The sequence below is a fragment of the Marinobacter sp. F3R11 genome, from assembly GCF_003318275.1.
GTDB lineage: Bacteria > Pseudomonadota > Gammaproteobacteria > Pseudomonadales > Oleiphilaceae > Marinobacter.
The window spans coordinates 1-57,671 of sequence record NZ_QOCH01000003.1; the positions used below are offsets into that span (position 1 = coordinate 1).

48 protein-coding genes and 2 riboswitches (1 of these 50 running past the window's edge) are annotated in these 57,671 nt (G+C 53.9%); of the genes, 19 read left to right on the forward strand and 29 right to left on the reverse strand.

Annotation, left to right across the window (positions count from 1 at the left end):
* Positions 1-204 precede the first annotated feature (204 nt).
* The 8 genes from DS878_RS00085 to DS878_RS00120 form a co-directional block, all read right to left on the reverse strand.
* Positions 205-939 (reverse strand): cysteine hydrolase family protein, encoded by a 735-nt coding sequence (locus tag DS878_RS00085; RefSeq protein WP_113813910.1) that lies wholly within the window; start codon positions 937-939, stop codon positions 205-207.
* On the reverse strand, positions 936-1,307 hold the full coding sequence (locus DS878_RS00090) for a nitrile hydratase accessory protein (protein ID WP_113813911.1): 372 nt from the start codon (positions 1,305-1,307) through the stop codon (positions 936-938). Before DS878_RS00090 ends, DS878_RS00085 begins: the two co-directional genes overlap by 4 nt.
* 1 nt (position 1,308) lies before the next feature.
* Positions 1,309-1,923 (reverse strand): nitrile hydratase subunit alpha, encoded by a 615-nt coding sequence (nthA, locus tag DS878_RS00095; protein WP_113813912.1) that lies wholly within the window; start codon positions 1,921-1,923, stop codon positions 1,309-1,311.
* A gap of 2 nt (positions 1,924-1,925) precedes the next feature.
* On the reverse strand, positions 1,926-2,618 hold the full coding sequence (nthB, locus tag DS878_RS00100) for a nitrile hydratase subunit beta (RefSeq protein WP_113813913.1): 693 nt from the start codon (positions 2,616-2,618) through the stop codon (positions 1,926-1,928).
* 10 nt (positions 2,619-2,628) lie between these two features.
* The gene (locus tag DS878_RS00105; protein ID WP_113813914.1) at positions 2,629-3,399 is read right to left on the reverse strand and encodes an ABC transporter ATP-binding protein; all 771 of its coding nucleotides are present in this window, start codon (positions 3,397-3,399) and stop codon (positions 2,629-2,631) included.
* A complete protein-coding gene (locus tag DS878_RS00110) occupies positions 3,399-4,187 on the reverse strand; it encodes an ABC transporter permease (RefSeq protein ID WP_113813915.1) in 789 nt (262 codons plus the stop codon). Before DS878_RS00110 ends, DS878_RS00105 begins: the two co-directional genes overlap by 1 nt.
* The gene (locus DS878_RS00115; protein WP_113813916.1) at positions 4,187-5,179 is read right to left on the reverse strand and encodes an ABC transporter substrate-binding protein; all 993 of its coding nucleotides are present in this window, start codon (positions 5,177-5,179) and stop codon (positions 4,187-4,189) included. Before DS878_RS00115 ends, DS878_RS00110 begins: the two co-directional genes overlap by 1 nt.
* A 159-nt stretch (positions 5,180-5,338) precedes the next feature.
* Positions 5,339-6,265 carry a LysR family transcriptional regulator gene (locus DS878_RS00120; RefSeq protein WP_113813917.1) on the reverse strand — a complete coding sequence of 309 codons (927 nt, stop codon included), beginning with the start codon at positions 6,263-6,265 and terminating at the stop codon, positions 5,339-5,341.
* Between the two features lie 357 nt (positions 6,266-6,622).
* Positions 6,623-6,728, forward strand: a riboswitch (guanidine-I (ykkC/yxkD leader).
* A gap of 59 nt (positions 6,729-6,787) precedes the next feature.
* Here DS878_RS00120 and DS878_RS00125 point away from each other — a divergent pair.
* The 5 genes from DS878_RS00125 (at position 6,788) to DS878_RS00145 (ending at position 13,574) form a co-directional block, all read left to right on the forward strand.
* The gene (locus DS878_RS00125; protein WP_222837410.1) at positions 6,788-7,513 is read left to right on the forward strand and encodes an urea amidolyase associated protein UAAP1; all 726 of its coding nucleotides are present in this window, start codon (positions 6,788-6,790) and stop codon (positions 7,511-7,513) included.
* 13 nt (positions 7,514-7,526) lie between these two features.
* Positions 7,527-8,165, forward strand: coding sequence for an urea amidolyase associated protein UAAP2 (locus DS878_RS00130; protein WP_113813919.1), 639 nt, complete (start codon positions 7,527-7,529; stop codon positions 8,163-8,165).
* The gene (uca, locus tag DS878_RS00135; RefSeq protein WP_113813920.1) at positions 8,156-11,770 is read left to right on the forward strand and encodes an urea carboxylase; all 3,615 of its coding nucleotides are present in this window, start codon (positions 8,156-8,158) and stop codon (positions 11,768-11,770) included. Before DS878_RS00130 ends, uca begins: the two co-directional genes overlap by 10 nt.
* Positions 11,771-11,797: 27 nt before the next feature.
* Complete coding sequence (locus DS878_RS00140; protein WP_113813921.1) at positions 11,798-12,865, forward strand: putative urea ABC transporter substrate-binding protein; 1,068 nt, start codon at positions 11,798-11,800, stop codon at positions 12,863-12,865.
* 97 nt (positions 12,866-12,962) lie between these two features.
* Positions 12,963-13,574: a TetR family transcriptional regulator gene (locus tag DS878_RS00145; protein WP_113814279.1), complete on the forward strand. Its 612-nt coding sequence runs from the start codon at positions 12,963-12,965 to the stop codon at positions 13,572-13,574.
* A 22-nt stretch (positions 13,575-13,596) separates the two neighbouring features.
* Here DS878_RS00145 and glnT read toward each other — a convergent pair whose 3' ends face one another.
* The gene (gene glnT, locus DS878_RS00150) at positions 13,597-14,955 is read right to left on the reverse strand and encodes a type III glutamate--ammonia ligase (protein ID WP_113813922.1); all 1,359 of its coding nucleotides are present in this window, start codon (positions 14,953-14,955) and stop codon (positions 13,597-13,599) included.
* A 156-nt stretch (positions 14,956-15,111) separates the two neighbouring features.
* Here glnT and DS878_RS00155 point away from each other — a divergent pair, with 156 nt between their 5' ends.
* From DS878_RS00155 to DS878_RS00165, 3 genes are all read left to right on the forward strand, one after another.
* Positions 15,112-16,143, forward strand: a complete 1,032-nt coding sequence (locus tag DS878_RS00155) for an alpha/beta fold hydrolase (protein ID WP_113813923.1) — start codon at positions 15,112-15,114, stop codon at positions 16,141-16,143.
* A gap of 206 nt (positions 16,144-16,349) precedes the next feature.
* Positions 16,350-16,463: riboswitch (guanidine-I (ykkC/yxkD leader) on the forward strand.
* Positions 16,464-16,526: 63 nt separating this feature from the next.
* Positions 16,527-17,342, forward strand: coding sequence for an ABC transporter permease (locus DS878_RS00160; protein WP_113813924.1), 816 nt, complete (start codon positions 16,527-16,529; stop codon positions 17,340-17,342).
* Positions 17,342-18,127 (forward strand): ABC transporter ATP-binding protein, encoded by a 786-nt coding sequence (locus DS878_RS00165; RefSeq protein WP_113813925.1) that lies wholly within the window; start codon positions 17,342-17,344, stop codon positions 18,125-18,127. Before DS878_RS00160 ends, DS878_RS00165 begins: the two co-directional genes overlap by 1 nt.
* A gap of 47 nt (positions 18,128-18,174) precedes the next feature.
* Here DS878_RS00165 and DS878_RS00170 read toward each other — a convergent pair whose 3' ends face one another.
* The gene (locus DS878_RS00170; RefSeq protein WP_222837411.1) at positions 18,175-19,395 is read right to left on the reverse strand and encodes a GAK system CofD-like protein; all 1,221 of its coding nucleotides are present in this window, start codon (positions 19,393-19,395) and stop codon (positions 18,175-18,177) included.
* A 236-nt stretch (positions 19,396-19,631) separates the two neighbouring features.
* Between DS878_RS00170 and DS878_RS00175 the strand changes: the two genes are divergently transcribed.
* From DS878_RS00175 to DS878_RS00200, 6 genes are read left to right on the forward strand one after another with little or no spacing between them, the layout of a single operon-like run.
* Positions 19,632-21,107 (forward strand): phosphotransferase family protein, encoded by a 1,476-nt coding sequence (locus tag DS878_RS00175; RefSeq protein ID WP_148707052.1) that lies wholly within the window; start codon positions 19,632-19,634, stop codon positions 21,105-21,107.
* Entirely contained in the window at positions 21,100-21,996 is an 897-nt protein-coding gene (locus tag DS878_RS00180; RefSeq protein ID WP_113813928.1) for a GAK system ATP-grasp enzyme, read from the forward strand. The genes DS878_RS00175 and DS878_RS00180 overlap by 8 nt, the downstream gene beginning before the upstream one ends.
* A complete protein-coding gene (locus DS878_RS00185) occupies positions 21,993-23,084 on the forward strand; it encodes an HprK-related kinase B (protein WP_113813929.1) in 1,092 nt (363 codons plus the stop codon). The genes DS878_RS00180 and DS878_RS00185 overlap by 4 nt, the downstream gene beginning before the upstream one ends.
* On the forward strand, positions 23,084-23,764 hold the full coding sequence (locus DS878_RS00190) for a histidine phosphatase family protein (protein WP_113813930.1): 681 nt from the start codon (positions 23,084-23,086) through the stop codon (positions 23,762-23,764). Before DS878_RS00185 ends, DS878_RS00190 begins: the two co-directional genes overlap by 1 nt.
* A gap of 11 nt (positions 23,765-23,775) precedes the next feature.
* A complete protein-coding gene (locus DS878_RS00195; RefSeq protein WP_113813931.1) occupies positions 23,776-25,107 on the forward strand; it encodes a metallophosphoesterase in 1,332 nt (443 codons plus the stop codon).
* Complete coding sequence (locus DS878_RS00200; protein ID WP_113813932.1) at positions 25,108-25,371, forward strand: amphi-Trp domain-containing protein; 264 nt, start codon at positions 25,108-25,110, stop codon at positions 25,369-25,371.
* A gap of 41 nt (positions 25,372-25,412) precedes the next feature.
* Here DS878_RS00200 and DS878_RS00205 read toward each other — a convergent pair whose 3' ends face one another.
* The 4 genes from DS878_RS00205 to DS878_RS00220 all read right to left on the reverse strand — a co-directional run bounded on the left by DS878_RS00205 (position 25,413) and on the right by DS878_RS00220 (position 29,687).
* Positions 25,413-26,039: a hypothetical protein gene (locus DS878_RS00205; RefSeq protein WP_113813933.1), complete on the reverse strand. Its 627-nt coding sequence runs from the start codon at positions 26,037-26,039 to the stop codon at positions 25,413-25,415.
* Between the two features lie 9 nt (positions 26,040-26,048).
* A complete protein-coding gene (gene asd / locus DS878_RS00210) occupies positions 26,049-26,978 on the reverse strand; it encodes an archaetidylserine decarboxylase (RefSeq protein WP_222837412.1) in 930 nt (309 codons plus the stop codon).
* Between the two features lie 21 nt (positions 26,979-26,999).
* Positions 27,000-28,751, reverse strand: a complete 1,752-nt coding sequence (locus DS878_RS00215; protein WP_113813934.1) for an aminotransferase class III-fold pyridoxal phosphate-dependent enzyme — start codon at positions 28,749-28,751, stop codon at positions 27,000-27,002.
* A gap of 156 nt (positions 28,752-28,907) precedes the next feature.
* Positions 28,908-29,687, reverse strand: coding sequence for an IclR family transcriptional regulator C-terminal domain-containing protein (locus tag DS878_RS00220; RefSeq protein WP_113813935.1), 780 nt, complete (start codon positions 29,685-29,687; stop codon positions 28,908-28,910).
* A gap of 193 nt (positions 29,688-29,880) precedes the next feature.
* Here DS878_RS00220 and DS878_RS00225 point away from each other — a divergent pair, with 193 nt between their 5' ends.
* Genes DS878_RS00225 through pcaF form a run of 3 tightly spaced genes read left to right on the forward strand, consistent with a single transcriptional unit; the run spans position 29,881 to position 32,683 of the window.
* Positions 29,881-30,696 carry a CoA transferase subunit A gene (locus tag DS878_RS00225; protein WP_113814281.1) on the forward strand — a complete coding sequence of 272 codons (816 nt, stop codon included), beginning with the start codon at positions 29,881-29,883 and terminating at the stop codon, positions 30,694-30,696.
* Complete coding sequence (locus DS878_RS00230) at positions 30,696-31,472, forward strand: CoA-transferase subunit beta (protein ID WP_113813936.1); 777 nt, start codon at positions 30,696-30,698, stop codon at positions 31,470-31,472. The genes DS878_RS00225 and DS878_RS00230 overlap by 1 nt, the downstream gene beginning before the upstream one ends.
* A gap of 8 nt (positions 31,473-31,480) precedes the next feature.
* The gene (gene pcaF, locus DS878_RS00235) at positions 31,481-32,683 is read left to right on the forward strand and encodes a 3-oxoadipyl-CoA thiolase (RefSeq protein ID WP_113813937.1); all 1,203 of its coding nucleotides are present in this window, start codon (positions 31,481-31,483) and stop codon (positions 32,681-32,683) included.
* Positions 32,684-32,775: 92 nt separating this feature from the next.
* On the opposite strand, the gene DS878_RS00240 is transcribed toward pcaF, so the two are convergent.
* The 9 genes from DS878_RS00240 to DS878_RS00280 all read right to left on the reverse strand — a co-directional run bounded on the left by DS878_RS00240 (position 32,776) and on the right by DS878_RS00280 (position 45,593).
* Positions 32,776-34,260: a tripartite tricarboxylate transporter permease gene (locus DS878_RS00240; RefSeq protein WP_113813938.1), complete on the reverse strand. Its 1,485-nt coding sequence runs from the start codon at positions 34,258-34,260 to the stop codon at positions 32,776-32,778.
* A gap of 81 nt (positions 34,261-34,341) precedes the next feature.
* Positions 34,342-34,878, reverse strand: a complete 537-nt coding sequence (locus tag DS878_RS00245; RefSeq protein ID WP_113813939.1) for a tripartite tricarboxylate transporter TctB family protein — start codon at positions 34,876-34,878, stop codon at positions 34,342-34,344.
* Between the two features lie 82 nt (positions 34,879-34,960).
* Complete coding sequence (locus DS878_RS00250; protein WP_261977532.1) at positions 34,961-35,929, reverse strand: Bug family tripartite tricarboxylate transporter substrate binding protein; 969 nt, start codon at positions 35,927-35,929, stop codon at positions 34,961-34,963.
* A gap of 196 nt (positions 35,930-36,125) precedes the next feature.
* Complete coding sequence (locus tag DS878_RS00255) at positions 36,126-36,905, reverse strand: IclR family transcriptional regulator C-terminal domain-containing protein (RefSeq protein ID WP_261977533.1); 780 nt, start codon at positions 36,903-36,905, stop codon at positions 36,126-36,128.
* A gap of 165 nt (positions 36,906-37,070) precedes the next feature.
* Positions 37,071-39,170 (reverse strand): 3-hydroxyacyl-CoA dehydrogenase NAD-binding domain-containing protein, encoded by a 2,100-nt coding sequence (locus DS878_RS00260; protein WP_113813942.1) that lies wholly within the window; start codon positions 39,168-39,170, stop codon positions 37,071-37,073.
* Between the two features lie 95 nt (positions 39,171-39,265).
* A complete protein-coding gene (locus DS878_RS00265; RefSeq protein WP_113813943.1) occupies positions 39,266-40,489 on the reverse strand; it encodes a CaiB/BaiF CoA transferase family protein in 1,224 nt (407 codons plus the stop codon).
* Positions 40,490-40,503: 14 nt separating this feature from the next.
* A complete protein-coding gene (locus tag DS878_RS00270; protein ID WP_113813944.1) occupies positions 40,504-41,664 on the reverse strand; it encodes an acyl-CoA dehydrogenase family protein in 1,161 nt (386 codons plus the stop codon).
* 390 nt (positions 41,665-42,054) lie between these two features.
* Positions 42,055-44,532, reverse strand: coding sequence for an EAL domain-containing protein (locus DS878_RS00275; protein ID WP_113813945.1), 2,478 nt, complete (start codon positions 44,530-44,532; stop codon positions 42,055-42,057).
* 8 nt (positions 44,533-44,540) lie between these two features.
* Entirely contained in the window at positions 44,541-45,593 is a 1,053-nt protein-coding gene (locus DS878_RS00280) for a spermidine/putrescine ABC transporter substrate-binding protein (RefSeq protein WP_113813946.1), read from the reverse strand.
* Between the two features lie 210 nt (positions 45,594-45,803).
* Here DS878_RS00280 and DS878_RS00285 point away from each other — a divergent pair, with 210 nt between their 5' ends.
* Positions 45,804-47,486, forward strand: a complete 1,683-nt coding sequence (locus DS878_RS00285; RefSeq protein WP_113813947.1) for a metallophosphoesterase family protein — start codon at positions 45,804-45,806, stop codon at positions 47,484-47,486.
* On the opposite strand, the gene DS878_RS00290 is transcribed toward DS878_RS00285, so the two are convergent.
* The 6 genes from DS878_RS00290 to DS878_RS00315 all read right to left on the reverse strand — a co-directional run bounded on the left by DS878_RS00290 (position 47,483) and on the right by DS878_RS00315 (position 56,507).
* The gene (locus DS878_RS00290) at positions 47,483-48,463 is read right to left on the reverse strand and encodes an NAD(P)H-dependent flavin oxidoreductase (protein WP_113813948.1); all 981 of its coding nucleotides are present in this window, start codon (positions 48,461-48,463) and stop codon (positions 47,483-47,485) included. The two genes, DS878_RS00285 and DS878_RS00290, sit on opposite strands and share 4 nt — an antisense overlap.
* Before the next feature lie 64 nt (positions 48,464-48,527).
* Complete coding sequence (locus tag DS878_RS00295) at positions 48,528-50,330, reverse strand: acyl-CoA dehydrogenase (protein WP_113813949.1); 1,803 nt, start codon at positions 50,328-50,330, stop codon at positions 48,528-48,530.
* A 61-nt stretch (positions 50,331-50,391) separates the two neighbouring features.
* On the reverse strand, positions 50,392-51,576 hold the full coding sequence (locus DS878_RS00300) for an acetyl-CoA C-acyltransferase (protein ID WP_113813950.1): 1,185 nt from the start codon (positions 51,574-51,576) through the stop codon (positions 50,392-50,394).
* Positions 51,577-51,792: 216 nt separating this feature from the next.
* A complete protein-coding gene (locus DS878_RS00305; RefSeq protein ID WP_113813951.1) occupies positions 51,793-53,886 on the reverse strand; it encodes a 3-hydroxyacyl-CoA dehydrogenase NAD-binding domain-containing protein in 2,094 nt (697 codons plus the stop codon).
* Positions 53,887-54,069: 183 nt separating this feature from the next.
* Positions 54,070-54,864 (reverse strand): IclR family transcriptional regulator, encoded by a 795-nt coding sequence (locus DS878_RS00310; protein WP_261977551.1) that lies wholly within the window; start codon positions 54,862-54,864, stop codon positions 54,070-54,072.
* A 281-nt stretch (positions 54,865-55,145) separates the two neighbouring features.
* A complete protein-coding gene (locus DS878_RS00315) occupies positions 55,146-56,507 on the reverse strand; it encodes a hypothetical protein (protein WP_113813953.1) in 1,362 nt (453 codons plus the stop codon).
* 259 nt (positions 56,508-56,766) lie between these two features.
* Here DS878_RS00315 and DS878_RS00320 point away from each other — a divergent pair, with 259 nt between their 5' ends.
* On the forward strand, positions 56,767-57,671 hold the 5' portion of the coding sequence (locus tag DS878_RS00320) for an acyl-CoA dehydrogenase (RefSeq protein WP_113813954.1). The gene runs 265 nt beyond the window's last position; only the first 905 of its 1,170 coding nucleotides appear in the window; the start codon lies at positions 56,767-56,769; its stop codon lies beyond the right edge, outside the window.

Sequence of the window (57,671 nt, forward strand, 5' to 3'; positions counted from 1 at the left end):
AGTGGGAGGCAATGACCACAATATCGGGCTTGAGATTGGGCACGCAATCGTAGAGGCCATCCGTATCAGTAATGGGACCGATCACTTCAAAACCCAGTTCGGTCAGCAGTGCTACCAACTCTTCCGATCGCTTACTACCAGTATCAACTAACAATATACGATAGCTCATGGTGCCCCCGGAAGTTTGAAGAACATTGCCTCAGTTCAAGGCTGAGATGACATTGGCCCGGAACGCACGTTCGGTTTATCCATTTGACCGGATACCTGACACATCGCCGACAGAAACTTCTCCGAATCGGAGATGGTCGATAGATAGCCACCTTCAACCTTCAATAACTGAATGGCGATATTATGGGTGTTCTGATCTGGCTCGGCACAACAGTCTTCCAGCACCAGCACGTTATAACCCCGGTCAGCAGCCTCCCGGACTGTAGAGTTAACGCAAACTCCCGTGGTTACACCTGTGATGATCAGGTTTTCAATCTTCTTGTTGTTGAGAATGTGATGCAGGTCAGTGCCATGAAAGGAGCCAGTGCCCGCCTTGTCAATGACGATCTCATCTTCTTCCGGTTGTAGTTCGTCAATGAAATCCCAGCCGATTTCACCACGAATCAGCAACCGCCCAAGTGGCCCCTGGCTGCCGATCTCGGCGCCGGCCAAGGCTGTTTTCATGCGTTTACAACGGGGCAGATCGGAAAGATTGGGGCGATGTCCTTCGCGTGTATAGATGACTTCTATGCCAGCCTTCCAGCACGCATCCCGGACCGCAGTGATGCGCGGAATAGTCGCGCGCGCCGGCCCCAAATCACCACCTCTGGTATGCATGTAGCCGGATGGAGCGCAGAAATCTCTCTGCATATCGATAATCATCAATGCGGTTTTTCCCGGCAAAAACGGCCCTTCTATCGGGAAATCATAAGGATCACCTGGGATAGTCATTGGACGGCCTCTGGCTGGACAACATGATGGCCTTTCCGTTGCTGTTCCTGCCGGTGCTCTCCGGCCTCAACCACCTCGGCTTCCCGTTCACGGAGCTGATCCGGCTGCCACAGATTCCTGGCTTCCAGAAGTCCCTGCAAGGCTTCCAGCCAGCAACTGTAGTAATCCTCATCGGTGGTGATACAGCCTCCTTTCTCCTGCTCTTTAATACGATCAATCAACGCAGCCTGGAATTGCTGCAGAGTAAAAAGCTGTTTGTTACTGGCGGCCAGCGTCATACCGAACAAGCGTGCGGACCAGGGCGTATTAAAACTCAGGTTTTCAAAACCTGTCTGGCGCAAGGCGGTTAAAAGAGTGTCTGATTGCATGTTAGTTTTCCTGGCCGTTCAGCTCGATGGTGCGGGCAACCCCGATCATGTGATCGCGACTGATAAGATCAATCAGCTCTGATTCGCTTAGGTGTTCAGTATTGTCAGGGCGTTCTGGCATGACCAGATAGCGGATTTCGGAAACGCTGTCCCAGACCCGGACTTCAATCTCATCAGCTAAAACGACACCGAGTTCGGAAAGAACCTTACGTGGTTCTCTGACAAGACGTGACCGGTAGGCGCTGGATTTATACCACGCCGGGGGCAGCCCAAGAATTGGCCAGGGATAGCATGAGCAAAGGGTGCAGACCACCACGTTGTGTACTGCCGGCGTGTTCTCTACCACATGGAGCAACTCCGTCTCCGGACCGCCTATCCCAAGCTCCTCACAAGCCGCCAGGCCATCAGCCAACAACCGTTTCTTGAACCCGGGGTCTACCCAGGCACGGGCGATGACACTGGCTCCGGTCCTGGGCCCGACATTTTCTTCGTAGTGTCTGACCACCTGGTCTACATCATCCGACGACAACACATTGATTTCGTTCAGCAGGCTCTCAATGGCCTCAGTGCGGATGGCCTGCCAGGCCTTTTTCGGGTGCGCATGGTTGTGACCCATCTCTAATCCTCCTGCATCAATTCCAAGTGATTTTCACTTAGATCGATATAAACGTAAGAATTGGGCTCGGCATATTCCTCACCCCAGAGCGTTTGTGCATCAAAGCGCACCGTATATACAGCCTGCAGATTCTCACCACGATAATGAGCACGGGTATCCGGAAAGACCCAGGCCTGGTCATTTACCCGGAAAACTTCACCAGCCTTGCCCCGGGTATAGTTGGTAACTCGTGTGTGACCCGGCGGATGGATATTTCTCACCCGCACCCATTGCCCTTCAGAAAATTCAGGTTCTACGACCTCGTTCTTTCGCCATGCGCCCCAAGGCACCTTATCGCCCTCCGCCAGGGGCCAGTTGCGCCCAGCAGGCTGAAGCGGTGTGAACTTGCGCCTATCGGCTGCAATTTCTTCAGTGCGACGGTCCACCTCTTCCCTGTTCAATATGTTCCGGCGTTCGAGTATCCGCTCCATGGCAAACATCCAGCGGCCATAGTAGGTATGAGAGATATAGTCTTCTGGCGCCATCAATTCTATTTCGTGGCGGTGTTCATCGAGATTCCAGATGCCCAGGCTGTCGATAACCTGAGTCATACAAAAGATTCGACTCCCCCAGCGACTGGTGAAAACTGGCTCATCGGGATCCACGGCCACCGGTCCAAAGCCGTGGAGCCCCCCCATGTCGTGAATACCATTCATAAAATGCCCCCTAGAAGATCACTTCCTCAATTTCTTTCTGCAGGTTGAGATATTCTTTCGAATAGCGATCCCGCATTTCCGGACCTCTCGCATCAGCATCAACAAGAACTCCGGCCGGATTTCCACCGAGCACCAGGACACGATCTCCCACGGTGATGGCCTCTTCAACATCATGAGTAACCATAACCATAGATATGTCGGTTTCATCCTGCAGCTTGTGAATCAGGGAATGCATCCGTCGCTTAAGGCTAATATCCAGGGCACTGAATGGTTCATCCAGCAACAACACCTGCGGGCGCGTTATCAGAGCACGGGCGATAGCTGTGCGTTGGCGCATGCCTCCTGACAACTGATGAGGATATGCCCGAGCGGCGTCCGCAAGCCCAACGTTACTCAACATATCAGCGACAGATTTATTGAGATCCTTGGGTGCGTTTTTGCGAAACCGGAGACCAAAACCAACATTCCCTTTTACGGTCAGCCAGGGATAAAGGTTATTTTCCTGGAAGATCATAACGATGTCGGTTGTCGGACCTGTCAGGAATTGCTTCTTGTAAAGCACACCTCCGGTGTCCTCCGGGAGAACAAAGCCTCCCAGCGTTCTCAGTAACGTACTTTTGCCGCAACCAGATGCGCCCAGAATCGTTGTTATCTCGTTCGCACGTATATCCAGATTCAGCCCCTGCAAAGGGCTGGGCACAGGGCCGGACTGCCCGGGGAAATTCACGGTCAGGTTATCGAGTCTGAATACGGACTCATGGCTCTCGGATACTACCTCCATCACACCCTCCACCAGAGAACCCGGTTTCCAATCAGCGCGAGGCTTCGATCGACAATAAAACCGGAGACGCCAATAACAAGCATTCCAAACATGATCAGTTCATTATTGAAGAGGTTTCGCCCCATCATGATGATCGCGCCAAGCCCATCTCGAAGCCCAACCATTTCCGCTACCAATACGGCCATCCAGGCCGCTATGAAGTTTGTTCGAAGCAGGGTAAAAACGCCCGGGAGAATCGCCGGCATTACCACGAACAACCATTGCTGCCAACGACTGGCACCCAAGTTACCCGCAACAGTTCCATACTCTGCAGGCACTCGCCTGATCTCTGCGAGCGTGCCTATGGTCAGAATGAAGTAGACCCCCATAAAGACAATGAAGATCGCAGTGGCGTTGTTAATACCGAACACTACGATGGCAGTAGGTATCCAGGCGATAGGCGCAATAGGTGCCAGCAGATAAAGAAAAGGACTGATACACCACGTAGTAAAACGGGACAGGCTGATAGCTGCTCCGGTAATAATTGCGGCCACAAAGGCCAGAAGCATGCCACCAAACACCCGGACGAATGTGGCCGTTAAGGACTCCCATAATGTGGCAGACTGTGACCCCAGCCCTATCCGGAAATCACTCTCTATCACCATAGCCATAAACTGGCTGGGAGGCGGCAACACTGTAGTCACTGGTAACTCAGCTACGCCTGCAATTTCCCAGGCAGCAATGACACAGGCCACAGAAATACCACCCACCACCCATGGGGCTGCCTTGTCCCATGCTGCAGTAGACATTATTCCTGCTCCAGCGCTTTGATCATGGCTGTGCGGAATATACTGTCAGCAGTTGTTCCCGGCTTTATATAGCCCAGCCCTTCAAGATCATCCAACACTCGCTGCACAGACTCGATATCCGGATCAAAGCTGATGGGCGCAGGTGCGGTGTTGAATGCCTGTTCAAGTGCCCCCTCTGAAACACGGAAGTAGTTTCCATCCTCCAGATAACTCAGAGCCGTCGGCAGATCATTGTTGATGATATCAGCAGCACAACGAAGGCCTCTCAGGTAGCCTTCGACCAATTCTGGCCGCTCCTGAAGAGTGCTTTCCAGAACACTGACGACCGTGTTAGGAGCCTTGGTGGCCCAGGCTTCGGCATTATTGGTAATAACAGTGGCGCCGCGACTGGCAACCATGTCTGAGGTGTAGGGCTTGATATGGCTGAGGATGTCCGTGTTGCCGCTACGGAACGACTCCACCATAGCCAGGAGATCATCAAAATATACAAACTCGACCGCATCGGTATCCAAGCCCATACGCTCCAGTTCAGCGACCAGAATCAGCTCCAGTGTGTCACCCTGCAACACGGCCGCCCGCAGGCGCGGACCATTAGCCTCGATATGATCGCGAAGGTCTTCCATGGAATTCAGCCCCAGATCACCATCTGCAACTACCTCCATAACACCCCAGCCACCGGCTGCGCTGACAACCCGGATGGGCACACCGCTATTGGCTGCAAAGAACGCCAGAGTGAAAGGGTTGGTACTGAAATCAATCGCACCGCCAGCAAGGGCAGCACTATTATCACCAGGGTTGGCAAAAAAACGAGTGTCTACCTCCAGGCCGTACTTGGCAAAACAGCCAGATTCTTTCGCTACAAACAGTGGTGCCATATCGAGAGCAATCAGGTGGCCAGCTGTAACACGAGTGAGGTTTTCAGCGGCCGCTGTCTGAGCACCACCAAGTGTGATAATGCATGAGACTGCGAGCGAAGTGATGGAGCGTTTCATGGCGAATCCTTTTTCAGGGTCAGTGTCGGGGTGAACGAAGATGTCACTGTTTCGTCCATGACAACGATCCTAGGTATAAGCGAGGAACGCTAAAATAGCCGTGTTTCCATGTTTACTACGGTTTTTCTGAAGCAAACCAGGGTTTCGCACCGAAACAGCTCATCTTGCAACATGACGGGGCGACCCGTGCTCTTTCTCGAGGCATCGAATGAAATTGGTGAGAACGGAGGATCGATGTGACTCATCCCTCCGCGTGACCAGGGAAACCTGTGAATATCGAATAAATTTCTCAGGGAGAAGCCCCGCCAGGTCACCGGAAGCTATCCAACGTTGCGCATAGTGGTAGGGCAGAAAACCAATGAAGGGACCATTCAGAATCATAAAGGCGGCTGACTCCACATTGGTTACCGCAGCAATCACACTGTTATCATCATCTTCAATAAATGGAAATTCCTGTTTCTGCATAAAATTACGCACAACCTTGGGAGCCGAAGGAATTTCCCGGGCCAGCTCACGAGGATCTTTCAGGTTTGCAAGTGCATGGCTGCCGGCACATACCAATACATCCCGCTCCTGATAAAGAGGACGATAGTGCAGATTCGGCGTCGAGTGGTAAAAAATACCAATGCCCATGTCCAGATTCTGCTCCAACAACTCTCGTTCAATGTCTTGGGGCGAAAGTACTTGAATGGACAGTTCAATGGCACTGTCTGGCTGGGAAAAAAGTTCCCCAAGTGCTTTGTGAAGCGGGCAGTTTTTATCAGTAACCAGATTATCAATAATGCCTATTCGCATATTTTCAACGGTACTCCTGCGGAGCCCTTCAGCACTGGCCTCAAGTGCATAAACAGCTCCGAAGAATGCCAGCACATGCTGATGAAAAGCCTCACCTTTAGTGGTTAACCGGAATCCGCTCCGGCCCCGCTCACATAACACAAAACCAATCCTTGCTTCTAACTGGCTCATGTGAGAACTGATCGTGGAAGGGCTCACATTGAGCACTGTCTGGGCACTGGTAAACCCGCCAGTTTCAACAACCGCGTGGAAAACTCGCAACAGCTTCAGGTCGATATCAGACAGATTCATGGCGGGTTACTTGTAGTTATTAAGTTACGACACTCCCGTGCCTGCTTTTACTACCTAACATTTCGACAGTTAACTCATATTATTTTAGACCAGAAGGACGACCAAAGCTCTAAACCCATACCGACCTTAACGTGCCGGCAAGGAATCGAATCCCGATGCATTTCATGCACCAGTTCCGGACAGACGCACCACGTTGGCGCCCAGAAGGCTCCTGGAGTACTACTCCGGCCACTCCGAAACCCAACATAATCTATACTTTTCATGCATATAAAATTACTGGCGCCAAACTTGCTTGAATTAAAGTGCGCAGCGAGAGGCGGATGTCAAGCACCACTTATCAACGCGAAACAATCTGACAAAGAGGTCAACTAGGGTTCCGATCTGCTGTTAACAGCACAGATGACTGGTCCGAGAGTTGACGGCCTTTTCCAAGGCTACACGGCGGGACAAAAGCCCGGGAGAATCGTTCAGTGACTGACGTCTCTCGTGTTTTTTTGACCACCAAGCCAGGAGAAAATGGCCATGCTCGAAACAGCAGCCCCTCTCTACGAAGATCTGATTCCCGGCGGATCCCATTGGTCCTTTGTCATGCGCAAAGGCCATGTTCTGCGACTCATCGATGAAACCGGACACGCCAATGTCGGCATGCTGATGTACAACCCCGAGAACCCTCTCGAGCGTTACAACATGCCGGACACCCTGAAAAACCAGCACACCTTCAAGCTCACCAAAGGTCATGTATTGCTGTCCGACATGGGCCGGGTCTTCGCCTCCATCATCCGTGACGATCTGGGCTGGCATGACACCGTCAGCGGCACCTGCAACGCCAGTCTGGTAGAAGAGCGCTGGGGCCATAAGACCTATCAGCACGCCCATAACCACTACCACCGCAACGGCCTGACCAGTTTCCTTAATGAACTGGCCAAGTATGGCCTGGGCAAGAAAGATCTGACCGCCAACCTGAACTGGTTCAGCTGTGTGAAGACCGACGACAACGGCAACATGAGCTACGTGAGTGATCACTCACACGCTGGCGCCACCGTCGACCTGCGTTTTGAGATGGACACCATTGTGGTGTTGCATACCTGCCCGCACCCATTGGACCCTGCACCCGACTACCCCAGCCATCCTTTGCGATATCAGTTCTTCAAGGCGGCACCAGTTACTGATGCCGACCTCTGCAAGACCTCGTCGCCGGAAGCCACCCGTGCTTTCGCCAATACCGCTCTGTACCACTTGATGCAGTAAAAGGATGCCGGACATGATCAAAGAAAGCTCCCTGAACCCCGAAAACGCTGCCTTCCGTGAAACCGTACCGGCTGGCGAATACTTCCTGAAAGTCGTGAAGGCAGGAGAAACCTTGCGGATCCTCGACCTGGAGGGCAACCAGGCCGCCGACACGCTTTTCTACAACGCCAGCAATCCCACCGAACGCTACAGCGCAGCTGACACCATGCGTGCGCAGGGTAACGTCTACCTCACCGCCGGCTCGAAACTGATGTCGTCGGAAAATAACGTGATGCTGGAAATTACCGCCGATACCTGTGGTCGCCACGACACCCTCGGCGGAGCCTGCTCAGCAGAGAGCAACACCACCCGTTATACGCTGGAGAAAAAATGCATGCACAGCTGTCGTGACAGCTGGCTGGCAGCAGTTACAGAGCATGACGAACTGGGGCTGAGCAAACGCGACCTCACCCACAACATCAATTTCTTCATGAACGTGCCGGTAACCGCTGAGGGCGGCCTGACCTTCGCCGATGGCATTTCAGACGCGGGAAAGTACGTTGAGCTGGAAGCGAAAATGGACGTGCTGGTGATGATCTCCAACTGCCCTCAACTCAACAACCCCTGCAATGCCTACAACCCAACCCCCATTGAGGTGTTGGTATGGAGCTGAAAAAGGTACTGATTGCCAACCGCGGTGCTATCGCCTGCCGGGTGATCCGTACCTTGCGGGCAATGGGCATTACTTCGGTCGCGGTCTACGCTGAAGCGGATTCCGACTCCCTGCATGTGCGTCAGGCCGACGAAGCCTACTCTCTGGGTGAAGGTTCAGCATCGGCAACTTACCTTGATCAGGACAAGCTGTTTGAGGTGATCCGTAAAAGCGGCGCCGGTGCAATCCATCCCGGGTACGGTTTTCTGAGCGAGAATGCCGAATTTGCGCGTCGCTGCCAAGCCCGGGGTGTGGTGTTTCTTGGCCCTACACCAGAGCAGATGGAGGAGTTTGGTCTCAAACACACCGCACGTGCACTAGCCGAAAACGCCGGAGTACCCTTGCTACCCGGCACAGGTCTTCTGACAGACCTGGATGAGGCGCTGAAAGCCGCCGATGCCATCGGCTATCCGGTCATGCTGAAGAGTACTGCCGGAGGCGGTGGTATCGGTATGTCACGCTGTTACAACGCCGAAGATCTGGACAAGAGCTTCAGCTCAGTCCAACGACTGAGCCAGAATAACTTCAGCAACAGCGGTGTATTCCTGGAAAAATTCGTGGAATATGCCCGCCACATCGAAGTGCAGTTGTTCGGTGACGGGCAAGGCAAGGTAATTGCCCTTGGCGAACGCGACTGCTCCGCCCAGCGCCGCAACCAGAAAGTGATTGAAGAGGCGCCAGCACCCGGCCTCAGCAACGATGTGCGCACCCGCATGCACGCCACTGCCCGCCAGCTGGGCGAAAGCATCAGCTATCGAAGTGCCGGCACCGTGGAGTTTATCTACGACCCGGAAACCACGGAGTTCTATTTCCTTGAAGTAAATACACGCTTGCAGGTGGAACACGGCGTCACTGAAAAGGTTTATGGCGTGGATCTGGTGCGCTGGATGGTTGAGCTCGGCGCAGGCTCCCTGCCCGACCTTACAGAGCTTGGCGCCAGCCTGACGGCTTCGGGCCACGCTATCCAGGCCCGGATCTACGCAGAAGATCCCAACAAGGACTTCCAGCCCGGAGCCGGCCTGCTGACGAACGTCACCTGGCCCGAAGTGGATAATCTGCGAATCGATACCTGGATTCAGCCGGGTACTGAAGTGTCGCCGCTGTTCGATCCCATGCTGGCAAAGGTCATCGTGCACGAAGAGGATCGTGAATCGGCTCGCAAACGGCTGATACAGGCTCTTGATCACAGCCAGCTGTACGGCATTGAAACCAACCTGAACTATGTTGGCCAGGTGCTCAGGGATCAGCGGTTTGTAGAAGGCCGCCTGTTTACCCGTACCCTGAACGAATTCGATTATCGGCCTGCAACCGTGGATGTTCTCAGCGGCGGCACCCTGACCACCATCCAGGACTATCCGGGCCGCATAGGTTACTGGGAAATCGGCGTTCCGCCATCTGGTCCGTTCGACAGCTATTCCTTCCGACTGGGGAACCGGCTGCTGAATAATCCCGATGAGGCACCTGGCCTGGAGATCACTCTCAAAGGTCCAGTACTCAACTTTAACCGGGCTACCCAGATTGTCCTGACAGGTGCAACTCTTGATGCCACTCTCAATGACGAACCGGTCGAGTTCTGGCAAGTCATTGATGTACCCGCCGGTGCCACCCTGAAACTCGGCGCCACTACAGCAGGTGGCGCCCGTGCCTATGTGCTCTTCCGGGGCGGTCTGGACTGCCCTGAATACCTGGATTCATGCAGCACTTTTACCCTTGGACAATTTGGCGGGCACGGCGGTCGCGCGCTGCGCGCCGGCGATGTACTGGCCCTGGGCGAAGCGACACCAGTAGCCGCAGCTACCCTGCCCCCGGACATGAAGCCTGCAATCGGCAAGACCTGGAAGCTTCACGTCACCTATGGCCCTCATGGCGCACCGGACTATTTCACCGGTGAGGACATAGACACCTTTTTCGCCAGCGAATGGGAGATTCATTACAACTCCAGCCGCACCGGAGTGAGACTGATCGGACCGAAACCTGAGTGGGCACGCAGTGACGGTGGTGAAGCTGGCATGCATCCCTCTAACATTCACGATAACGCCTATGCAGTAGGTACGGTGGATTTCACCGGGGACATGCCGGTTATTCTCGGCCCTGACGGCCCCAGCCTGGGCGGTTTCGTCTGCCCCGTAACTGTAGTCAGCGCCGACCTCTGGAAACTCGGGCAACTCAAAGCTGGTGACAAGGTGCAGTTCGTTCCGGTAAACCAGGAACAGGCGGTTGCACTTCGGGCCGCACTCGATGAATCTGTTGCCTCGCTGACAGCCGCCAGCATACATGTCACCCCCACCAGGCCGGCCACTCCGGTTCTGGATTCGCTCAGCACCAGCGACCATGAAACCGGCGTTGTGTACCGGGCCGCTGGTGACAACTATGTGCTGGTGGAATACGGCCCCATGGAGCTGGACATCAAGCTGCGATTCCGGGCCCATGCCCTGATGCTGTGGCTCAGAGAGCACGAACATGAGGGAATTCTGGACCTGACCCCTGGCATCCGCTCCCTGCAGGTGCACTACAACAGCCAGATTCTGGACCAGCGCTCACTGCTGGACCTGCTGATCAGAGCCGAAAAGGATCTGGATCAGCAGCCGGAATGGGATGTACCCGCCCGGGTTGTCCATCTGCCCCTGTCCTGGGATGACGAGGCCTGCCAGACCGCCATCCAGAAATACATGCAGTCAGTGCGCAAGGACGCACCCTGGTGTCCCAGCAACCTGGAATTCATCCGCCGCATCAATGGCCTGGACAGCATCGACGAGGTCAAGAAAACCGTATTCGATGCCAGCTATCTGGTCATGGGCCTGGGAGATGTGTATCTGGGTGCGCCGGTGGCCACTCCCCTGGACCCCCGTCACCGTCTGGTGACTACCAAGTACAACCCGGCCCGTACCTGGACCGCAGAAAACTCCGTGGGTATAGGCGGAGCCTACCTGTGCATCTATGGAATGGAAGGTCCCGGCGGCTACCAGTTCGTTGGCAGAACCCTGCAGATGTGGAACCGTTACCGGACTACCGACTATTTCGAAGCCGGTAAACCCTGGCTGCTGCGATTCTTCGACCAGATAAGGTTTTACGAAGTCAGTTCAGATGAGCTGCAGCAGATCCGCCGCGATTTCCCCAACGGAGACTACCCGATCCGCATTGAGGAAACCCGCTTCAACCTTAAGGAATACGAACAGTTTCTTGACAACAGGAACGAAGAGATTCAGGCGTTCACCGATAAGCGCAAGCAGGCTTTTGACGAGGAATTACAACGCTGGATCGAGTCGGGGCAGATCAACTTCAGTTCCGAGGCGCCTATAGAGGACACCGGTGATGACGACGTCAGCAACCTGCCTGCGGGCCAGCATGCTGTCGAAAGTCACGTGGCGGGCAACCTGTGGGAGTGCCTTGTCAGTCCCGGCGACACCATTGAGGCCCAGCGCCCTGTGGCGGTTATTGAATCCATGAAGATGGAAATTGAGTTACTGAGCCCTGTTTCCGGTCGCGTTATTGAAGTGCGACGTGAAGCGGGCCAGGCAGTCTCACCGGGAACTCCGGTGGTGATCGTTGAAGAAATTACCCAATAAACACGGGCATGTCCCGAGGAGAGAACCATGAAAACACGTACCTTCAGCAAACAGCTTGCGGCCGGTTTGTTCACGGCCTCCCTTTCAATGGGTGCGCTGGCCCAGGAGAAGGACTCCTTCAGCATTGCCTGGACCATCTATGCGGGCTGGGTTCCCTGGCAGTATGCCGAGGACTACGGAATCATGAAAAAGTGGGCCGACAAATACGATATCGAAGTGGATATCGTACAGGTCAACGACTACATCGAATCCATCAACCAATATACTGCTGGTCAGTTTGATGGTGTGGTCGCTACCAGCATGGATGGCCTTTCGATTCCAGCAGCCTCCGGACTGGACACCACGGCGCTGATCGTCGGTGACTACTCAAATGGCAACGATGGGCTGGTGTCCAAGGATGCAAAGTCCATTGAAGAGCTGGAAGGTGAAACAGTGCACCTCGTTGAGCTGTCCGTCTCTCACTACCTTCTGGTTCGTGCCCTGAATACTGTTGGTCTCGAAGAGCGGGATATCAGTGTGGTCAACATTTCCGATGCAGACCTGGTCTCCGCGTTCCAGACCGACGAGGTGCGCCACGTCGCAACCTGGAATCCGCTACTGACAGAAGTTGCCAGCTTTCCCGGAGCCACGCCACTGTTCGATTCCAGCCAGATCCCGGGGCACATCAAGGACCTGACACTGGTCAACACCAAAACACTGGCGGACAACCCGAAACTGGGTAAAGCACTTGTAGGTGCATGGTATGAAACCATGAGCATTCTGGCGTCCGATTCCGAACAGGGCGAAGAAGCGCGGGCATTTCTCGGGGAAATTTCCGGTACCGACCAGTTAGGCTATGAAGCCCAGCTCGACGGCATGAAAATGTTCTGGAAACCGGAAAATTCACTGGAGTTCATCCGCAGCAGCGAAGCCATGGAAGCAATGGACAGTGTTCGCCAGTTCTCCTTTGACAAGGGTCTGCTCGGCCAGGGCGCAACGAGCCCGGACTTCGTAGGCATAGAATTCCCGGACGGCTCTGTCATGGGTGACAAATCCAATGTGAAGCTCCGGTTCGACGATAGCTATATGGAAATGGCTGCAGACGGAGAGATCTGACCCACCTCATCCGTTTTCTTTGTAACCATCGGGCACGAACAATCGTGCCCGTTTTTGTTTAAACTTCACTGGTAGATTGGTGTGGGGAAAACTGTTTATGCGTCGTACCAAGGAAGATGCCGAGAAAACTCGCCAGACGGTTCTGGAGGCAGCCTTAAAACTCTTTAGCCGGGACGGTTACTCTCTGACAACCCTGAGTCGCATCGCCAAAGAGGCCGGGTGCAGCCGTGGGCCGATTTACTGGCATTTCGAGAACAAGGATGACCTGTATGAGGCAGTGCTCCGCTATTCCCAGGAACCTTTAGAAGCCCTGGTTGCCGAATGCGCCGAAATGCAGGGTACCCCGGTCGAAGCAATGGACCGGTTTATAGAACAGTGGCTCGGGTTGCTGGCAAATAACCGGCAGTACCGTCAATCGTTCGAGATTCTGCTGAACAAGACCGAGTTAACCGATGCCATGACCCGAACACTGAAGCGGGAACGGGCACTCACCAAATCCATCATTGCTCTGTTCCAGAGCCTGGTAGAACGGGCCGTAGAAGAGGGGTTGATCACAACGCAGGAGGATCCGAAGGATCTGGGGCTATTGAGCTACACCTATCTGATGGGCATTACCCAGACCTGGCTGTTTTCACCCAAACTTTTCTCGCTAAAAAAAGAAATGCCGTTTTTTCAACGACAGTTCTGGGCTTTGCTCGGCAAGGAATAAAGGGGGGCTTCCCCCCCTCCGATCAGAACATCTTCAGGTAGCGCTTAACTTCCCACTCTGAAACGTGGTTCTGATAGCTGTTCCACTCATCACGCTTGGTATCAATAAAGCTTTTGAACATGGCTGAGCCAAACACCTCCCTGGCCAGCGGGTCGGCTTCAAACGCCTCTACCGCCTCTCCCAGATTCCTTGGCAGATACTCAATACCCTGTTCCGCAATTTCCGCATCACTGTAGTTGTACATGTTTTCGTGGTGGGGAGCGCCGGCATCCAGACCTTCACGAATGCCTTCAAGGCCAGCCGCGAGAATCAGGGCACTCCCCAGGTAAGGATTGCAGGCTATGTCTGCGGCCCGGCATTCGATGCGGCCACCCATGCTGGGAATGCGGATCATATTGGTACGGTTATTGGAGCCGTAGCACATGAATACGGGTGCCCAGGTGGAGCCGGACATGCTGCCCTGCCGCACCAGGCGCTTGTAGCTGTTAACCGTGGGGGCAATAACGGCACTGATCGCAGCGCCATGCTTCAGCACACCAGCGATGAAATGATAAGCGATCTTGCTGATACCACAGTTGTGCAGATCATCAGCTTTCGGCTCGAACAGATTCTCTCCGGTTTCCACGTCAGCCAGGGACATATTGTAATGAGCACCACTACCAGTGCGGTCGGCGAAGGGCTTGGGCATGAAGCTGGCGAAGGCGCCGTGCTTACGGGCAATTTCATTAGCCATCATACGGAAGAACACCAGCCTGTCGGCCATGGTAAGGCCATCGGCGTACTTGAAGTCGGTTTCGAACTGGCCGTTGGCATCTTCATGATCAAAGGAATATACATCCCATCCCAGTTCGTTCATGGCGTCTACCAGTTCATCCATGACAGGCAGATTATCCATCAGGGTGCGCGGGTCGTAGCACGGCTTGCCTAGAGTGTCCCGGTCGCTTAGCGGAGCAAAGCCGCCATTCTCTGTGTCACGGAACAGAAAGAACTCGGTTTCGATACCCAGATTAAAGCGGTAACCCATATCGGCAGCAGCACTCAGCTGGCGCCGGAAGATGTTGCGGGAACATGCTTCAAATGGCTCACCATTAAGGTACAGATTGCCCGGAAACCAGGCCAGCTGACGATTCCATGGGCAGATTGCCATCCCCCCGGCGTCCGGCATGGAGGCCACCTCATCGTCTGAAATATCCTGGGGCACACCATCAAGAGCAGCTCCGGTATAAAGCTCGGAGCCGTTCATCATCTGATCAAGATGGGCTACCGGGACAAATTTGCCCTTGGTAATGCCATGGATATCAACATAACTTGCAATGGCGTACTTCACGCCGGCATCAGTGAGGCGCTGTTTTAAAGCTTGGGTACTTGTCAGGTCAGTCATCTTTTATCCCCTTTTACCCGGCAACGGGCAATCGTTGAGTGTTCTGGCATGTTTCTTCCTTGGTACCTGACATTCAACTTACATGCCAGCATGTATATATAAACAAGAATGAGCTGACAAAACAGGCTAAACACAGTTTTGAAACCAGGAGCAGAAATGTCTGAAAAACATTGGCTTACAAAGGATTTCGAGGTAGGCGATCTGGTTCTGAGCAGCGGGAAAACCCTGCGTTCAGCGCGTTTGCACTACCATCAGATCGGGGAGTTGAATGCACCAAAAGACAACCTGATACTGCTGCCAACGTATTATGGTGGTGCAGCTGCGGGCAACTACCCCTGGGCAGATCAGGGCAGCCCGCTGGATCCAGACAAGTACTGCATAGTCATTCCGTCCCTGCTGGGTGCAGGTGAGTCATCCTCACCGTCAAACACCCCGGGGCAGCAGGGTGCCGCAGGCTTTCCATCAGTAAGCCTGTACGACAACGTGATGTTGCAGAAGCGACTGATTGATGAGGTATTCGGCGGAGCCAGCATTGCTCTGGTAGCCGGCTGGTCCATGGGTGGCATGCAGGCGCTTCAATGGGGCTGCCTGTTTCCGCAACAGGTGCGCTCCCTGCTGGCCAGCTGCTGTACTGCACGGTGTTATCCCCATAACCACGTATTTCTGGAGGGCGTCAAAGCCGCTCTTACCTGTGATCATAACTTTCAGGATGGCTATTATCAGGCACCGCCTGAACAAGGCCTTAAAGCCTTTGGCCGGGTGTATGCTGGCTGGGCCTATTCCCAGGCTTTCTTCCGCCATAAACTCTGGCGACACCTGGGATTTCATTCGATTGAGGCTTTACTGCAATTCTGGGAACAGGACCACCTGGCACAGGATGCCAATAACCTGCTCACGGTTCTGAACACCTGGCAAACAGCCAACATCAGTGACAATCCGGTTTTCAAAGGCGACTACAGCCGGGCGCTGGCCGCTATCACCATGCCCGCCAGACTGATGCCAAGCACTACCGATCTCTATTTCACCACGGAGGATGCCGCCGGGGATGCTGCCCGAATGCCCGGAGCCACTATTGAGACACTGGTTTCTGACTGGGGCCACATTGCCGGAGGAGCCGGGCGGGAGCAACAGAGTCACCTGAAGATTATGGCCGCGGCCAGGTCTATGCTAGCCGCAGCAGAATCATAACAGTGCAACCGGAAGCCTTATGCACAAAAATGGAGCGCGTTTTTTATGAATCATTACACCAACCCACGCGGGATACAGTGTATTCACGAAGCTGGCACGCCATCTGCTTTGGTCAGGACAGATGGTTTTTTGATAAACCATGCCCGTTTACAACATCGTTCACATCGTCCCTTCCGAAGGGACGAATACGCGGCGGAAAGACGGATAAAATGGGTGACTAGGGTTCCGGTCCGGACAGTTCTGCAACAGCAGTCCGGATGGCTGGTCCGAGAGTTACCGACCTCTGGGAGGTTACACGGCGGGACAAAAGCCCGGGAGACTGAATCGTAAGGAATGCTTTTCCCCGCGATGACCGTACCGTGTGTGACCAGAGGAGATAACGTATGCGACTGATCAACCGCCACCCGGGGCGGGTTTCGGCCACACTTCTAGGCCTGCTTCCCTTCCTGTTGATCATGCTGATCTACAGCCTGGCCTCGCAAGAGCGTCTGGCAGAAAACCCCAACGACAAACTGCTTCCCGGCCTCGAACAGATGACGGCCGCTATTGATCGCATGGCGTTCCAGGAAGACCGCCGCAGCGGTGATTACCTTATGTGGCAAGACACCACTGCAAGCCTCCAGCGCCTGGGCATGGGCGTTGGTATCGCTGCGGTGCTGGCTTTGGTAGTGGGTGTACTCAATGGCGTTCTGCCACTCATCAGGGCCAACCTGGCGCCACTGGTATCCACGCTCTCGATGGTACCGCCACTGGCATTATTGCCCATTCTGTTTATCGTCTTTGGTCTTGGCGAGCTATCCAAAGTCATGCTGATTGTTATTGGTACCGCGCCGATCATGATGCGGGATGTGGCTCAGCGGGTCAGGGAGCTCCCCGGCGAACAACTGATCAAGATCCAGACCCTGGGCGCCAACTCCTGGCAGGTCATCGTCCGTATGGTTCTGCCCCAGATCATCCCCCGCCTGATTGATTCGGTGCGGCTCAGCCTGGGTCCGGCCTGGCTGTTCCTGATTGCAGCCGAAGCCATAGCATCCACCGAAGGTCTGGGGTACCGCATTTTCCTCGTACGACGCTACCTGGCAATGGATGTCATCCTGCCTTATGTCATCTGGATAACCATTCTCGCCATCGTTATCGACCAGTGTCTGCGCTTAGCCAATCGCAGACTGTTCCCCTGGTACAATGCTGGAGGCCACTGATGAGCTTCATTACCGTCAAGAATCTTTGGAAAGAGTACGGCGACCATGTTGTACTGGAAAACCTGAGCCTGAACGTAAATCAGGGGGAGTTCTGTACTCTGGTAGGCGCATCCGGTTGCGGTAAGTCCACCTTCCTGAAAATGCTTCTGGGCCAGGAAACACTGACCCGGGGTGAGATGTTGCTCGAAGGAAATGCCTTTCCAGAAGAACCGGATCGCAACCGCGGCATCGTATTTCAACGCTACTCGGTGTTCCCTCACCTTACGGTGCGGCAGAACGTATTGCTGGGACTGGAACTGGAACAAAGCCCCCTGGCGGGCAAGCTGTTCGGTTCTGCCCGCAGGGAGGCCCTGAAGGACGTAGATGCAATGCTGGAGGCTGTAGGGCTGGCTCATGCCGCCAGCAAGTGGCCACATGAATTGTCCGGAGGCATGCAGCAGCGTCTGGCTATTGCCCAGTCTTTTGTCATGAAACCCCGGATTCTGCTGTTGGATGAACCCTTCGGTGCGCTGGACCCGGGCATCCGCGGCGACATGCACGAGCTAATTCTCAAGCTCTGGCGCGATACCGGTACAACTATCTTTATGGTGACCCACGACCTTCACGAAGGCTTCCATCTGGGTACACGCCTGCTGGTATTCGACAAGACCCGTAACGATCCGCAACAACCTGAAGCCTTCGGCGCCACCATCACCTATGACCTGCCAATCGGCCAGACCGATCAGCAGACTTATGAATCAATTGAAACCTCCGTGTCAACAACGGCGCGCAGCCTGTCAGGTTGAGGTCCCGGTGAGAACTACAATCAGATTCGACCGGCCGGAAGCGGAAATCACGTCAGGGCAAGCAAAGCCTCAGCCAGCTTGACGTCATCATACCGACAGACGTCAGGCTTTTTCGGCGCCAGGTCCTGATCGATGATCTGGGCGCCTGATGTCTTTGTTATCTCCCGCATCTGTTTACTCGAAACATTCATCAAACGGGAATCCAACAGCAGAAAATCTATCGGCGGCCTTGGCAGCTTTCTTCCCGCAGCCTTGTGCGACAAATGTCCTGCAAGTACCTGAACCTGATCCGCCAGCGTCATGCCAATTGTTTCCGGGTCCTTACCCAGGCTTGGCACATAAACCCTTGGCGCCGGGTTCTTGTTCAGAGCCCTGGAAACACCTTTGGGGAGAAGGTTCGCGATGATACTGCTATAAAAACTGCCGGGAGGAAAAACCAGCAGTTCCGCAGAATCGATCAGCTTTCGGGTTTCCTTGCAGACCCTGGAGGCATCCCGGGCCTCAACATCATCCGCATCGCCTGACAAGGTTATCGATTTGATGGGTGAACAGATCTCTGAACTTTCCTTACCTGTAAAGCGATGCTGGCCGGTGATTGTTCGTCCGCTCTCCAACAGGACTTGCAGCTGTAAGTCTGCGTCCGTCGTGGTGCGAACAGTTCCCCGTGTTTTTATCAACTGACCAAACAGGAAGGCGATCGGATCCAGTGAGCGGTTATGGAAGAGGTATCCGCCGGTAAGTATCAGATTACCGATACTCGCCCCCGCAAGATCAAAACTCTCCGGCATTTGATCATAAAACTCTGCCAGATAACTCTGGATCAGGGAGCGCATGGGCTCTGCGATTGCCTTGAGCAAAGGATGTTTGCAATCAACCAGAGCCTTGAGGCTCTGTTCCAGCTCCACCTTGCTTTCATTCTTCCCCAGCCGGTGTCCAAAGAGGGCCGCAATGTCAGGATGACCTGTGACCGAATCATCAGCCAGTGACAGCAGGCGGGCCCGAAGATCACCAACTGAGGGCATCGAAAATGCCTTTCTCAGTTCGGCAGAACTGCCTCCCGAGTCAAAAGGTGTCACAAGATGAATAGAGTTGTGGGTGTAACCTGCCAATACCCTGGAAAAACTTCTCAGCGCCGTTCCTCCGCTGAAGAAAAGTATTTTAGGCCCAAGCTCTGGAGTTCTGAGATACCTGGCCAGGCGCAGGTCGTGCCCCTTCATCAAATCTCGCGGTAAGCTATGAGTCGCACTAATGAAACGTTTTTTTGTCATACTTCTCTGCGAAACCTTGAAAAATGCAGTCCAAAGGGCGTAATGGTTGATTATAGCTTTCGCCTCTAAATTTCTTACCAAGGGTGAGACGATCCATCAACGCATTAATTCTTGAGCACCTCTATTTTCTGCGATTTGAAGTGGAAAACCACTGTGAGTTGGTTGAAGTCTATTTGACTCGGCCCAACGAGGCCACAGCACAACGCCTGATAAACCGAAAAGGTTACAGAAAGACTTTGCTGGAAAAAGTCGAAGTTGCTGTTGCAATGAATGTACAGAAAAGCCGGGTTGATGATCAGAACTTTCAGCAATCAAAATCAGTTGAGAGACTGGCGCGGCTTCTTGACCAGCTTGGACAAGCTTGTCTTGAGTTCACTCAAATCGAAGCTTTGAGGGGCTCGCCAGACAAGCACTTTGACAGTGATGCCAGGCTGATTCGACGCATTCGTAAATCTCTGTCGCTGGTCCTGATCAACCCTGCAGATACCAATACTCGTCAGGGCCTTAAAACAGGGCGTAGGGCTGCAAGATTAATGGCCAGCTTGCGGGAGATGGGCTGCCAGGAAGACAAGTCCCCCGCAAGCCTCTCCAACCTCCGCCACGTACTACACTTTCAGATAGGGCGAATGGCTCATCTGCTTACCGAAATTGCAGATGCCCTGCTCGCGGCGAATTTCGGGCCAGCTGTCCGGCTGCAAAACTACAAGCAACTTAAAAACGCTGCCCACACACTCACAGCAGACAATGAGGCCTTTGGCGTTCAGCGACTGGCTCTCACCCGCAGTGGCAGTACCATCGCCGCACTAAAGGCTGAACACAGCACATCCAGCGAAGTGATGGCGGTTTATAAAGAAGGACAGGCCCACAAAGTCCTTGAAGAGATCTCCGGGGTCGATCAATGGAAAAAGGTTTATCCGAAGGTGGCTCCGTCTGTAATCTCCCATCATGTCGGGCATGAGGGAGAAATGGGCTCAATGGTCATAGAACATCTCCCCGGACGAACGCTGGAATCACTGTTATTGAACAGTCAGTGGGATAGTGCCCGTTTACTTTTAGCCAAACTGACCAAGACCCTCAGCAAAATCTGGAAAAGCTCATGGACACGTGAACGTGCGCAGCCGGGTTATATGCAACAGCTGCGTCAGCGAATGCCGGAAACACAACAAACCCACCCTACTCTTTTCAGCCAGGGGCAGACCATATGCGGCTTGTCACGGCCTGACTTCAGCCAATTGATCGGGCAGGTGGAGAGCCTGGAAAAACAAGTCGCTCCGCCATTTTCTGTATTGATTCACGGTGATTTCAATGTAGACAACCTGCTCTACGATGAACTCCAGAATCGCATCTATTTCATTGACCTGCACCGGGCATCCTATTCCGACTACGTTCAGGACATCTCTGTACTGATGGTGTCGATCTACCGCCTGCCAGTTATGGACTCCGGCTCCCGTACGGAAATGATGAACCTGATCAGTCAGCTCTATCGATTCGCGCGCAGGTTCGCCAAAACCAGTAACGACAAATTCTTTGATGTTCGGCTGGCCATTGCGCTGGCGCGTTCATTTGCGACATCAACACGATTCATTTATGACAGGCGTTTCGCGAAGAACCTGGCCTTTCGGGCAACCTACCTGCTGGAAGCCGTCACCTTGCTGAACCCCGAAAAACCCGAGAAGTACAAGCTGCCCCTGGAGGAAATCTTTAGTGACTAACAAGCGGATCGCCGTCATCGGAACGCCCGGTAAATGGTCAACCGAAGTATTGGCTGACCACCTGGAGGAATTAACCGGATTCCGCTGCGTGATCGACATGTCAGAAGTGGTGCTGGAACTGGAGACAGGGCGGCTGGGTTATCGGGGGCTGGTTCTGAACGAACTTGATGGCGTGATCATCAAAAAGATAAGCGAAATCTACTCACCGGCAGCAGACGATCGCATACGCATGCTCAACACACTCGAAGCAGACGGAGTACGCTGTTTCAGCAGTCCCGGGCAAGTGGGGCGTTTAATCAATCGCCTTGAAGGCACTGCCGCCCTGGCCGCTGGAGGTGTACCTCTGCCGCCGACCCGCGTGACGGAAAACACTGAAGAGGCGCTGGCCGCGATCGAGGCGTTCGGCAAGGCTATCCTGAAACCACTTTACTCCACCAAAGCCCGCGGCATGCTGGTGCTGGAAGCGGCAGACGGAGTAGACGCGAATACGCGGAAACTGAACGCTTTCAAGACCGAACATGGCCTCTTCTACCTGCAGAAATTTGTACATCTGGGAGGGCAGGATCTGGGCATGGTCTTTCTCGGTGGAGACTACCTGTGCACCTATGCCCGGGTTGGCGATGCCGGCGCCTGGAATACCACGATTAACAGTGGTGGAAAATACCAGAGCTACGAAGCCTCCCCTGACCTCATAAAACTTGGGAGCAAGGCTCAGTCCTGCTTCGATTTAAGTTTTACCACGGTAGATATTGCATTGACGGATGAGGGGCCGGTGGTTTTCGAGGTGTCCGCTTTTGGGGGATTCAGTGGCGCCTTGAAAGGATGCGGCATTGACGCTGCCCGGAAGCTGTGTAGTTATGTTCTTAACGAGTTAGAGCAAAACAGATGAAAGACTTTTTTGATAACAGACAGATTGCTCAGGCCAGGCGTGGGTGCACATCAGAACTACGGCTGGCCTTCCATGGCATGGCATTCAAGGTGCTGGCCGATGACAATGAGATTTTGAACCTTCTCAGGGATTACTTCTCCGGCCTGACCGAAACGGAAGCAACAACGGCCACAACACAGCAGCGCGTTTATCTGGTCAACAGCCCCCTGGATCCTGGCCGGATCAACTGGACGCCCGTCGAACGCAGCAAAGTCAGCCCCCTCGGTTTGAAGGAAGCCTACGTCGATGTACCTGAAGGACGCTGGATTCATAAAGTCCGCACCGGCATGGTCATGCTCCAGGCACTGACCGATCCCATGATTTTCGGGAATCTCCGCGAACATATATCGCAGGTTATCAATTTTATTAATAACCAGTTTCTCAACTATCAGCAGAGGCAGGGTTACCTGCTGGGCCACGCGTCAGCCTTTAATATCGACGGCGGTGTTACCGCAATTGCGGCCAGCTCCGGCGGCGGAAAATCAACGCTGATGCTGAAAGCGCTGGAGACTGACAAAGCTCGCTTTCTTTCCAATGACCGGATTCTGTTCAGGCCCGAAGACGGCCAGGTTCGAATTCTTGGTCTAGCCAAGCATCCACGCGTAAACCCGGGCACTCTGCTCAACTCACAACGCTTGCTGTTTATTCTGCCAGAGCACGAACGCAAGCGGTTTGATGCGATGCCACAGAGCCAGCTGTGGGATATTGAGCAAAAGTACGACGTCATGATTCCCGAGGTCTATGGAGAAAACAGAGCCGCACTTTCCGGGTATCTGAAGAACCTTGTATTACTGGACTGGTCGTTAGAGGCTTGCGAACCAACGGTTCTCGCCGCAGTAGATATCGAAGCAACCCCCGGTGCCCTTGAGGGCCTGCGCAAAAGCCCTGGCCCATTTTTCCAGAAAGCTGATGGTAGTTTCCCGCCTGAGCAGTGCAGGGGCGCAGACGTTTACGCAGAGAACCTCAGAGGCGTAAAGGTATGGCGCCTCACCGGAAAGGTCGATTTCGACCGCGCCATTACTCTTTTTCATGAGCAAGGCATTCTCTGATGGCCGCACTCGCCCTGATCAGACATGGTGAGTATGAGCAACTGGCCAACACGCCAAGTGCCCTTCAGCCCTATCCCCTTACCCCCGGGGGGGCTGAAGAAGTCCGGATGCAGGCGCAAGGTTTTGCAGACTGGGTATCGGAAACCGGTTACCAGCTTCGGGCTGAGATTCACTGCTCAACCTCGTTGAGGGCATGGCAAACTGCAGAAATCTACCGGCAGGAACTGAAAGAGCTTTTCCTCACAGCCCCCGTATCCGTCAGCTTTCCTGAACTTTGCGAACGCAGTGTCGGCGCGCTGGCCAACCTCAGCGTTAGTGAAATCGAGAGAATCGTAAAACTGGACCCTCGCTTTGATCCGCTGCCGGATGGATGGAAATCCAGCAGTGACTTCAAACTCCCCTATGATGGTGCAGAGTCGCTCATGGAGGCCGGGCAGCGGGTAGCCGCCCACCTGAAAACCCTTCCACTGGATGAGCGGGACAACCTGATACAGTTAGTTGTAGGACATGGCGCCTCGTTTCGTCACGCCGCCTTTCATCTGAATGTTATAAAAATGAGCGATATTGGACGGCTGAGCATGTTTTACGGTCATCCAGTCGTTTTTCGCAAGCAGGGTCTAAGCTGGGCCCGCCTGTATGGGAACTGGAAAAACCGTCAGCTAAAAGACCCCACTGACTAGAGGCACACCCCATGGCCACGCGAAAGTTCATCCCGAAAATCAGCGACAAAAAATATCATGCTGACGTTCTGAACCGTTTGCCAACTTGCTGGGAAGCCTGGCCCGAGGATCAGGCCTCGGTCAACGATTCCGGTGCCCTCAATGTCTTCATAAAGCGGTCAGGGAAAAGCAGTTTCGAATGGCCCAAAAAACCTGTGGTATTCATTTCAGATGCCCATGCTGATGCAGATGCCTTCGAAGCGTCACTTCTTGCTGCCGGAGCGATTAAACGACATGGCAGCCATCCTTGTGAATATGTGCTGACAAAGTTCGGCAAGAGCGCAGAGATAGTGGTAGGCGGAGACTGCCTGGACAAGGGGCCAAGCAATCTGACACTGCTGAGAAGCCTGGCCCACCTGTACCGGCTCAAAGCGGATGTCACCCTGCTTGCAGGCAACCATGACCTGCGGCTACTCATGGGCCTGCTCTCACTGGGGCGCGACAACGACGTCGGGAGCCAGCACTTCTTCGTCAGAATGGGCAGAAAAGTCGTGCCTCTGTTCAAGGAAGTCTTTGATCAATACCTGGCAAGCTCCCACTGGCAGAAGGGAGTGCCATCAGAGGAGGAATGCCGCAGAGTTTTGTTTCCCGACGAAGACTGGTTTGAGAGCTTCCCCTTCTATGCAGCCGGATTCCTGACCGCAGAGGGTATTGACCGCGAGATTTCCAAAATGGAAACCAAGACTCTGAGGTTTGAGCAGCATTGCGCGGCGGCCGGCCTGACACTTCAACAGGTCTACGCAGCCGCCATGGTTTGTCGCTCACTGTTTTTGAAGCGTTCTGGCGAATTCAGCTGGTTTTTCAGGAAAATGTGCCTGGTGAAACAACGGGGCTCGTTTCTTTTCCTGCATGCCGGTCTGGATGACCGTATGGCCATACTGCTTGCCAGGCGAGGGATCAAATATGCCAACCGGGCATTCAATAAAAACCTGAGGGGGCAGAATCTGTTCAATTTTTACTACAGTCCTCTTGCCAATACCTTCCGGACAAAATACCGGACTGCCGACCTTCCTCTCACCAAACGGGGTACCAAAGCAACCACCCGGGCAGGCATTTATGTACTGGTTCAGGGGCATGTAAACCAGTGTGCAGGCCAGCGAATTACACTCAAGAAGGGACTCCTGCACATCGAAGCTGATATTACACTTGATGCTAACTCCAGAAAGCGTGAAGGGTTAACCGGCTTTGGCGCAGGGGCAACGCTGATTGATAAAAAACGCGGTGTGGTCGGCATCAGCTGCGACTACCCCAGGGCGAAAGTCTTCAAGCCAAACCACAACGGACAGCTCCTGGGAGCTCAATAGATGAAGTCGAAAACCAAGTTCAGTCACGACTCACTGCTGGATCGCCAGTCAACCAAAGAGCTGCTGGAATCCCTGGCCCGCGCGATCAAAAAGGGCCAGCTTGAGTTTCAGGAAAATGAGGGTGATCTGGTCCTGTCACCTGGAAATCTGTTACAGGTGTCCGTACGGGCAAGCGACGAGGGCGACAAACAACAGGTTGAAATCCGGGTGAAGTGGCGCACCAAAGAAAAAGAGGTTTCGGACACGCCACCCAGGATCAAATAATCACTCCCGACAGAAGTCGGGATTCAACAACGCTTGTAACCTCACGCCTGGTTGTCCAGCGGCAGGTCGTCGTACCAGTCTTCCATGTTGTCATACATCTCACCCTTGAGAATGTAGTGAGGGGCTTTCTGGTAGATTTTAATATCGTGTAACGGATCCGTGATGATTTTGGTCATCCAGACCAGCCCCGACTGCAGACCCATGAGTTTGAACAGATGAAGCGTTCTGAACAGCACTGCGCCCACGCCGATGAACAGCCATACCATCGCTGTGTTACTGATAAACCCCTCCAGATCTGTTGCCGGAGTGAGAAGCCCTGACAGGTCGGGTTTCAGATACAGCGCCAGTGGTGTTACAGCCCAGATGGACAAAAGCACGACTTTTCTGTTCAGGTTGTACCCGACTTTCACACTCTCTTTATAGTCATGACTGGCGTCATTTACCTGATCATAAGTCTTGGGTTCAAAGAAAAAGTGTCCGGTCTGGCGCAGCACCATCGCCAGCAACCAGCCTACCAGGGCAGCTGCCGCAGGATGGAAGAACACCAGACCATAGCTTACAAGGAAACAACAGGCACTTAGCAGGTGCAGGCACTGGTTTATGCGGTTGTGGTGATAGTAACGATGATCATCCCATCGCTGTTTCTGTAATTCCTCAAAAAATGTCATGGGGTTTCCTCAAGTATCAAAGGCTACAGTAGGTTCTTCGGACAGGCAGGAGTCGCTCCGTTCCCGGCCCGGCAATGGATGCCCCGTCAACAGTGCTTCACCAACTTTTATATGGTGGCCTTCACTGACTCCGGTGCTGCGCTGGTATTGCCCTGAAGCAAAAACAAGAATCGTAGAACCGTGCTGGAAGTAACCCATTTCCTGCCCTTTCCGGAACCTCGCATCACAGGGAATCTGATTGGCTCCCCGATATTTCAGATCCAGCGGCTCAGGCAGAAAATGGAACTTCATGCTTGCCACAAGAATTGCAGCGACCGGAACCAGCGTCAGGCTATAATTCCTGTCGCCAGACCACAGTTCCAAAACGGCACGCTCGTTTTTGCAGAAAAGCTTTTCAACCTGCTTAAGTGCGACCGGATTTACGTTCCAGGTATCTCCGGACACATAGCTGACCTGAGAAATATGACAATCCACGGGCGCATGAAAACGGTGATACATACTGGACTTCAGGCGCAGAGTCACAAACTGGCCATTACGATAGCGCGCTGCAAGGGCCGCATCCGGTATGAGGTCATCCAGGGTGTAGGGGAAACCCTTGGCCTGAAATACCCGGTTACCCTCAATACGTCCGCAGGCCCCCACAACAGCATCGCATGGACTGCATACAACATCAGGGCGCAGGTCCAGCGGTCGAAGCCCCGGCTTCAGCTGTCGGGTAAAGCACTCTCTCAGGCTCCGGAAATGCCGTTTCCGGGCGTCCTGTAATCTGAGATCGTCTGCAAAACACTGCCACACAGCAATAGATATCCGCGTTAGCACAGGGCTTTCGATCCGGCTGAACCAGCCTATGAAAAGCGTTGCCCAGCGCCGGGGCAGCCGGTTGGTCAACAGGAAGTTCAGCTTTTCACTCGCCGTTAAACCGGACGTTGCCTTATTCACCAGACCACCTGCCCCCCACACTTAGCCCGCCTTTCCGGAATAATCTTCCTGGTCCGAAACCCGGGCCGGACGTGCGTAGCGCGCAGGCGTCACCAGCGGTCCAGGCAAACTGCCAGCCAGGAACGGAAAGCGGGCTGAGAGCATATCAACCAGAAACTGGCGTTTTATCGCCTTGTTGGTCAACACCGGGCTCTGCCACCACCAGCCATCTGCCTGCATCTGATGGGCTGCAGCAACGAACCGCTCAATAACTTCACTGAATTCCTCATCGCTATAGCTGTAGCTCATGATCAGCCTTCCCGTTCCTGTCCAGCTGAGTTCAAGCCCGGCCTGCCGGAGATAAAACTGGAACATCCAGTTGTAGCGGCTGGGCTTTGTGTAGAGCACCGAGAGAATTGAATGAATATTCGTGATCCGCAGAGGCAACGATTCTGCTTCCAGGCGTTGGTTGAATCTGGCAACACGGCGCTCCCACAGATTTTCTGATTCCCGGTACTGCCTCTGAATATCGGGTTGCCGGATTCGTTTGAGAAACACATTCATGGCACCCATTACATAGGGGTGGGAGTTAAAGGTGCCACGGGCAAAAGAGACATTTACCGGCTGATCATCCTTAAACCGCTTCATCAGTGCATGAGTTCCCGCCAGCACTCCCACAGGCAGGCCACCACCCAGAGTTTTGCCATAAGTAACCAGATCGGCCTGTACTCCGTAGAACTCCTGTGCACCGCGGTAGGCCAGCCGAAAGCCGGTAAAGACCTCATCGAAGATCAGAACAATACCGCGCTGACGGCAAATTTCCCTTACCCGCGAGAGCCACTTCACATAACGCTGTTTATCAAAACCGTTGGTGCGGTCACTGGCAATCAGAGCTGTGTCCGAGGGCGCATCACTATTGGGGTGGAAAGCCTGCAAGGGATTAATAAGGACGCAGGCGATGTCGTTACGGGTGCGCAGTATGTAAAGGGTCTGCTCACTCAGATCTGCCAGCGTGTACACATCACGGGCCTTTCGGGTGTTGCCAATGCCTGGCTGAACACCGTCCCACCAGCCGTGATAAGCACCGCAGAAACGTACCAGATGTGTTTTCCCGGTGTGGTACCGAGCCAGTCGCACAGCCTGCATGACCGCTTCAGTGCCAGACATGTGGAACGACACTTCATCAAGCCCGGATATCTGTCGAATCATATCGACATTTTCAGTAATCAACGGGTGATAAGTACCCAGAACCGGCCCTAGTTCTCTGGTTAGCTCCAGGCCCTCTTCCATGCATTGTTTGTAAAAATCATAACCAAAAACATTAACGCCATAGGAGCCGGAGAGGTCATAGCGCCAGTTGCCGTCAAGATCCTTGATTTGCGACCCTCGGGTTTCATCCGCCATTGAACCTGACCGAAAACAATCTGGCAGCTGCTCGCTATAAGGAAAGGGCACACGGTAGCGGTTGGTAAAGCGCACATCCGACACACTGCTTTTGATTGCCCGACAACGGGCGAGGGTTTCCGGGGATTGCTGCTCTGCATTACTCTGCATTACCCGGATTGCATTCCGGCGCTGCTGAACCACTGGCGCCGGTGCGCCGTCACTGGCAAAAAAACGGGCTTCATCGTAGCTAAAGAAGGGGACCATGCGTGCAACACGACGGGACCAGTTGCTGTGCCCCCTGAGAGAAGGGTGTTTCGCCCGCGACAACTGGAGTCTTACCAGGGCTTTATAGACAAGGTAAAAGCCGATCGCCGTTGCGATGGCGTATAAACTATTGGCAGAAGTCATAGATTCAGGTTCCCGCTACTTTGCTCGAAAGTAGCGGGCCAAAGTGACGCTGCCGTGTCCTTTTTCCTACCGTTGTGTGACACAGGGCGATAACACAGTGCCTGAGCCTGTTTCACGGGCTCTGGCATTTTCCGGGTCACGCCATAACAAAATCACCTATTGGGCAATCGCCCTCACTCTGGCCGCAACATCCTGCAACCGCGGTAAATAAACAGTCATCAGGGTTTCCATATCCACCCTCGCCGCATTCGTACTGATATTAAGCGCCCCCAGTAATACATTGCGGCTCGTATATACCGGCACCGCAACCGATCGCAGCCCGGAATCCAGCTCCTGATCCACAATCGCGAAACCCTGCGAGCGGGCTTTCAGAATTTCCTCTTTTAAAGGCGCTACGGATTTGATCGCATAAGGCGTGAAGGGAGTCAGCTCGGCACTGTCCAGAAAACTGTCCAACTCCGTATCCGGCAACTGGCTGAGCAATACCCGGCCCATTGAGGTATAGACAGCCGGTAACCGTGTGCCTACGGACAGCGTAATAGCCATCAGCCGGTGCCGCGCCGCTGACCGCACCACGTATACCACATCCTGGCCATCAAGAACCCCCAGTGAGGAGGACTCTCCCAGTTCGGCGGTAATATCTCCAAGGAACTGCTCAATCACTGCACGATACTGGTTTGAGGCCTGGTAGGCATAACCCAGCTGCAATACTTTGGGTGTCAGCTCAAACTGGCGGCCAACCCGCTTCACAAACCCCAGCGCATGCAGCGTTAACACAAAACGCCTGGCTTTGGCGCGATCCATATTGGCTTGCGCTGCCACTTCACTCAGAGTCATTCGCGGGTGCTCAGCATCAAAAACCTGCAGCACTTCCAACCCGGAAGCCAGGGCACTTACAAAATCCCGGTCTCCCGGCTTAAGGCTCGATTCATCCATTCCGGATCCTTCCCTGATTTATTCAAACAGTGGAATGCATAGTATCAGCTTGTTCGTATTACGAACATCCGTGCCATCCATATAAAAACAAAGGATTTACCCTTGACGATATAAATCGAATCAAGCGATGATGTTCGCATATAAAACTTATGTTCACATATCGAACACCAAAGAACCGGTTGGAGACACTGTAATGGCCGAATTTCTCTCTCTGCGCGAGGCGGTTAGCAGGTACATCAACGATGGTGACACGGTAGCTATGGAAGGGTTTACTCACCTGATCCCATTTGCCGCCGGGCACGAAGTCATTCGTCAGAAAAAACGTGACCTCACATTGATCCGGATGACACCGGATCTGGTATACGACCAGATGATAGGTGCTGGTTGTGCCAAAAAACTGATCTTCTCATGGGGCGGCAACCCGGGGGTTGGCTCCCTGCATCGTCTGCGCGATGCGCTGGAAAACGAATGGCCAAACAGTATCGAGATCCTCGAACACAGCCACGCCGCCATGGCCTGCGCCTATGACGCCGGCGCAGCAGGCCTGCCTTTCGCGGTACTCCGTGGCTACATTGGTAGCGACCTGCCGAAAGTAAATGACCAGATCAAGTTCATCGAATGTCCGTTTACCGGCGAACAACTGGCCGCTGTACGCTCGGTTAGGCCGGATGTGGCGGTGATTCATGCCCAGCGTGCCGACCGCAATGGCAACGTGCTCATTGAAGGAATTATCGGTATTCAAAAGGAAGTGGTATTGGCAGCCAAACGCAGCATCGTCACCGTTGAGGAAGTCGTCGATGACCTCAGTGCCGGTGTGAATGCCTGCGTTCTTCCATCCTGGGCCATCACTGCGATTGCCGAGGCCCCTAAAGGCGCAAGCCCTTCCTATGCTCTGGGTTACTACGAGCGGGACAATGCCTTTTACAAAGAGTGGGACGGGATCGCCCGTGACCGGGAGACCTTCCAGGCGTGGATGAAAGCAAACGTATTTGAAAAAGGAGCTGAGTGATGAGTCTTGATTTTACATCTTCAGAAATGATGAGCGTCACTGCTGCCCGCGCGCTGAATAATGATATGACTTGCTTCGTTGGCATAGGTCTGCCCAGTGAAGCCGCCAATCTGGCCCGCCTGACGCATGCTCCTGATATCACCCTTATCTATGAATCCGGCACCCTCCAGACCCGGCCGGATGTTCTGCCTCTGTCCATCGGCGATGGCGATCTGTGCGAGTCAGCCCTGACCACGGTGTCGGTACCGGAGATGTTCCGCTATTGGCTGCAGGGCGGCCACATAAGCGTTGGCTTTCTGGGGACTGCCCAGATTGATCGCTACGCCAACCTGAATACCACGCTGATTGGTGATTACCGGGCGCCGAAAGTCCGCCTGCCCGGTGGCGGCGGCGCTCCGGAAATAGCCACCAACGCGAAAGAAGTTTTTATCACTTTGAAACACTCCAAACGCACCTTTGTGAAGGATGTAGACTTCCTCACCACCGTCGGCTTTGGACGTGACGGCAAGGCCCGGGACAACCTGCCCAACATTGGACGCGGCCCGACTGTTGTCATCACCGACCTGTGCATTCTCAAGCCCGACCCGGAATCAAAAGAACTGGTCGTGCACCAGTTACATCCAGGCGTGACCCGCGAAGACGTGATCAACGCAACTGGCTGGGAGATCCGCTTCGCAGACGAACTCGGAACCACTCCCGCCCCCACTGCCGAAGAGCTGGAGGTGCTGCGTAACCTGAAAGCACGCACTGCGGCTCACCATGCAGGCCAACATTGAGGTTTATTATGACTGATGTATTTTTATGCCACCCCCGCCGCTCGGCCATCGGCCGTTTTGGCGGTACCCTGGCCAGTGTCCGCCCGGACGATCTGGCTGCGCAAATATTCAAAGCAGTACTGGCTCAGGCCCCCGAACTGGATCCGGCCGCCATCGACGAAGTGATCATGGGATGTGCCAACCAGGCAGGTGAAGATAATCGCAATGTAGCGCGTATGTCAGCTCTGCTCGCCGGGCTACCCACTTCTGTACCGGGCACCACCATGAACCGGTTATGTGGCTCCGGCATGGACTCAGTAGGTACTGCATTTCGCGCCATTCGCGCCGGCGAAATGGATCTGGTGCTGGCAGGCGGTGTCGAATCCATGTCACGGGCGCCCTACGTGATGGGCAAAGCCGATAGCGGTTTCTCCCGGAGCCAGAAAATTGAGGACACCACCATCGGCTGGCGTTTTGTGAACCCGCTGATGAAGAAAGAGTTCGGCGTGGACTCTATGCCGGAAACAGCCGAGAACGTGGCCGAACAGTTCAGTGTATCTCGGGAAGATCAGGATCTGTTCGCACTCCGCTCCCAGCAGAAAGCCGCCAAAGCCCAGAGCGAAGGCATTTTTGCAGAGGAAATCGTGCCGGTTCTGATACCTCGCCGTAAACAGGAAGCGCTGGTATTCGACGCTGACGAGCACCCCCGCAGTACAACCCTGGACAAGCTTGCAGCCTTGCCTGCCCCGTTCCGGGAAGGCGGTAGCATTACTGCTGGCAACGCATCTGGTGTGAATGATGGTGCCGCCGCCATGCTCGTCGCCAGCGCAGAGGCCGTAAAGCAACACAACCTCAAGCCTATGGCTAAAATTCTGGGCATGGCTACCGCTGGCGTTGAACCGCGCATCATGGGTATAGGACCTGTACCCGCAACCCGCAAGTTGCTGGAAAAGCAGGGCATCAGCATAGATGATATTGACGTAATCGAACTGAACGAAGCCTTCGCCGCACAGGGGCTGGCCGTGATGAGAGAGCTTGGTATTGCCGATGATGACCCTCGGGTAAACCCCAACGGTGGCGCCATCGCCCTCGGCCACCCACTGGGCATGTCCGGTACCCGCCTGATCATGACAGCCGCCCACCAGCTGCAACGCACCGGTGGACGCTATGCGTTGTGCACCATGTGTATCGGAGTCGGCCAGGGAATCGCAACCCTTATTGAACGGGTATAGGCAATAACGCAAAGAGCCCCGGTGTTGCCGGGGCTCCTCAGTTATCTAAAGAGTGTCTCTGCCCCCTGCCTTGTCAGATCAGACCACCGCAATCACCCCAACGCATCTTCTTTCCTGGCCACCCAGTAGCGACGAATCGCAAATATCAGGGAGGCGGCAGTGAAAAGAACGAAAACCCAGGTAATCGGCCCCCGGAAGAAAATCGACAGATCACCCTTGCTGATAAGCATGGTGCGTCTCAGGTTATCTTCAAACATAGGCCCGAGAATAAAGCCTATCAGGAACGGCGCAGCAGCAATCCCTGTCCGGTTAAACACAAAACCAAGCACACCGAAGGCCAGCATCAAGCCAATATCAAAGGTGCTGTTATTAACCGCATAGGCCCCATAGATACAGAACATCAATACGATGGGCAACAGGATGGTTTTGGGGATGTCAGCGATAAGAGAAAAGTAACGAATAGCCGCGTTACCAACAAATACAAGCACAAAAGAGCTGACCATAATGCCGCAGAACAACGCATAGACCAGCGTCAGGTTTTCCTGGAACAGAACCGGGCCCGGTGTAAGGCCGTGAATCATGAATGCGCCCAGAATGATGGCCGTGATCACATCGCCCGGAATACCCAAAGAGAGCAATGGAATCAGTGTCGCGCCCGCAACACCATTGTTACCGGACTCAGCTGCTGCAACACCCTCAATTTCACCCTTGCCGAAATTGGCTTTACGGGAAGACGTGCGCTTGGCTTCGCTGTAGGAAATGAACGCAGCCGAGGTAGCGCCCGTACCGGGAATCGCGCCGATGATAACGCCGATAAGACTACCGCGAACGATGGTTTTCAACAGGCCCTTGAACTCTTGCCATGTCAGCGATGCTCCGCTGACCGCAGTACGAATGTGCGGAGCGACCCTGGATGTGTAGAACTCAATCACCTCAGGAATCGCAAACAGACCAATCAGCAGTGGAATAAAGGATACCCGGTCCATCAGGTTGTAGTTATCAAAGGTCAGCCGCTGAGTGCCGTAAACCGCATCCAGGCCAATGGTGGAAACAATGATGCCCAGGCCAGCTGCAATCAGGCCTTTGACTACCGAGCTGCCAGATACAGAAACAATGATGGTCAGCGAGAAACAGATGAGCCAGAAATATTCTGGTGGGCCGAAGTTGAGTGCAATTTTCGCCAGGTAGGACGCAAAAAAGATCAGGGCAATATTGGAAATCATATCCGCCACTACGGATGAGTACAACGCCGTTTTCAAGGCTTTCTTGGCCTTGCCTTGCTGCGCCATGGGGTAGCCATCCAGCAGCGTACAGGCGGATGCCGGGGACCCCGGTGTGCGGATCAGAATAGCAGTAATCGAACCACCGTACATTCCACCTTTATAGATACCTACCAGCAGCAGAATGGCTGTAACCGGTTCCATGGAGAAGGTAAATGGCAAAGCCAGTGCCACTGCCATTGTGGCCGTTAGCCCCGGGATGGCACCTACGACGACACCGACAAGAACCCCCACCGCAATGGCAAAAAAATTATCAACACTCAGAAAGAGCGTCAGAACTTCAGAAAAGTTTTCCATTTTGAGCAACCCAAATACGTAATACCTGATAACAGACTGACGTCGTTATCTGCATGCACTCCCAATAATCAGGCGCGCGGTTCAGATCAGGGAGAGCGACTCCCAAAGCGTTCCGGGAGGAAGAGGAACATTGAGCACATAAATAAACAGCAAGGTCACGACGGCGGGAAAGACGATCGCCAGGGCATACACCCAAAGGTTGCGCAGACCACTTGCGAGAAACAGCAGAACGCAGGCAAGCACACCGCTGCCAATGGCTCCAAGCTGTTCAAAAAACAGAACGTAAACAACCCCGGCGGCAACCATCAACAGCTGGCGAACGATTGGAACGCCACGGCGGAACTCGTCTGTTTCAGTCCGCTTAGGTGGTTTGACCAGACCATCAATCATCAGAAGAATCGAAAGTGCCAACACCAGCCAACCCGCAAGCTGGGGTAAAAATCGTGGAGACAACAGCGGGTGCTGCATATGAGCAGGTATTTCGATGTGTGTGGGAACAACGTAAAACAAGAAGCCCGCAGCCAGAACAGAAAAAATGCCCCCCAGAATCGAGTTCGGGTTACACCTGCCACAATGGGACTCGCTGGCCGCGCCGAATTGCAGTTCAGACTTTTCCATGATTAGGCCCTGTATGCCGTTCTGCCTCAAAGAAAAGGGCGGGCCTACCGATTGGATAAGCCCGCCCCGAAACCAGCCTGTATCAACGTTTCAGATTTGCTTTCTCTGCAACGTCAGACCACTTTTTCAACTCGCTCTGAACAAAATCACGGAAGTCATCTCCCACGACTGTTCCGGCTTCTGCGCCAAACTGTGGCAGGAACTTCTGGAAGTCCTCTCCCGCCATAACCTTATCAAGAGCTGCCTGAAGCTTGACCATCCCTTCTTCCGGGAAAGACTTGTGCGCAATCAAACCGAACCAGGCCGAGGTCTCATAGGTCTCAAGGCCATAACCTTTGCCTGCTTCCTGCATTGGTGGTACGTCTGGCAAAAACTCTGAAGCAGTCGGGGTCGTCACCGCCAGTGCTTTGAGTTTGCCTGACTGAATGTGGGGATAAACCGTCGGCATATTCTCAAACGCCACATCCACATCACCTGACAGCAGAGCTGGAAGCGCCTCACCTGAACCACGGAAGGGTACATGAACCAGTTTGGTCTGGGTCAGGTTCTTGAACAGTTCACCTGACATGTGAACCGAGCTGCCGATACCAGGTGAGCTGAAAGACAGCTCTTGCTCACGGGCAGCCTCTACAAATTCAGCAACAGTGTTATAAGGGCTGTCGCCCGGCACAACCATCACGTTCGGAATATTGATCACGTTGCGTACGAAGGCAAAGTCAGCCACCGGATCGTAACGCAGGTTCGGATACAGGGACGCGCCGATCGTATGGCCGGGGGAGGCCATCAACAACATATGATCTGAACCACGCCCACCACGCGCCAACTGACCCGTTGCCACTGTAGATCCGGCACCAGGACGGTTCTCGACAACGACGGTGGTCAGCTCTTTTTGCAGCAAATCAGCTACCTTTCGGGACAACAGATCCGTGGTACCACCAGCAGAATAGGGAACCACCAGACGAATATTGTCCTCCGGCCATTCATCAGCCTGCGCCAACCCGCCCAAAGACAGTGATACAGCAGCCAGAGAGCACAGAATCTTAGTTTTCACTCGACTTTTCATTAATTTCATCATTTTTGTGGTTATCCTACTCGGTAACAATACCTGTTCGCTTATCGAACTTATGTTCGCTAATTGCTCGCGGACGTAATCTCACATATTCATAAACAAGGTGCAAGATTTTTTCCCCCTGATTCAGCCAACAGCTTCAGGGAAAATGAGTCGCCAGCTACGTATTTGCCGGGATTCAGGGCAGGAGGTCGGTAAGTTTCCGGGCAGCTTGCTGCATTATCGGCACATATTCCCGGATAATCTGATCCTTTGAGACCGAGCTGACATGGCTACTGGAGTTAAGTGCAAACCGGGCTGTTCCGCGACGGTCCAGCACCGGCACCGCAAGCGCGCGCATCCCCAGCTCCAGCTCCTGGTCCACAATGGCATAGCCATCAGAGCGAATATTTTTCAGCTCTGCTCGCAAGGCATCCGGCCCCTTGGTATAAGCCGTCAGTTTTTCAAAATGCGTTTTTTCAATGAGATCATCCAGCTCAGGGAGCTGCAGTGCCGACATAAGAATACGCCCGCCAGAAGTGGCGTAGGCGGGCAAACGGGCTCCAATCTGAAGGTTAAGTGGAATCAGACCACGGCGGGGAATCCGGGCAACATAGACAATATCGACACCATCGAGCACCTGTGCCGAACAGGATTCACCAAGCTTGTATGAGACCTCCTCCATAACGGGCGTAATCGCTTCCGAGAAATCCAGAGTCGCAAGGTAAGAGTATCCAAGCTCAAGAACTTTGGCAGTCAGACCAAATTTCTTGTCATTCTGAGAGACATAGCCCAGCTTCTGCAATGTCAGCAGAAAACGGCGCGCAGACGCCCTCGACAAGTTGTTTTTTTCCGCAACTGCCGACAGCGTCATTGATGGAGTTTCTGTGTCAAATGATCGTATGACTTCAAGCCCGCGTGCAAACGTTGACAGGAACTCCTTGTCTGCACCGGCAGCATCCGTATTCTGGCGACTCACCCTGATTCATCCCTTCCGAATTAGCCTCAGCAACCATTTGATAACTGGTTGGTTGCTCGAAGCGGCGGATAATGACAGCGACGAATCGGCTATGCAAGCCACCTGCCCTCAAGGCGGACCAGGGGCTGGCATCTGTACCAAACCCCCGGTTTATGGGCCCAGATCTCAGTTCTTTTTAGCCATCCAGTCACCCAGAGTCTGGTTATTTCTGACCAGTTCTGTCAGCAAGGGGGCCGGGGCCCAGTGCGCCTCGCCAGTGCTTTTATGCAGGCTCTCGATACGCTCGTACACGGCGCTCAGTCCGCGCTGACTGGCATAAAACATGGGGCCACCCCGGTAGGAAGGAAAGCCATAACCGTGAACATACACAACGTCAATATCGCCCGGACGCTGTGCAATGCCTTCTTCGAGAATACGGAAACCTTCGTTGATCAGAGCCATCAGGTGCCGGTCCAGAATCTCTTCATCGCTGAGCACACGACGCTCTACACCCTGTAGCTTTGCCTGCTCTTCTATAACAGCAAGAACTTCCGGGTCCGCTGAGCGGGCACGGGTATCAGGGTCGTAACGATAGTATCCGGCGCCTGTCTTTTGCCCCAGTCTGCCCATTTCAACCAGCGCATCGGCAATGCAATAGCTGCGGGGATCACCCTTTTGCTCATCCGTCAGCGCCTGGCGTGCCTTGTACCCGATATCGAGGCCCGCAAGATCGCCCACGGCCAGCGGGCCCATGGCCATGCCAAACCGGGTCAGCACACCATCAATCTGACCGGGTTCCGCACCCTCAATCATGCAAAGCTGGGCTTCGCGCGCGTATTGCCTCAACATCCGGTTCCCAATGAAGCCGTAGCAAACACCCGCCAGCACCGGCACCTTGCCTATGCGTTTGCCCAGAGCCATAGCCGTGGCAATAACATCTTCCGCAGTCTTGTCTGCGCGTACAACCTCAAGCAGACGCATAACGTTCGCCGGGCTGAAGAAGTGCAACCCCACAACATCCTGAGGGCGCGAGGTCGCTGCAGCAATCTCGTTGACATCCAGATACGAGGTGTTCGACGCCAGAATAGCGCCCTCTTTGCAGACCTGATCAAGGCGGCCAAACACCTGCCTCTTCACGTCCATGCTTTCGAAAACGGCTTCGATCACCAGGTCAACATCCGCCAGATCTTCGTAATCCGTGGTGCCGCTGATCAAACCCTGACGGGCAACTGCCTGCTCTTGCGATAGCTTGCCTTTGCTGACAGTGGTGGCGTAGTTCCTGGCAATCAGCGCCTGGCCTGCATCCAGAGCCTTCTGGTTCAGTTCCAGCAGGGTCACAGGGATACCTGCATTGGCAAAGGACATGGCAATTCCACCACCCATGGTGCCGGCACCAATGATAGCCACGCGATCAATGGCCCGGGGCGCGACGGCCTTATCAAGCCCTGGCACTTTAGGTGCCTGACGTTCAGCAAAGAAGATATGCCGCAAAGCCGCCGATTGCTCCGACTGACAACACTCGACAAAGCGGGAGCGCTCGTAAACCAGCCCCTCATCAAACGACTTCTCCATCGCAGCCTCGATGCAGTCAACAATACGCTGAGGCGCTTCCTGCCCACGTTTGCGCTTACGAAGCAGGTTGCGATATGCATCAAACGCTTCGCTGTCGAAACTCTCCTGCGGAATGGCAATTTCACTAATACGCCTTGGCCCGGCGCCCGCAGTTATCAGTTCACGGGCATATGCCAGCGCCGATTCCTCAACCTGACCATCAAACACACGATCAATCAGACCCTGCTCCAGTGCTTTCTGAGCGCTTATTTTCTGCCCGCTGGTGATCATATCGAGAGCAGCCTTCACGCCAATCAACCGGGGTACCCTCTGGGTCCCTCCCGCGCCGGGTAAAAGCCCAAGATTGACCTCAGGCAGTCCAACCGCTGCAGAGTCTAGCGCGCAGCGGTAATGACAGCTCAGTGCCAATTCAAAGCCACCACCCAGGGCGGTGCCATGTATTGCTGCGATCACTGGTTTGGCGGAGTCTTCAATCGCTGCGTTTACCTGGGGCAGAGAAGGCTCTTCGATCGGCTTGCCGAATTCGCTGATGTCGGCACCAGCGATAAACGTGCGGCCTTCGCACAGAATAACAATGGCTTTGGAGTCGTCTGTCTGTGCGGTGGTGATGGCCTCAAGAACGCCCTTGCGCACTCCGTGAGACAGGGCATTCACCGGCGGGTTATTAATACTGATAACGGCTAGTTCATCAACTCGACGATAAGAAACCAACATGGAGAGGGTTCTCCTCCTGGATTGAATAGCGGAAGCCGCGCTCTGCGCAGCGGCTTCCGGAGATGGAAATAATTGAAGAGCATGCAGCGGATAAACTAGAGAACGCCTCTGGCCCGCAAAGATGCAATTTCTTCCGGAGACTTATCCAGCAAACGCTGAAGGACCGCATCTGTATCCTCTCCCAGCAGGGGGGGCGCTTTGCGATAGACTTGCTGGGTTTTGGAAAACTTGATCGGGTTGGCGATCCCCGGCACTTTCCCCAGCTGAGGGTGCTCCAGCTCGATTTTCATGTTGCGGGCCTGCACCTGGGGATCTTCAAAGACTTCCGCAAGATTCTGAATGGGACCACAGGGGACATGCACTCCGACCAGGCAATCCATCCATTCCCGGCTGGTTCTGGTACGAGTGGTCTCGCACAGCTTGCCGACCAGCTCTTCCCTGTGGAGGACCCTCTGTGGGTTAGTCACAAAGCGTGGATCTTCCGCCAGCTCGGTCCGCCCCATTGCCTCGCACAAACGCTGAAACTGTCCATCGTTCCCGACGGCAATGATGACCTTCCCGTCTTTGGTGGGGAATGGCTGATAGGGAGCAAGATTGGGGTGATACTCTCCGGTGCGCCCGGGCACATTTCCGCTGCAGAAATAATTCAGGGCCTGATTAGCCATCCAGCTGACCTGCACATCCAGCAGCGCCATGTCGATGTGCTGCCCCTCACCGGTGTTAGTGCGGTGATGAACAGCTGACAGGATTGCAATCACGGAGTTCATACCGGTGGTCAGATCGGCTACCGCCATTCCCACTCGCATCGGGCCTGCGCCAGGCTCGCCATCGGGGACACCGGTAATGCTCATCAGCCCGGACTGTGCCTGAATCAGATAGTCGTAGCCCGCATCCGCCGCCATCGGGCCGGTATGACCGAACCCGGTGACAGAACAGTAAATCAGACCGGGGTTGATTTTGGACAGGTCAGAATATCCCAGACCTTTTTTGTCGAGTCCTCCGGTTTTGAAGTTCTCAACCAGCACGTCGCACTCTGCAACCAGCTCCCGAATAATCGCCTGCCCGTCCGGACTGCCGATGTCCAGGGTGACCGAGTGTTTTCCCCGGTTGGCGGAAAGGTAATAGGCTGACTGTTTGGTGGTATTGCCCTGTGCATCCTTGAACCAGGGAGGCCCCCAGTGACGGGTGTCATCACCCAGGCCCGGTCGCTCGATCTTGATAACCTCGGCACCCAGATCTGCGAGGATCTGGGTGCACCAGGGGCCTGCCATAACGCGGGATAAATCAAGTACTCGAATACCTGACAATGGGCCTGACATAAGGGTCTCCTAGATCAAAGGGTGTTTTGGGCGTTACGGATAATCTGTTTGGCAATAACCAGTTGCTGGATCTGAGAAGTGCCTTCGTACAAGCGGAACAGGCGCACATCCCGGTAAAAACGCTCGACACAGTATTCACTGATATAACCTGCCCCACCGTGAACCTGCACGGCGCGATCAGCAACGCGACCTACCATTTCAGTGCAGTACAATTTGCAGCTGGCCGCATTCAGGGAAACAGGTTCACCGGCGTCGTAGGAGCGCGCTGTCGCTTCGACCATACACTTGCCGGCATAGTACTCTGTCTGGCTATCAGCAAGCATTGCCTGCACCAGTTGGAAGTTGCTGATTTCAGTTCCGAATTGCTTGCGTTGAGTGGCGTAGTTAACACTCTCATCAATCAGACGCCTGGCGGTACCCACACTCAGGGCGCTTATGTGGAGGCGTCCCCGGTCCAGCACCTTCATCGCGGTTTTAAAACCCTGGCCTTCCTTGCCACCGATCAGCGCATCCGCCGGTACCCGCACGTTTTCAAAAATAACATCACAGGTATGTGCTCCTTTCTGCCCCATCTTCTTATCGGGCTTGCCCAGTGATATACCTGGCAGCGTTGCATCCACCAGGAATGCAGACACTCCCCGGCCGCCTTCTTCACGAGTGCCGGTTCTTGCCATCACGGTGAACACCCCGGCACGGGGAGCGTTAGTGATAAAGCGTTTGCTTCCGTTGATAATATAATCATCACCGTCGCGACGAGCACTGGTCATAACCGAGCCGGCATCAGAACCCGCATCGGCCTCGGTGAGAGCAAACGAACCAATCAACTCTCCTGTGGCCAGCCTGGGCAGGTATCTGGCTTTCTGCTCAGGAGTGCCATCAATCACAATACCCTGGGAGCCAATACCAACGTTGGTGCCGAACATGGAACGGAACACCGGCGAGGTGTATCCCATTTCCTGGATAATGGCCACTTCTTCAGCCATGCTCAGGCCCAGCCCCCCGAACTCCTCTGGAATGGACAAACCGAACAGGCCCATTTCCTTCATTTCATCAATCACTTCTTCGGGGATACGGTCTTCTTCCGCAACCTGCATCTCCAGCGGTATAAGGCGATCCCGCACATAACGGCGCACGCTCTCGATGAATTGGTTCAGAGTTTCTTGATCAAGCGCCATTGCGGCCTCCACACTTATTGCGAATTAACGAAAACTGCCCATCAAAGGGGCAGGGAAATACAGAAAATAAATGCCCTAAAAGGACGGTTGTATCGATCAGGGCAAAACAAGACAGGTTTCAGCCGCAAGAGGCTATCCGCGCGTCACGCCGGTATGGCGTTCCGGCAATACGGCGTTGGGAAATCACTATCGGGTCCTTCGACGCACCGAGCATTGCAGAAGAACTATCCGGCAAGAACACCGCTGCGGCAAAACACCGGGAGGGCAAGATACCATCTCAAAAAAGAAGCCACTATATATACTTTATATACATCCGATATAATTTTTGTATATCTTGCCACTACAACAATCCGATACCTCTCTCATGGGTGGGCTGAGGGGCATCCTTGGTTACAGTACTGACTGAAGTATGTTTTCTGCTTTTCGACTCTGTAGAAACTCCGTCATTTCGGCCACAGGCAATGGCCGGCATAGCAGGTAACCCTGAAGCTGGCCACAACCTTCATCAGCCAAACGAACTGCCTGCTCCGGGGTCTCAACGCCCTCGGCAGTGGAGCGGAGACCCAGGCTTTTTGCGATAAACAGAACAGCCGATACGATGGCTGCATCCTTGGGATCCACGAGCATGTCCCGCACAAAAGTTTTATCAATCTTGAGCTTGCCTATAGGCAGCTCCTGCAAAAGGCTGAGGGACGAGTATCCGGTACCAAAATCATCCAGTGAAATTGTCACACCTTTTTGACGTAACGCATCCAGTTCACCGATCACTTCCGGCCTGATTCTCATCAGCGCGGTTTCTGTGATTTCCAGCTCCAGTTGCCAGGGAGCGAGATCGTTGTCGTCCAATACTTCACTGACAATCGTGAACAGGTCCTGGCGCTGTAGCTGTATGGCTGAAACATTGACAGAAACACTGGCATCGCCAAGCCCTGCAGCCTGCCATATACGTAATTGACGCCCGGCTTCGCGCAGAACCCATTCGCCAATAGGCAGAATCAAACCGCTATCCTCCGCAATGGGGATAAATCGGTCCGGAGAAATAATTCCCTCCAGCGGGTCGTTCCAGCGCAGAAGAGCCTCCAGTCCGACAACCTTACCGGTTTTTGCCTCCACCAACGGCTGATAGTGAAGCTCTAATTCGCTGTTTTCTATAGCACGCCTGAGCCTACCCTCCAGTGAAATATGGTCAAATACCGCAAGGTTGTATGAAGCGGAATAGAACTGGAAATTGTTACGCCCCTGTTCCTTGGCCTGATACATAGCGGCATCCGCACGCTTGATCAGATCATCCACCTCGGTACCGTCATCAGGAAACAACGAGATTCCAATACTGGTGCTGCTGTATATTTCCTGACCATCAAAATGGAACGGCACCTTCATGAGATCCAGAATGCGCGCGGCAACCTTGGCGGCATCCTGAGTTCCACTGATTCTGGGCAAGAGTACAACGAACTCGTCACCGCCCAGGCGAGCGAGAAGGTGCGAGGCATTCTGAAGCACCTCCTCGCAGATAAAATCTTCAGCCCGTAAAACCGAGGTGAGACGGGCTGACATTTCCTTGAGAAGCTGGTCCCCCACCTGATGCCCAAGGGTGTCATTAACCCGTTTGAAGTTATCCAGATCAAGGAATAGCACCGCCATTTTGGCTCCCTTGCAATGGGCAAGAGAGATCATATGGCGCAGATTTTCATGGGCCCGGAACCGGTTAGGCAGGCCAGTAAGGCTGTCGTGGTAGGCCAGCCGCTCCACCTTGACACGCGAGCTTTCCAGACTGCCCGCCATTTCCTGAAAGCTCCTCGCCAACTGTCCCAACTCATCGTTGGCCGACAGCCCGATCTCCGGTGACAGATTTCCATGACCGATCTCTCGGACGGCTCCCTTTAACTGTTTCAATGGACGAACGATAAGGGTATTCATCGCCATCAACAGCGCTATCACCATCAATACAACTGTGCCGAATATAATCCATACGACAATATTTCCCAGCCGCTGGCTTTCTGCGAGGAGCTCCCGCTCCGGCAATACCCCGATCAGCAGCAAGTCTTCGTTCAGGCGCCGGGTTGCCAACAGACTCTGCGCCTCCTGAAAAAGAACCGGCATAAGCTGCTCAGGTTCTTCTGAACCCAGGATCCTGTTCATCAGCGACGCCGGTATATGCTGGCCCAGTTGGGACGGGTCACGATGAAAAAGGATCCTGCCGCGTTCATCGACGACAAGTGTATGGCCGTTTTCGCCAATCCGGCTCACAGCTATCTGTTCCGCCATGAAATCCAGACTCATAGTGACGACCAGATAACCTCGCAATATCGGGCTGCCATTGAGGGGATCCTGAGTAACCGGATCAATCAACCGGACAGGTCGCGCGACCTGCAGCGATACCCCATGGCTATCCGGGGGAGTGGAAATCTGGACAAATGTCTCGCCCTCAAAGCGGCTGAGCTCCTGAAAGAAAGGTGTATCGCCTTCGTCTTCAGCAGCGTTTGGTATTGACATCAAGGTGGCACGAGCATCCTCGTAGCCGTCCGGTAGCAGGAAACGAATTTCGGTGTAATCTGGATAGGCATGCAGATAGCTGAAAAACAGCTTCAGCAGGGACGGCAGCATTAACACATACCGCTCTTCCTCATCTTCCGTCAGCGCATACGCGCGCATCAGCGAGGCATCCGCAAACAGTCTGGCATTAGCCTTTGCAACGTCCTGATGCATCTGAAAGCTGCGCGCCGTTTGATCCATTAACGCTGTCATCTGGCTGGAACTGCGCTCTACCGCGCTTGAACGTAACTGGTCATAGGCCAGCCATCCCAGAATCATTAGTGGAATCACAGCCAGGGGAACCACAACTAAAAGAACCTTGGCATGAAGGCGCATAAGGTAAATCAGCCTCCCTGAACGAGGCGTGAAACAATAGCTGCCTGGCGCTTTTGAGCCCGGGGAGGCAGGCGTCCATAGGCTTCCGAGTTTTCCAGTGCCTCTCCGGTCGGGTAAATTACCGGATCATTCCTGAACTCAGCCGGCAGCAATGCTTCTGCAGACAGGTTGGGTGTAGCATAGTGAGTAAACTGCGCCAACCGCGCAGCGATCTCCGGCTCATTGAGGAAGTTAATGAAACGTTTGGCATCTGCCTTTCTGGGAGAGGCGCTCAGTACACTCAGATAGTCCGTCCAGATGTTGCCACCCTCTTTCGGAAGCACAAACGCAATATTGTCGCTATGCTGCTGCAGCATCCGCATATCCCCGTTATACATCATGCTCATGACAATCTGACCTGTCAGCAGGGCAGAATCCGCGCCAATGGATATATAACGATAAGTCTTGACCGCCGGAGCCTGTGCCTGCAGCAGCGCCTCTGCCTCTTGCAGCGCCTTCTCGTCAGTAGTATTGAGAGAATAGCCCAGAGCTTTGAGGGCCACGCCAACAATATCTTTGTTATCTCCAATCATGCTGATTTTTCCGTGGAGCTCTTCTGCGGGCTGCAACAGATCCATCCAGCTTGAAACTGTGAAGGGGACGAGATCCTTGCGATAGACTATACCAATTGTCCCCCAGGAATAGGGCACTCCATAATTTTCGGCTTGCTCAAAGGCACTGCGCCAGCGTGGATTAACGTGCTTCAGGTTCGGGATACTCGACTCATCCAGGGGTTCGAGCCAACCCCGCTTGGCCAGGATCCGGATAGAAGAACCGTTGACAAGAGCCAGGTCGAATCCTTTACCCTCAGTCTCGAGCAGTAACTCATCCCGGGTCGTATCCGAGTCGAAATATCTTTGTTTGACGCTGATACCTGTGCGCTGTTCGAACTCCACCAGAATATCCGGATCCATGTAATTCGCCCAGTTAAGGAACACCAGTTCTTTGGGCTCAGACGCTTGCGCGAAAACTGCAGTAACAAGCAGAACAAGAGTTACGAATATCGTCTTACCAGAAAACATAATTTATCCATCGATTGCAGGCGACAAGGCAGCTTTAATCAAGCAGGATTCATACCACGCTGAACTCGGGGTTTGATTCTTTACCAACGTTAACCCGACACTCTCCATGGAACCGGATCCCGGGTCACCTCAAAGTAACAATTACGAAACATCCAGTCACTAGACTTTCGGTCACGCCAACCCCTTCATTGACCGCAGGAAGTGAACCGAATGAATCCGATGTTTCCCAAAATGGCTCTGACTGTGAGTATTCTTGCTCTCGCAGGATGCAATGGTGGTTCCGACTCGTCATCAACAGCTGACGCCGATGCCTCATCCGCGGAAAGTCACTTTCGTGTTTTACCCTATGTTCAGAATCCGTCGTCTACTGCCATAACAGTAAGCTGGTTCAGCGATTCAGCAGAGCCGGGCACGGTTTCTGTCGACGGCATAGGATCCTTCACATCTGAACCCCGGCTCGCAGAAGCACTGACCTATGGTACGTCTGAAGTAGACTATATACATGGCGACTCAAACTTCGGAGAAATACACAGTGATGTGGCGGATGGCGAAGCTCCAGGGCTCAGCTATAAGCATTACGCCCGAATCACAAGACTTGCACCGGATACGTCCTACGATTATTCAGTAGAGCAACCGGGAGCAAGCATTTTTTCTTCGACATTCAGCACAGCACCTATTCAGGGAAGCCGTGAAGCTGTCAGGTTCATTACTATGTCAGACATGGAGACAGAGCCTGAGTCAACGCAAAAAACCGTCCGGTGGACCGCCAGCGCTCTGGCTATCGGGGGTGATAAACTCGGGACAGATCCTGACACCTACACCCGCCAATATCCGGTCGACCAGACAACCGGCTACAAAGCAAACCTGGTTTATGCAACGGAGCGAAATCCGGATTTCTGGGTAATTGCAGGCGACCTCGTTGAGAAGGGCGGTCGCCAGTTGGACTGGGATGAGTTCTGGAGACACAGTGCTGGCGAGTGGGGCACACTGGCGTCTACCACGCCTATATTCCCTGCTCTGGGCAATCACGAGAACTACTGGCACCCGGATGCGCCCGGTTACAATTCAGAAGCTTCCATGCTGTCTTACGACAAATGGAATACCTACTGGGATCTTCCAACAAACTACGCAACCGATGAGCGCTATGAGAAACGCTTCTATCGCGTTGATTATGGCCCTGTAACCCTAATCACTCTTGACTCATCAAATGGTAACGACGCTGACCCAGATCAGGATACCAACCTGTATATTGACGGCATTGAGTCACGAGTCCCCGACTTCAACCCGGGAAGCGAACAGTGGAACTGGGCAATACGCGAACTCGCCAATGCCCATGCCAAGGGCCAGATCATTTTTGTACAGTTCCATCACACCGCATTTGGTACCGGTGTTCATAGCCTGCCCTCGGGCTCTGCAGGTATCGCCAACGGAGAAGATAACCAATCCGGTGTGCCTATGCGGGTGTATCAGGACCTGTTCGAACGCTATGGAGTAACGGCGGTACTCTCCGGGCACGACGAACTGGTGGAATATGTGAACATCAATGGCGTGAGCTACTGGGACGTCGGCTTTGCCGGTGACGGCCTCCGGGGCCCGGGCTACCCACCGACAACGGACTATGTTCCATTCGATCTCTTGCCTGCAGAAGCTCAGGAAACCCATTGGAGCGCCCACGGCGATGCTCCGGAGATCTGGAACGGCGATCAGCTTATTGACGGAGGCAAACACTATGGATTTCTTGAAGTTGATGTACGCCCTTCAGGCGACTACAACTATGAAGTCATCATGACGCCACGCTATGTTTTCCCGATAACAGATGAGGCCGGTAGTCCGACGGGGGAATTCGAACACCGGCAATACAACAATGTGGTTCGGGTTATCGTAGAACGCTAGTCTTCCAGAAAACCCGTCAGGCGCTGGCGCACAATGGTTTCAGCTTCGGCCATGATATTCCGGATCAGCTCGTCGCAGGTCGGAATATCATGAATCAGCCCCGCCACCATGCCGCAACTCCAGGCTGCCTCGTCCATTTTTCCTTCCTGAAGTACGAGGCGGCCTTTCGCACCGGTTACCAGATGACGAATGTCATCAATGGTTTCCGCCTCGCCTTTCTCTTTTTCAATACGGATGATTTCCTTTACAGCGGCGTTATTCAGAACCCTTTCCGTGTTACGAAGGTTGCGCATGATCAGCCTGGTCTGCAGCTCATCGGCTTCTACAATTGCCTGCTTGACGTTATCGTGAATGGGGGCATCCTTGGTAGCAAGAAACCGGGTTCCCATATTCATGCCTTCTGCACCCAGAGCCATGGCAGCAACCAGGCTACGACCATCCGCCATACCGCCAGAGGCAACAAACGGGATTTTCAGTTCCTCCGCTGCACAGGGTAACAGAATAAAGTTCGGGATGTCGTCTTCACCAGGGTGGCCAGCACATTCAAAGCCATCAACACTGACCGCATCACAGCCAATCCGTTCTGCTTTCAGGGCATGGCGTACGGAAGTACATTTGTGAATCACTTTAATGCCGGCAGCCTTCAGCTGAGGCATGTATTTTTCCGGACTGCGACCTGCCGTTTCAACAACCTTTACACCGCCCGCAATAATCGCATCGATATACTCAGGATAAGGCGGCGTACTGAATGACGGCAGAAAGGTGAGGTTCACACCAAACGGTTTGTCGGTCATCTCGTGGCACCGGGCAATCTCCCGCGCCAGGTCTTCCGGTGTGGGCTGGGTAAGCCCGGTGATGATACCCAGCCCACCGGCATTGGAGACGGCTGACGCCAGTTCGGCATAGCCAACATGGTGCATGCCCCCCTGAATGATCGGGTGACGGATACCAAACATCTCGGTGATTCTGGTCTTCATGATCGTTTTCCTGTGTCGTCACTTGAATGAACGCAAAAGTGTTCGTCGGGGCGCCGCCTGATGTCTAGAACTGATCCTCATGGATCTCCAGAGCTGTCGTATCGACAGCTTTCAACAATTCTGCAGAACTCAGCACGCAGGGCAGTTCGTAGCGGGCAAAATACTCGCAGGCTCTGATCTTGCCTTCGTAAAACGCCGGTGTCTGCTCACCTTTTCCAGCCAGGCCTGCTAGGGCTTTGATGCCCTGGCGAAGCCATATCCAGCCAACCACAACATGACCAAAGGCATCCAGATACAAGGTTGCATTCGCAAGCGCCTTCTCTTTGTCTCCGCTGGTCTTCTCTTCATTGATAACGTGTGTGACTTCGGTTATTGCCGCGACCGCCCGCTCAAGACGATCCGCAGAATCTGCAAGCCGGGGTTCCTGCCGGGCGTCAGAAATAGTCGATTCAATCCGGTTCATCAATTCCTGGTAAAACTCGCCACCAGCCATTGAGACCTTGCGGCCCAGCAGGTCAATCCCCTGAATACCATGAGTGCCTTCATGAATCATGTTCAGCCGGTTATCCCGGAAAAACTGTTCTACCGGGTATTCCCGGGTGTAGCCGTAGCCACCATGCACCTGGATCGCCAGGCTATTAGCCTCAAGGCAATAACGTGAAGGCCAGGATTTGATGACAGGCGTCAGCAAGTCGAGCAGGCCGGCAGCGAGGTTGCGCTGCTCATCTGTGGCGGCAAACTTCTTCTCATCCAGCAGCATGGCGCCCTGCAGACACAGTGCCAGCCCACCTTCCACATAGGCTTTCTGGGCCAGCAACATACGGCGGATATCCCCGTGCCTGATCAATGGCACCTGGGGTGTAGCCGGGTCTTTTTCCCCAACGGGTCTGCCCTGGGTACGTTCCCGCGCGTACTCAAGCGCGTGCAGGTACCCCGTATAGCCAAGCATGACAGAGACAAGACCAACGCCGACACGGGCTTCATTCATCATATGGAACATGGCTGCCAGCCCCTTGTTGGGCTCACCCACCAAATATCCGACCGCGCCGTCTTTTTCACCGAAGTTGAGCATGGTAGACGTGGTACCCCGGTATCCCATCTTGTGGATCAGGCCCGCCAGCGCAACATCATTCCGCGCGCCAAGACTGCCATCATCATTCACCAGGATTTTAGGTACCAGAAACAGGGATATACCCTTAACGCCCGGAGGCGCATCAGGTAAACGGGCGAGCACCATGTGAATGATATTCTCACTCAGTTCGTGGTCGCCGCCAGAGATAAAAATCTTGTTACCAAACAGGCGATAGGTGCCATCAGCCTGGGGCTCTGCGCGAGTGCGCAGATCGCCCAGGGACGAGCCCGAGTGGGGCTCGCTCAAACACATGGTGCCAAAAAACCGGCCGGCTATCATCGGCTCAGCAAATCGCGCCTGCTGTTCCTGCGAACCCTGAACCATTATCAGATTGGCCGCGGCAATAGTCAGCCCCGCGTAGGCATAGGTGCTAACGTTAGCACCTCTCAGCACCGCTACACACATCTGGGTCACGGCTGCCGGCAACTGCATACCGCCACGCAGGTAATCCTGCCCGGCCGCCATCAACCCGGTGTCTTTCAGCACATCCAGGGCTTCTTTAACTTCCGGACGCATCTCCACCCGCCCGTTCTCGAAACGAGGCTCCTCCTCGTCAACCAGACGGGCATGTGGTGCGAACTCCTCAGCCGCAACCTTCAGCGCAAGATCAAGCGCAGCCTGAAGCGTTTCCCGGCTGTGATCAGCGTAGCGTTCAAAACCGAGGCACTGCTCTACGTCACAGAATTCAAAGAGCTGGAATGCCAGATCCTGCGGATTGATGATTTTTTGTTGCACGTTTTGACACCTTTACCATGTTTTTTGTTTTTGATTCCGGGCTTCAGGATCAGCTTGCTGATCAAACCACCTCAAACAGCCCCGCAGCACCCTGACCGCCGCCGATGCACATGGTCACCACAACGTATTTCGCACCACGACGCTTACCTTCGATCAAAGCATGGCCTGTGAGACGGGAACCGGTAACACCGTATGGGTGGCCAACAGCAATGGAGCCGCCGTTAACATTAAGTTTCTCCATGGGAATACCAAGGCGATCACGGCAGTACACCACCTGGGATGCAAACGCTTCATTCAGTTCCCACAGATCAATGTCATCCATGGTCAGACCGTTGCGCTCAAGCAGGCGGGGAATGGCAAACACCGGCCCGATACCCATTTCATCCGGCTCACACCCTGCCACGGCAAAACCGCGGAAGATGCCCATAGGCTCGATGTTGTTTTTCTCGGCATAGGTGCTGTTCATCACCGTGCAGACAGAAGCACCGTCAGACAACTGGCTGGCATTACCAGCGGTAACGAAATTACCTTCTCCACGAACGGCATTCAGCCCCTGCAGACCTTCAAGCGTGGTGTTTGGGCGGTTGCACTCATCCTGGGTAAGAGTGACATCTTTCTGACTCACTTCACCGGTTTCTTTATCCTTCACCAGCATGGTCGCATCGAACGGAACAATCTCGTCATCAAACCGGCCCGCCTGTTGCGCAGCGGCCGTGCGCTGCTGAGAAATCAGCGCGTACTCATCCTGGGATTCACGGCTGACGCCATAGCGTTGGGCTACGATATCCGCTGTTTCAATCATCGAGAGATACAGCTCCGGCTTATTCTTCATCAGCCATTCATTCGCAGCGTGATAGCTGTTGATCTTATCGTTCTGTACCAGAGAGATAGATTCCACACCGCCTGCCACCATTACAGGCACCTTCTCGGAGACTACACGCTGCGATGCAATAGCAATCGATTGCAAACCGGAACTGCAAAAACGGTTAATCGACAGGCCAGCTGTCGTCACAGGCAAACCTGCACGAATCGCAGCCAGACGCGCCATGTTCTTGCCTTGAGCGCCTTCGTGAAACGTGGCCCCAAGAATCACGTCTTCAACAATCGCGGGGTCAATACCCGCACGGGCAACCGCGTGTTTAATCACATGTCCGGCAAGATCCACACTGTGCGTGTTGTTCAAGGCGCCCCGGTAGGACTTCCCAAGGCCGGTACGAGCGGTAGAAACAATAACTGCATCTGACATAAGAGTTACCTTAAAATTAGAATAGGTTGTCTACCCCTCAATCGGGATAGAGCAGAGATACAAATCAAGTGTTCAGATCGGCCGGGTGCGGGTGGTCTTTCTGCCGGAAAAAAATGTCTGAGCAAAGCGAGTTGTTTTTTCCAGAAGAAAGACCACCCGTACCCGGCCAGCCCCCGGCGCCGATGCACTCAGGGGCAGACTTGAATTACAGAAGCCTTAGAGGTCGCCGAATTTTTTCCCTTCAGCGACCAGCTTTTTCAACAGACCCGCAGGCTGCCACTGCTCACCACCCACGACATCGTGATACTTCTCAACCGCAGCCAGAATCACATCCAGACCAACCTGATCCGCCCAGAACATAGGGCCACCACGATACGCCGGGAAGCCATAGCCATAAATCCAGACCACATCAATATCCAGAGCCCGGTCAGCAATGCCCTCTTCCAGGATCTTGGCGGCCTCATTCACCATCACGTACATGCAGCGCTCAAGAATTTCCTGATCCGTAATCTCCCGGGAGCTGATGCCCTGCTCCTTCCGGAATTCCTCGATAATACGCTCAACCTCGGGATCCGGAATGGGCTTGCGGCTACCCTCTTCATACCGGTAAACACCAGCCATGGTCTTCTGGCCAAGGCGATTCTGCTCAGCAAGTTTATCCATCCAACTCACATCTACCTGCTCGCCCGCCTTGCGACGCTCTTCGCGAATCCGGTAGCCAACATCAATACCAGCCAGATCCGACATGGCGAACTGCCCCATGGGATAGCCCAGATCCGTCAGCACCTTATCAACCTGTTGTGGCGTGGCACCTTCATTGACCAGAGCCATGGCCTCGGCACCACGTCTGTGCAGCATGCGATTACCCACAAATCCGTGACAGTTGCCAACCAGCACACCCACTTTCTTGATTTTCTTGGCAACAGCCATCACCGTCGCTTTTACTTCGTCAGAAGTCTTGCTGCCCCGAACGTTTTCAAGCAGCTTCATGACGTTGGCCGGGCTGAAAAAGTGCATGCCCACAACGTCTTCAGGACGTTTGGTGGCAGATGCAATCTCGTCAATATCCAGGGTGGAGGTATTGGAAGCCAGAATGGCGCCGGGTTTACACACTGAGTCCAGCTTCGCGAAGATCTCTTTTTTGACCGCCATGTTTTCAAACACAGCCTCAATCACCAGATCAACATCTTTGAAGTCGTCATAGTTCAGACTGCCGGTGATCAGTGCCATCCGGTCTTCCACCTGTTGCGAGGTGATGCGACCCCGCTTTGCAGAGTTTTCATAGTTCTTGCGGATAATGCCCAGCCCCTTGTCCAGGGCTTCCTGCTTCATTTCCACAATGGTGACGGGGATACCGACGTTGGCAAAGTTCATGGCAATACCACCGCCCATGGTGCCCGCACCAATAACACCGACACGGTTCACATTGCGTACCGGAGTATCTTTCGGCAATCCTTTAATCTTGGAAACTTCGCGCTCTGCAAAGAATGAATGGATCAGTCCACTACGCTGGGATGAACCCATGCACTCCATAAACAGTTCGCGCTCGCGCTTCATACCTTCAGCAAATGGCAGGTTAAACGCTGCTTCAACTGCATCCACACATTTGAAAGGAGCAAACTGACCACGGGCCTTCTTTTGCAGTGCGGCACGGAACTGGTCGAAAACATCACTACCCTTGTCCGCCGCAACCTTGTCCGTCAGATCACGAACCCGGCGTACTGGACGACCCTCATCTGCAACTTTTTGTGCAAAGGCGAGGCCCGCAGCTTTAACATCATTACCTTCGTCGACAGCATCTACGATGCCCAGCGCAAGGGCTTCTTTCGCACCAACAAACTCACCAGACGTAATCATTTCCAGCGCTTTCCGGGCACCGGTCAGGCGCGGTAGGCGTTGAGTACCACCAGCACCTGGCAACAAGCCAAGTTTTACTTCCGGCAGGCCGACCTTAGCGCCGCTCAGTGCAACCCGGTAATGGCAACCGAGCGCCGTTTCCAGGCCGCCACCCAGCGCAGTGCCGTGTATAGCGGCGACAATGGGCTTGTCACTGCTTTCATACTGTTCAACTACTGCTGGCAGGCCGGGTTCCTGCATGGGCTTGCCAAATTCGCGGATATCAGCCCCTGCAATGAAAGTGCGGCCGTCACATACCAACAAAAGCACCCTGGCTTCTGAATCCTTTTGCCCCTGCTCCAGAGCAGAAACCAGACCGGAACGCACCGCATGACTGAGAGCGTTGACTGGCGGGTAGTTCACGGTAATTACGCCAATAGCACCTTCACGATTATAAGTTACGACCTCAGACATCTTCTCTCCTCGCTTTTATGGAATGTAGTTTTAACAAGCGAAACACAAGTACGATTTAATACAAAATCGCCACGGGTTTCAACCTCCAATTAAAACGGGCACAAAAAAACCGCAGAACGAGTCCTGCGGTTTTTTAAAGTCCGGGGGCAACCCCGGTTGCGAATACGTTATTCAGAAACCGGGTCAAACCCCCAATGATTCAATATCACTTGCCAGCATCGCTAACTGGTGGGCAATGGAATCCCGAAGCTTTTCCGCCGAAACCAGATAGGACGGTGCAGCGCACGTCAATGTCATGATAGTGCCATCCTGTAAATGAACAGGCACGCCAGCGGAGTTGATATTACGGTCCCACTCACCGATCGAAAGACAGAAGCCGTATTTCTTGTAATCTTCCATGGCATGATCCAGCCCTTCCTTCTTCTCGGGCCAGGCTTCCGGTCCATACTTCTGTGCCATCGACTCCTCGATAATCTTGCGCCCCTTCTCTGCAATCGCACAGTAGTAGGCCCTGCCAGCAGAGGTAGTCGCCATCGGCAGCTTGATACCTATGTCCATGCGCAGCAATGAGGCTTCCGGAGGAAGGCGGTTTTCAACATAGATCATATGAAGCCGGTCACGGCAGGTCAGACCGACAGACATATTGGTCTGGCGGGCAAATTCATCCATATAAGGCTTGGCTAACTGACGAACCTTCAGATTGGACACGTAGGCATAACCCAGCGCCAGCACGCCGGAGCTGAGCTGATACTTTTCCAGCTGAGTGTTATAGCTGAGATAGCCCAGCTTGGTCAGGGTATATGTCATGCGGGACACAGTTGGCTTGGGTAGATTGGTAAGCCGGGCGATATCCTGATTACCAAGAATTACCGAACCTTGACTGAAGGCACGCAACACATTCAGACCACGGGACAGCGCCTCGACGAATTTCCGATCCTTCTCCGGCTTCATCGGTTCGCCGTCACCAGAAGCAGCCATCAGCTCCTCCGGCCCAGTGGTTTTTCCTTTTGGCATAATGTGGCGTCCTCCAACAACGTCGCCTGCTCCCGGATTTCGGGGTATAGATACGTATGTATATAATGTGTGCAACATTTTAATCGTTGCTGATTGCAAGTACCACAAACTCCGGCCAAAACTCACATCAAAAAATGAAACACCCCTGCTACTGGCTGAGTACTGCATCCCAAAACCTGCAAACAATGACCAATGATTGGTATATTATTTTGCCTGTCAGAACGGAATCGTCTCTGAAACACGCCCTACAGAATTGCAGGTAAAACAAAAATCTCCAGTGCCAGAAGAGCCAGCAGCAATGGCACTGCTATCAGCACAAACATACCGTTCCAGCGAAAAGCCACTACCCGTCGCGGCACCTGACCAAAGCGGGAAAGCAACATGGCAGACGGTCCGAAGGGCGAAAGCATCATCGCCAGCGAAAAGCCAATCACCAGAGCAACCGCCATCAGCACCGGGTCCATGCCTTCCGCAACAAGCTGTGGCAGAAGACCGGCCTGAATGCTGAGTACTGTAATCGGGATAATCCCGATCATTGACAGCAGTGGCAGAATCAACATACCAGCCACAGCAAGCACCCACATTCCGCCCGCGGAAGCTGCAAGCCCGCTCAGGGAATCCTCCGGAATCACACTGGATATGGACACCCCAAGAATCGCTGATGCAGCAAAAATAGCCATTTCATTATTCATGGCCGAAATCTGGGTCACGCTCTCGCTGAGCACTGCCTTTGGCGACTTTTCCTGCCAGACCATATAAAGAAGAGTAATAAACGGAACAGCCATCATGGCGGCAACAGAAACTTTAAAATCAGTAAGCGCGACAATGGCAACCATCACTATGAACAGAGCCAGGATCAGCCCCAATAACAGGGGAGTGCCCGGAGGCCAACGTTCCATAGCCACTCGTTCGCTACTGACCCGACGGAATCGACGCTGCTCCAGCAACCAGCCAACCCCGACAAGAACCCCCGAAGCCGCAAGTCCGTATGGCAAAAGCAGATACCAGCTTATCTGAGGCAGCTCACGAGCCAGTATGGCTACGGCGACACTGGTTGGCGCCACAAGAGGAACAAGAGCAAAACCGCGAAGCGCGCTGATCAGGACACTACGCAGCCATTGTAAACGGGATTCACCGGTAATACCGCGCTCCCGAAGGGTATCGGAGAGGCTGCCACACAGCAGATTCATCATCCCGAAACTCAACACAGAGGCTATACCACAGCTAACCACAGCATACTTCGGGTACAACCAGAGCGCGCGCCCTCCCAGTAAAACATCGTGGATACGACTCAGCACCTCAAAACGCCGGACCAGGCACTGCATCATCCCCAGACTACCAAGAAATGCAGCGTAAAACGCGGCATCGGCAGAGGCTTTGACTAATCGGTCCAGGCCCAGCTGACCATCTACAGAAAACCATGCAGTGACTGCCAGAGAAGCCAGCAACAGAATTCGGGAATACACCTGCAAGCGCGCACCTGCCCACAGAAAACAGAAAACGAACAGCACCCCTGCAATGGCACCGAGCTGAGTGCTGGAAAAGCCTATAGCAATCAGCTCCATCAAAACTGCAAACGGTAACAGCCAGCGATCTGCAGTACTCATACTTGCTCCACCCTCGTCAAAATGACGCTGACCGAGATGGTCTCTGCTTGCATTTCACACACACCCGGATTAGTCTTTTGCCAACGCAATACAAAACACAGTTTCGCTTGATGAAACTATGCTAGCACAAATGACAAAGTAGCCCAGAATATTTTATCCCTGGGCTCCCTTTCCCGGATTCTCAACTGAAGCCGCGTGAAGGAGGTATTGAGGCTTTGATCAAACGGGCTAAACACTGATTTTACGAAGGAGAAACAACATGGCTTCTGCGCCTTGGGATGACCTGCTGCAAATTGAAAAACAACTGAATGAAACTGAGCGTCAGGTCCGGGACAGCATTCGCAGTTTCTGTGACCAGCGGCTGATGCCGGGTATTACAGAAGCCAACCGCCATGAAACGTTCGACCGCAACATCTTCAACGAGATGGGTGAACTGGGCATGCTAGGAGCCACTCTGCCGGAAGAATACGGCGGCCCGGGCCTGAACCACGTCTGTTACGGATTGATCGCCCGTGAGGTAGAACGCGTTGATTCATCGTATCGCTCTGCCTTGAGTGTTCAGTCCTCACTGGTTATCCACCCGATTCACGCCTTCGGTCAGGAAGCTTTGAAAAAACGCATCCTGCCCAAACTGGCCTCCGGCGAAATGGTCGGCTGCTTTGGTCTGACCGAGCCCAACCACGGATCCGATCCTGGCAGCATGGAAACCCGCGCCAAGAAAGTTGACGGGGGCTACCTGCTGAGTGGTTCCAAAACCTGGATCACCAACGCTCCCATTGCAGACGTATGTGTGGTCTGGGCCAAGCTGGACGGAAAAGTGAACGGTTTTGTTATTGAGCGCGAGGGCTCCAAGGGCCTTGAAACTCCGAAAATCCAGGGCAAATTCTCGCTGCGCGCATCAGAGACTGGCTCCATTTTTATGGATGAGGTGTTTGTACCAGAAGAAAACAAGCTGGAAGTAGACGGCCTGCGAGGCCCCTTCAGCTGTCTGAACAAAGCCCGCTTTGGCATCAGCTGGGGTTCACTGGGTGCGGCTGAATTCTGCTGGCATGCAGCCCGCAACTACACCCTTGAGCGCAAACAGTTTGGCAAACCTCTGGCCGCCAACCAGCTGATCCAGAAGAAGCTGGTAGACATGCAGACAGAAATCACCCTGGGCCTGCA

Coding starts and splice junctions, on each gene's coding strand:
- DS878_RS00085 (WP_113813910.1), bottom strand. CDS start 939: ATGACTATCCCAGGTGATCCTTATGATTTCCCGATAGAAGGGCCGTTT.
- DS878_RS00090 (WP_113813911.1), bottom strand. CDS start 1,307: ATGCAATCAGACACTCTTTTAACCGCCTTGCGCCAGACAGGTTTTGAA.
- nthA (WP_113813912.1), bottom strand. CDS start 1,923: ATGGGTCACAACCATGCGCACCCGAAAAAGGCCTGGCAGGCCATCCGC.
- nthB (WP_113813913.1), bottom strand. CDS start 2,618: ATGAATGGTATTCACGACATGGGGGGGCTCCACGGCTTTGGACCGGTG.
- DS878_RS00105 (WP_113813914.1), bottom strand. CDS start 3,399: ATGGAGGTAGTATCCGAGAGCCATGAGTCCGTATTCAGACTCGATAAC.
- DS878_RS00110 (WP_113813915.1), bottom strand. CDS start 4,187: ATGTCTACTGCAGCATGGGACAAGGCAGCCCCATGGGTGGTGGGTGGT.
- DS878_RS00115 (WP_113813916.1), bottom strand. CDS start 5,179: ATGAAACGCTCCATCACTTCGCTCGCAGTCTCATGCATTATCACACTT.
- DS878_RS00120 (WP_113813917.1), bottom strand. CDS start 6,265: ATGAATCTGTCTGATATCGACCTGAAGCTGTTGCGAGTTTTCCACGCG.
- DS878_RS00125 (WP_222837410.1), top strand. CDS start 6,788: ATGCTCGAAACAGCAGCCCCTCTCTACGAAGATCTGATTCCCGGCGGA.
- DS878_RS00130 (WP_113813919.1), top strand. CDS start 7,527: ATGATCAAAGAAAGCTCCCTGAACCCCGAAAACGCTGCCTTCCGTGAA.
- uca (WP_113813920.1), top strand. CDS start 8,156: ATGGAGCTGAAAAAGGTACTGATTGCCAACCGCGGTGCTATCGCCTGC.
- DS878_RS00140 (WP_113813921.1), top strand. CDS start 11,798: ATGAAAACACGTACCTTCAGCAAACAGCTTGCGGCCGGTTTGTTCACG.
- DS878_RS00145 (WP_113814279.1), top strand. CDS start 12,963: ATGCGTCGTACCAAGGAAGATGCCGAGAAAACTCGCCAGACGGTTCTG.
- glnT (WP_113813922.1), bottom strand. CDS start 14,955: ATGACTGACCTGACAAGTACCCAAGCTTTAAAACAGCGCCTCACTGAT.
- DS878_RS00155 (WP_113813923.1), top strand. CDS start 15,112: ATGTCTGAAAAACATTGGCTTACAAAGGATTTCGAGGTAGGCGATCTG.
- DS878_RS00160 (WP_113813924.1), top strand. CDS start 16,527: ATGCGACTGATCAACCGCCACCCGGGGCGGGTTTCGGCCACACTTCTA.
- DS878_RS00165 (WP_113813925.1), top strand. CDS start 17,342: ATGAGCTTCATTACCGTCAAGAATCTTTGGAAAGAGTACGGCGACCAT.
- DS878_RS00170 (WP_222837411.1), bottom strand. CDS start 19,395: ATGACAAAAAAACGTTTCATTAGTGCGACTCATAGCTTACCGCGAGAT.
- DS878_RS00185 (WP_113813929.1), top strand. CDS start 21,993: ATGAAAGACTTTTTTGATAACAGACAGATTGCTCAGGCCAGGCGTGGG.
- DS878_RS00190 (WP_113813930.1), top strand. CDS start 23,084: ATGGCCGCACTCGCCCTGATCAGACATGGTGAGTATGAGCAACTGGCC.
- DS878_RS00195 (WP_113813931.1), top strand. CDS start 23,776: ATGGCCACGCGAAAGTTCATCCCGAAAATCAGCGACAAAAAATATCAT.
- DS878_RS00200 (WP_113813932.1), top strand. CDS start 25,108: ATGAAGTCGAAAACCAAGTTCAGTCACGACTCACTGCTGGATCGCCAG.
- DS878_RS00205 (WP_113813933.1), bottom strand. CDS start 26,039: ATGACATTTTTTGAGGAATTACAGAAACAGCGATGGGATGATCATCGT.
- DS878_RS00215 (WP_113813934.1), bottom strand. CDS start 28,751: ATGACTTCTGCCAATAGTTTATACGCCATCGCAACGGCGATCGGCTTT.
- DS878_RS00220 (WP_113813935.1), bottom strand. CDS start 29,687: ATGGATGAATCGAGCCTTAAGCCGGGAGACCGGGATTTTGTAAGTGCC.
- DS878_RS00225 (WP_113814281.1), top strand. CDS start 29,881: ATGGCCGAATTTCTCTCTCTGCGCGAGGCGGTTAGCAGGTACATCAAC.
- DS878_RS00230 (WP_113813936.1), top strand. CDS start 30,696: ATGAGTCTTGATTTTACATCTTCAGAAATGATGAGCGTCACTGCTGCC.
- pcaF (WP_113813937.1), top strand. CDS start 31,481: ATGACTGATGTATTTTTATGCCACCCCCGCCGCTCGGCCATCGGCCGT.
- DS878_RS00240 (WP_113813938.1), bottom strand. CDS start 34,260: ATGGAAAACTTTTCTGAAGTTCTGACGCTCTTTCTGAGTGTTGATAAT.
- DS878_RS00245 (WP_113813939.1), bottom strand. CDS start 34,878: ATGGAAAAGTCTGAACTGCAATTCGGCGCGGCCAGCGAGTCCCATTGT.
- DS878_RS00260 (WP_113813942.1), bottom strand. CDS start 39,170: ATGTTGGTTTCTTATCGTCGAGTTGATGAACTAGCCGTTATCAGTATT.
- DS878_RS00265 (WP_113813943.1), bottom strand. CDS start 40,489: ATGTCAGGCCCATTGTCAGGTATTCGAGTACTTGATTTATCCCGCGTT.
- DS878_RS00270 (WP_113813944.1), bottom strand. CDS start 41,664: ATGGCGCTTGATCAAGAAACTCTGAACCAATTCATCGAGAGCGTGCGC.
- DS878_RS00275 (WP_113813945.1), bottom strand. CDS start 44,532: ATGCGCCTTCATGCCAAGGTTCTTTTAGTTGTGGTTCCCCTGGCTGTG.
- DS878_RS00280 (WP_113813946.1), bottom strand. CDS start 45,593: ATGTTTTCTGGTAAGACGATATTCGTAACTCTTGTTCTGCTTGTTACT.
- DS878_RS00285 (WP_113813947.1), top strand. CDS start 45,804: ATGAATCCGATGTTTCCCAAAATGGCTCTGACTGTGAGTATTCTTGCT.
- DS878_RS00290 (WP_113813948.1), bottom strand. CDS start 48,463: ATGAAGACCAGAATCACCGAGATGTTTGGTATCCGTCACCCGATCATT.
- DS878_RS00300 (WP_113813950.1), bottom strand. CDS start 51,576: ATGTCAGATGCAGTTATTGTTTCTACCGCTCGTACCGGCCTTGGGAAG.
- DS878_RS00305 (WP_113813951.1), bottom strand. CDS start 53,886: ATGTCTGAGGTCGTAACTTATAATCGTGAAGGTGCTATTGGCGTAATT.
- DS878_RS00310 (WP_261977551.1), bottom strand. CDS start 54,864: ATGGCTGCTTCTGGTGACGGCGAACCGATGAAGCCGGAGAAGGATCGG.
- DS878_RS00315 (WP_113813953.1), bottom strand. CDS start 56,507: ATGAGTACTGCAGATCGCTGGCTGTTACCGTTTGCAGTTTTGATGGAG.